This is a genomic window from Verrucosispora sp. CNZ293 (assembly GCF_002754655.1).
The window spans coordinates 1,375,100-1,431,525 of record NZ_PEFR01000001.1 but is presented as its reverse complement, the minus strand read 5'-3'; the positions used below and the strand labels follow the sequence as shown (position 1 = coordinate 1,431,525).

At 71.0% G+C, this 56,426-nt stretch carries 53 protein-coding genes and 1 pseudogene (2 of these 54 running past the window's edge); 22 read left to right on the top strand and 32 right to left on the bottom strand.

Annotation, left to right across the window (positions count from 1 at the left end; all coding sequences use genetic code 11):
- On the bottom strand, positions 1–103 hold the beginning of the coding sequence (locus CLT74_RS06525; protein WP_099845741.1) for a lycopene cyclase family protein. It extends 1,163 nt beyond the left edge of the window; only the first 103 of its 1,266 coding nucleotides appear in the window; it begins with the start codon at positions 101–103; its stop codon lies off the left edge, out of view.
- A 155-nt stretch (positions 104–258) separates the two neighbouring features.
- Entirely contained in the window at positions 259–849 is a 591-nt protein-coding gene (locus CLT74_RS06520) for a hypothetical protein (protein ID WP_099845740.1), read from the bottom strand.
- Between the two features lie 981 nt (positions 850–1,830).
- Here CLT74_RS06520 and CLT74_RS06515 point away from each other — a divergent pair.
- From CLT74_RS06515 to CLT74_RS31165, 4 genes are all read left to right on the top strand, one after another.
- On the top strand, positions 1,831–2,322 hold the full coding sequence (locus CLT74_RS06515) for a hypothetical protein (protein ID WP_099845739.1): 492 nt from the start codon (positions 1,831–1,833) through the stop codon (positions 2,320–2,322).
- A 141-nt stretch (positions 2,323–2,463) separates the two neighbouring features.
- Positions 2,464–3,078 (top strand): class F sortase, encoded by a 615-nt coding sequence (locus CLT74_RS06510; RefSeq protein ID WP_099845738.1) that lies wholly within the window; start codon positions 2,464–2,466, stop codon positions 3,076–3,078.
- A 66-nt stretch (positions 3,079–3,144) separates the two neighbouring features.
- The gene (locus tag CLT74_RS31170; protein WP_099845737.1) at positions 3,145–3,624 is read left to right on the top strand and encodes a histone; all 480 of its coding nucleotides are present in this window, start codon (positions 3,145–3,147) and stop codon (positions 3,622–3,624) included.
- An 85-nt stretch (positions 3,625–3,709) separates the two neighbouring features.
- Positions 3,710–4,129, top strand: a complete 420-nt coding sequence (locus tag CLT74_RS31165; protein ID WP_486582056.1) for a YchJ family protein — start codon at positions 3,710–3,712, stop codon at positions 4,127–4,129.
- 4 nt (positions 4,130–4,133) lie between these two features.
- Here the strand turns inward: CLT74_RS31165 and CLT74_RS06495 are convergent, their stop codons facing one another.
- The 3 genes and pseudogenes from CLT74_RS06495 to CLT74_RS06485 all read right to left on the bottom strand — a co-directional run bounded on the left by CLT74_RS06495 (position 4,134) and on the right by CLT74_RS06485 (position 7,276).
- Positions 4,134–5,447 carry an MFS transporter gene (locus CLT74_RS06495; protein ID WP_099851428.1) on the bottom strand — a complete coding sequence of 438 codons (1,314 nt, stop codon included), beginning with the start codon at positions 5,445–5,447 and terminating at the stop codon, positions 4,134–4,136.
- Positions 5,448–6,004: 557 nt separating this feature from the next.
- A pseudogene (locus tag CLT74_RS06490) lies at positions 6,005–6,730 on the bottom strand (membrane protein); the annotation flags it as partial.
- Between the two features lie 117 nt (positions 6,731–6,847).
- Positions 6,848–7,276 (bottom strand): YciI family protein, encoded by a 429-nt coding sequence (locus CLT74_RS06485; protein WP_486582055.1) that lies wholly within the window; start codon positions 7,274–7,276, stop codon positions 6,848–6,850.
- Between the two features lie 52 nt (positions 7,277–7,328).
- Here CLT74_RS06485 and CLT74_RS06480 point away from each other — a divergent pair, with 52 nt between their 5' ends.
- Positions 7,329–8,315, top strand: coding sequence for a winged helix-turn-helix domain-containing protein (locus CLT74_RS06480; RefSeq protein ID WP_099845735.1), 987 nt, complete (start codon positions 7,329–7,331; stop codon positions 8,313–8,315).
- 98 nt (positions 8,316–8,413) lie between these two features.
- On the opposite strand, the gene CLT74_RS06475 is transcribed toward CLT74_RS06480, so the two are convergent.
- Positions 8,414–9,019, bottom strand: coding sequence for a lytic polysaccharide monooxygenase auxiliary activity family 9 protein (locus CLT74_RS06475; protein WP_239099322.1), 606 nt, complete (start codon positions 9,017–9,019; stop codon positions 8,414–8,416).
- 437 nt (positions 9,020–9,456) lie between these two features.
- On the opposite strand from CLT74_RS06475, the gene CLT74_RS06470 reads away from it, so the two are divergent.
- The gene (locus tag CLT74_RS06470) at positions 9,457–10,656 is read left to right on the top strand and encodes a DUF6596 domain-containing protein (protein ID WP_099851423.1); all 1,200 of its coding nucleotides are present in this window, start codon (positions 9,457–9,459) and stop codon (positions 10,654–10,656) included.
- Between the two features lie 21 nt (positions 10,657–10,677).
- Here the strand turns inward: CLT74_RS06470 and CLT74_RS06465 are convergent, their stop codons facing one another.
- Positions 10,678–11,037, bottom strand: coding sequence for a YciI family protein (locus CLT74_RS06465; protein ID WP_099845733.1), 360 nt, complete (start codon positions 11,035–11,037; stop codon positions 10,678–10,680).
- Between the two features lie 160 nt (positions 11,038–11,197).
- Between CLT74_RS06465 and CLT74_RS06460 the strand changes: the two genes are divergently transcribed.
- Positions 11,198–12,772: an FMN-binding glutamate synthase family protein gene (locus tag CLT74_RS06460; protein WP_099845732.1), complete on the top strand. Its 1,575-nt coding sequence runs from the start codon at positions 11,198–11,200 to the stop codon at positions 12,770–12,772.
- A gap of 91 nt (positions 12,773–12,863) precedes the next feature.
- On the opposite strand, the gene CLT74_RS06455 is transcribed toward CLT74_RS06460, so the two are convergent.
- The gene (locus CLT74_RS06455) at positions 12,864–13,565 is read right to left on the bottom strand and encodes a hypothetical protein (RefSeq protein WP_099845731.1); all 702 of its coding nucleotides are present in this window, start codon (positions 13,563–13,565) and stop codon (positions 12,864–12,866) included.
- Positions 13,566–13,728: 163 nt separating this feature from the next.
- Positions 13,729–15,057, bottom strand: a complete 1,329-nt coding sequence (locus tag CLT74_RS06450; protein ID WP_099845730.1) for a hypothetical protein — start codon at positions 15,055–15,057, stop codon at positions 13,729–13,731.
- Positions 15,058–15,210: 153 nt separating this feature from the next.
- Here CLT74_RS06450 and CLT74_RS06445 point away from each other — a divergent pair, with 153 nt between their 5' ends.
- The 3 genes from CLT74_RS06445 to CLT74_RS06435 are packed head-to-tail and all read left to right on the top strand — an operon-like array spanning position 15,211 to position 17,422.
- On the top strand, positions 15,211–15,927 hold the full coding sequence (locus tag CLT74_RS06445) for a GntR family transcriptional regulator (RefSeq protein WP_099851420.1): 717 nt from the start codon (positions 15,211–15,213) through the stop codon (positions 15,925–15,927).
- On the top strand, positions 15,924–16,751 hold the full coding sequence (locus CLT74_RS06440; RefSeq protein WP_099845729.1) for a sterol desaturase family protein: 828 nt from the start codon (positions 15,924–15,926) through the stop codon (positions 16,749–16,751). Before CLT74_RS06445 ends, CLT74_RS06440 begins: the two co-directional genes overlap by 4 nt.
- Positions 16,748–17,422 carry a lysoplasmalogenase gene (locus tag CLT74_RS06435; protein WP_486582051.1) on the top strand — a complete coding sequence of 225 codons (675 nt, stop codon included), beginning with the start codon at positions 16,748–16,750 and terminating at the stop codon, positions 17,420–17,422. Before CLT74_RS06440 ends, CLT74_RS06435 begins: the two co-directional genes overlap by 4 nt.
- On the opposite strand, the gene CLT74_RS06430 is transcribed toward CLT74_RS06435, so the two are convergent.
- The 9 genes from CLT74_RS06430 to CLT74_RS06390 form a co-directional block, all read right to left on the bottom strand.
- The gene (locus CLT74_RS06430) at positions 17,416–19,245 is read right to left on the bottom strand and encodes an AMP-dependent synthetase/ligase (protein WP_099845728.1); all 1,830 of its coding nucleotides are present in this window, start codon (positions 19,243–19,245) and stop codon (positions 17,416–17,418) included. The two genes, CLT74_RS06435 and CLT74_RS06430, sit on opposite strands and share 7 nt — an antisense overlap.
- Positions 19,246–19,510: 265 nt before the next feature.
- Positions 19,511–20,038, bottom strand: coding sequence for a gluconokinase (locus tag CLT74_RS06425; RefSeq protein ID WP_099845727.1), 528 nt, complete (start codon positions 20,036–20,038; stop codon positions 19,511–19,513).
- Positions 20,028–21,257 carry a D-mannonate dehydratase ManD gene (manD, locus tag CLT74_RS06420; RefSeq protein WP_099845726.1) on the bottom strand — a complete coding sequence of 410 codons (1,230 nt, stop codon included), beginning with the start codon at positions 21,255–21,257 and terminating at the stop codon, positions 20,028–20,030. Before manD ends, CLT74_RS06425 begins: the two co-directional genes overlap by 11 nt.
- A 28-nt stretch (positions 21,258–21,285) precedes the next feature.
- Positions 21,286–22,245: a sugar kinase gene (locus tag CLT74_RS06415; RefSeq protein WP_099845725.1), complete on the bottom strand. Its 960-nt coding sequence runs from the start codon at positions 22,243–22,245 to the stop codon at positions 21,286–21,288.
- Complete coding sequence (locus CLT74_RS06410; RefSeq protein ID WP_099845724.1) at positions 22,242–22,877, bottom strand: bifunctional 4-hydroxy-2-oxoglutarate aldolase/2-dehydro-3-deoxy-phosphogluconate aldolase; 636 nt, start codon at positions 22,875–22,877, stop codon at positions 22,242–22,244. Before CLT74_RS06410 ends, CLT74_RS06415 begins: the two co-directional genes overlap by 4 nt.
- 2 nt (positions 22,878–22,879) lie before the next feature.
- Entirely contained in the window at positions 22,880–24,028 is a 1,149-nt protein-coding gene (gene dgoD / locus CLT74_RS06405; protein ID WP_099845723.1) for a galactonate dehydratase, read from the bottom strand.
- A gap of 7 nt (positions 24,029–24,035) precedes the next feature.
- Positions 24,036–24,851, bottom strand: coding sequence for a carbohydrate ABC transporter permease (locus CLT74_RS06400; RefSeq protein WP_099851415.1), 816 nt, complete (start codon positions 24,849–24,851; stop codon positions 24,036–24,038).
- Positions 24,848–25,795, bottom strand: a complete 948-nt coding sequence (locus tag CLT74_RS06395; RefSeq protein ID WP_199172128.1) for a carbohydrate ABC transporter permease — start codon at positions 25,793–25,795, stop codon at positions 24,848–24,850. Before CLT74_RS06395 ends, CLT74_RS06400 begins: the two co-directional genes overlap by 4 nt.
- 71 nt (positions 25,796–25,866) lie before the next feature.
- On the bottom strand, positions 25,867–27,105 hold the full coding sequence (locus tag CLT74_RS06390) for an ABC transporter substrate-binding protein (protein WP_486582046.1): 1,239 nt from the start codon (positions 27,103–27,105) through the stop codon (positions 25,867–25,869).
- A 188-nt stretch (positions 27,106–27,293) separates the two neighbouring features.
- Here CLT74_RS06390 and CLT74_RS06385 point away from each other — a divergent pair, with 188 nt between their 5' ends.
- On the top strand, positions 27,294–28,064 hold the full coding sequence (locus CLT74_RS06385; protein ID WP_486582044.1) for a FadR/GntR family transcriptional regulator: 771 nt from the start codon (positions 27,294–27,296) through the stop codon (positions 28,062–28,064).
- 159 nt (positions 28,065–28,223) lie between these two features.
- On the opposite strand, the gene CLT74_RS06380 is transcribed toward CLT74_RS06385, so the two are convergent.
- Positions 28,224–28,994: an aminoglycoside adenylyltransferase family protein gene (locus tag CLT74_RS06380; RefSeq protein ID WP_099845719.1), complete on the bottom strand. Its 771-nt coding sequence runs from the start codon at positions 28,992–28,994 to the stop codon at positions 28,224–28,226.
- Between the two features lie 95 nt (positions 28,995–29,089).
- Here CLT74_RS06380 and CLT74_RS06375 point away from each other — a divergent pair, with 95 nt between their 5' ends.
- Positions 29,090–29,707 carry a CG0192-related protein gene (locus tag CLT74_RS06375; RefSeq protein WP_099851412.1) on the top strand — a complete coding sequence of 206 codons (618 nt, stop codon included), beginning with the start codon at positions 29,090–29,092 and terminating at the stop codon, positions 29,705–29,707.
- A 134-nt stretch (positions 29,708–29,841) separates the two neighbouring features.
- Here CLT74_RS06375 and sigJ read toward each other — a convergent pair whose 3' ends face one another.
- The 3 genes from sigJ to CLT74_RS06360 all read right to left on the bottom strand — a co-directional run bounded on the left by sigJ (position 29,842) and on the right by CLT74_RS06360 (position 32,569).
- A complete protein-coding gene (gene sigJ / locus CLT74_RS06370) occupies positions 29,842–30,723 on the bottom strand; it encodes an RNA polymerase sigma factor SigJ (protein ID WP_099845718.1) in 882 nt (293 codons plus the stop codon).
- Between the two features lie 108 nt (positions 30,724–30,831).
- On the bottom strand, positions 30,832–31,848 hold the full coding sequence (locus tag CLT74_RS06365; RefSeq protein ID WP_199172127.1) for a CehA/McbA family metallohydrolase: 1,017 nt from the start codon (positions 31,846–31,848) through the stop codon (positions 30,832–30,834).
- A complete protein-coding gene (locus CLT74_RS06360; protein ID WP_099851406.1) occupies positions 31,841–32,569 on the bottom strand; it encodes a CBS domain-containing protein in 729 nt (242 codons plus the stop codon). Before CLT74_RS06360 ends, CLT74_RS06365 begins: the two co-directional genes overlap by 8 nt.
- A 182-nt stretch (positions 32,570–32,751) precedes the next feature.
- On the opposite strand from CLT74_RS06360, the gene CLT74_RS06355 reads away from it, so the two are divergent.
- Genes CLT74_RS06355 through CLT74_RS06340 form a run of 4 tightly spaced genes read left to right on the top strand, consistent with a single transcriptional unit; the run spans position 32,752 to position 36,203 of the window.
- Entirely contained in the window at positions 32,752–33,810 is a 1,059-nt protein-coding gene (locus CLT74_RS06355; RefSeq protein WP_486582041.1) for a hypothetical protein, read from the top strand.
- Complete coding sequence (locus tag CLT74_RS06350) at positions 33,807–34,262, top strand: ABA4-like family protein (RefSeq protein WP_099845717.1); 456 nt, start codon at positions 33,807–33,809, stop codon at positions 34,260–34,262. The genes CLT74_RS06355 and CLT74_RS06350 overlap by 4 nt, the downstream gene beginning before the upstream one ends.
- 4 nt (positions 34,263–34,266) lie before the next feature.
- Positions 34,267–35,580, top strand: a complete 1,314-nt coding sequence (locus CLT74_RS06345; protein ID WP_099845716.1) for a histidine kinase — start codon at positions 34,267–34,269, stop codon at positions 35,578–35,580.
- Positions 35,577–36,203, top strand: coding sequence for a response regulator transcription factor (locus CLT74_RS06340; protein ID WP_099845715.1), 627 nt, complete (start codon positions 35,577–35,579; stop codon positions 36,201–36,203). The genes CLT74_RS06345 and CLT74_RS06340 overlap by 4 nt, the downstream gene beginning before the upstream one ends.
- A 24-nt stretch (positions 36,204–36,227) precedes the next feature.
- Here the strand turns inward: CLT74_RS06340 and CLT74_RS06335 are convergent, their stop codons facing one another.
- Together CLT74_RS06335 and CLT74_RS06330 are read right to left on the bottom strand one after the other, a co-directional pair.
- On the bottom strand, positions 36,228–36,530 hold the full coding sequence (locus CLT74_RS06335) for a MoaD/ThiS family protein (RefSeq protein WP_099845714.1): 303 nt from the start codon (positions 36,528–36,530) through the stop codon (positions 36,228–36,230).
- The gene (locus tag CLT74_RS06330) at positions 36,527–37,642 is read right to left on the bottom strand and encodes a sialidase family protein (protein WP_099845713.1); all 1,116 of its coding nucleotides are present in this window, start codon (positions 37,640–37,642) and stop codon (positions 36,527–36,529) included. The genes CLT74_RS06335 and CLT74_RS06330 overlap by 4 nt, the downstream gene beginning before the upstream one ends.
- Before the next feature lie 222 nt (positions 37,643–37,864).
- Between CLT74_RS06330 and CLT74_RS06325 the strand changes: the two genes are divergently transcribed.
- Together CLT74_RS06325 and CLT74_RS06320 are read left to right on the top strand one after the other, a co-directional pair.
- Complete coding sequence (locus tag CLT74_RS06325) at positions 37,865–38,290, top strand: hypothetical protein (RefSeq protein ID WP_099845712.1); 426 nt, start codon at positions 37,865–37,867, stop codon at positions 38,288–38,290.
- Positions 38,291–38,305: 15 nt separating this feature from the next.
- The gene (locus tag CLT74_RS06320) at positions 38,306–40,966 is read left to right on the top strand and encodes a caspase, EACC1-associated type (RefSeq protein WP_099845711.1); all 2,661 of its coding nucleotides are present in this window, start codon (positions 38,306–38,308) and stop codon (positions 40,964–40,966) included.
- Positions 40,967–41,017: 51 nt separating this feature from the next.
- On the opposite strand, the gene CLT74_RS06315 is transcribed toward CLT74_RS06320, so the two are convergent.
- From CLT74_RS06315 to CLT74_RS06290, 6 genes are all read right to left on the bottom strand, one after another.
- Positions 41,018–41,524 (bottom strand): hypothetical protein, encoded by a 507-nt coding sequence (locus CLT74_RS06315; protein WP_099845710.1) that lies wholly within the window; start codon positions 41,522–41,524, stop codon positions 41,018–41,020.
- Positions 41,514–43,316: a RyR domain-containing protein gene (locus CLT74_RS06310; protein WP_099845709.1), complete on the bottom strand. Its 1,803-nt coding sequence runs from the start codon at positions 43,314–43,316 to the stop codon at positions 41,514–41,516. Before CLT74_RS06310 ends, CLT74_RS06315 begins: the two co-directional genes overlap by 11 nt.
- Positions 43,317–43,449: 133 nt before the next feature.
- Positions 43,450–45,063, bottom strand: a complete 1,614-nt coding sequence (locus CLT74_RS06305) for a flavin monoamine oxidase family protein (RefSeq protein ID WP_099851404.1) — start codon at positions 45,061–45,063, stop codon at positions 43,450–43,452.
- Positions 45,064–45,189: 126 nt separating this feature from the next.
- Positions 45,190–46,734, bottom strand: coding sequence for an arabinofuranosidase catalytic domain-containing protein (locus CLT74_RS06300; protein WP_099845708.1), 1,545 nt, complete (start codon positions 46,732–46,734; stop codon positions 45,190–45,192).
- Between the two features lie 106 nt (positions 46,735–46,840).
- Positions 46,841–47,980: an erythromycin esterase family protein gene (locus CLT74_RS06295; RefSeq protein WP_099845707.1), complete on the bottom strand. Its 1,140-nt coding sequence runs from the start codon at positions 47,978–47,980 to the stop codon at positions 46,841–46,843.
- Between the two features lie 69 nt (positions 47,981–48,049).
- Positions 48,050–48,439 carry a MerR family transcriptional regulator gene (locus CLT74_RS06290; protein ID WP_099845706.1) on the bottom strand — a complete coding sequence of 130 codons (390 nt, stop codon included), beginning with the start codon at positions 48,437–48,439 and terminating at the stop codon, positions 48,050–48,052.
- A gap of 64 nt (positions 48,440–48,503) precedes the next feature.
- Between CLT74_RS06290 and CLT74_RS06285 the strand changes: the two genes are divergently transcribed.
- Positions 48,504–49,163, top strand: a complete 660-nt coding sequence (locus CLT74_RS06285) for an NAD(P)H-dependent oxidoreductase (RefSeq protein ID WP_099845705.1) — start codon at positions 48,504–48,506, stop codon at positions 49,161–49,163.
- 27 nt (positions 49,164–49,190) lie between these two features.
- Here CLT74_RS06285 and CLT74_RS06280 read toward each other — a convergent pair whose 3' ends face one another.
- The gene (locus tag CLT74_RS06280; RefSeq protein WP_099845704.1) at positions 49,191–50,087 is read right to left on the bottom strand and encodes a LysR family transcriptional regulator; all 897 of its coding nucleotides are present in this window, start codon (positions 50,085–50,087) and stop codon (positions 49,191–49,193) included.
- A gap of 79 nt (positions 50,088–50,166) precedes the next feature.
- Between CLT74_RS06280 and CLT74_RS06275 the strand changes: the two genes are divergently transcribed.
- Entirely contained in the window at positions 50,167–51,090 is a 924-nt protein-coding gene (locus CLT74_RS06275; RefSeq protein WP_486582038.1) for an EamA family transporter, read from the top strand.
- The gene (locus CLT74_RS06270) at positions 51,087–51,713 is read left to right on the top strand and encodes an NAD(P)H-binding protein (protein WP_099845703.1); all 627 of its coding nucleotides are present in this window, start codon (positions 51,087–51,089) and stop codon (positions 51,711–51,713) included. Before CLT74_RS06275 ends, CLT74_RS06270 begins: the two co-directional genes overlap by 4 nt.
- A 2-nt stretch (positions 51,714–51,715) precedes the next feature.
- On the opposite strand, the gene CLT74_RS06265 is transcribed toward CLT74_RS06270, so the two are convergent.
- On the bottom strand, positions 51,716–53,002 hold the full coding sequence (locus CLT74_RS06265; protein WP_099845702.1) for a serpin family protein: 1,287 nt from the start codon (positions 53,000–53,002) through the stop codon (positions 51,716–51,718).
- Positions 53,003–53,249: 247 nt separating this feature from the next.
- Here CLT74_RS06265 and CLT74_RS06260 point away from each other — a divergent pair, with 247 nt between their 5' ends.
- A protein-coding gene (locus CLT74_RS06260; protein ID WP_158240220.1) for a helicase-related protein crosses the window boundary here: on the top strand, positions 53,250–56,426 show its 5' portion. It continues 207 nt past the right edge of the window; the window shows 3,177 of its 3,384 coding nt (coding positions 1–3,177); its start codon is at positions 53,250–53,252; its stop codon lies off the right edge, out of view.

Here is a 56,426-nt window from a genome sequence, read left to right as displayed (position 1 = left end):
CGTCGCGAACCCGGTGCCGATCCAACGCGGCAAGCACCAGCGACGCCGCACCGCCCCCACCGACCAGGGCGAGATCGACGTCGACGGGCGCGGAGTCCATCAGATCACGCTGTCACACCGTCAGCCCTGCCGAATGATCAGGGGCCGTTCCCGACCCTCCGGACGCCGAAAGGCCGCTGGCCGGCACCCTGGTTCGGGTGCCGGCCAGCGGCTTGTTCCCCCTGTGGAGGAATGTCTTCGGTTGTCAGCTGGTGTGGGTCAGCTGGTCCAGTGCTGGGCGACGAGGTCGGCGGCCTGCTGTTCCCACTGGGCGTAGTGGTCGGGGTAGGCCGACACCTGCACCGTCTGCGCGGCCTGGGTCAGGGGCATGTCCTGCCACCCGTCGACCTGCTTGAGGCCCTTGAGGAAGGCCAGGGTGGAGTACTCGGGGTCGGTGATCTGCTCCACCGTGCCCCAGCCGGAGGAGGGGCGCTGCTGGAACAGGCCCTGCGAGTCGTGGTCGTTGCGGTCACCCAGATGACCCAGGTTCTCCAACTTCGACTCCTGCAACGCCGTCGCGATCGACACCACCGCGGCCCGCTCGTCCATACCGGCCTTCTTCGTCGCCGCGATGATCGCCTTCACATTCGCGACCTGCTCATCGTTCAGCTCGATCGTCGACTGGTTCCTGGGGGTGCCATGCGGCAGCAACTTGCCCATGTCCGGCTTGTCCGCCTGCACCGCCACCGCGACCGGGGTCGTCTGGACCGGGGTGACATCGGCGTGCGCGGCCACCGGACCAGCGAACATGCCACCGGTGAAAGCCAGACCCGCAACACCCAGCACACTCTTCCGCAGCATCGAGTTCATCACAAGGCTCCAATTCGGGGGTCGACGCACACCCACACCGAGGGGGATCGGTCAGGCGCACGCAAGCACCGACAGGCACTCAAACAAGGGGGAAAAGAGAAGTCCTCCAGCACGCGGGGCCGTATCGCCACTTCACGCCACCGGGACCATGCACAACGACCGACCGGCCCGGATCATTCCCGGGGCCATGCACCCACCGCGACAGGCGGTCTACCTCGGTCGTTCAGGGATGTCCAACGACCACCGGCCCGCCATCATTCCCGGGGGCCATGCACCCACCACAGCGAGCGGTCCTCGTCGGCCGTTCAGAGATGTCCAACGACCACCGGCCCACCACCATTCCGGCCCGAGCCGCTCACCACAGCGCGGCGGACAGGTCTTCCTCAGCCGTCCGGGACTATCCAACGCCCCCGACCCGCCACCCATCCCACCCCAAGCCCCCGACCACCCAGGCAATCTTGGTCCGAAACCGCCCACCCAAGGGCACAACCGCACCAAGATCCCGCACCCCACCGACCACAGACCCAGCACACCGGGTGCGGGGCATGCCCACCACGGGGGTGTGACCCGCCGTGCCCGGCGCAGGGATCAAGCCTGACCGCCCGGAGCCGGGCACGGCGGGCCACACCCCCCACCGCACCCACCGCACAGCCCAACAGACCACACCCCAACCGCACCCACCGCACAGCGCAACAGACCACACCCCCAACAGCGCAGCGCGACCGGCCACACCCCCAACACGAAGGGCACGGCAGGCCACACCCATCGAGTGGGCAGCAGCCGGACACGGCAGACCCGGACCACCCCTTCGGCGACGCCTGCGGCGTCCGGGGTGACACGGGATGGCAACGAGGATTTCTCATTTTCACCGGATCGGGTCCCAAGCCCACCTAGTGTTGGGCACACCGGTGCTAGTCACGGAGTTGGCCACCCGAACGACGTCCCACGCAGTCAGCGGACGAAAAGTGAGGGAAGACGCGTATGAAGGCAACAAGAGTTCTCATACCGGCGGCAGGCGGCATCGCTCTCGGCGCGCTGTTGCTGCCCGGCACCGCGCTGGCCGACACGACCGTGTCGCCGTCGACCACACCTGTCGGCGGGACCGTCGTACTGACCGCGACGACCTGCAACCCGAAATCAGGTGATGCGATCTTCCGCGTCACCGGGCCTGACCGCGACCAGAACGTCCGGTCCACCACCGCTGCGGCCGGTGGCGGGCTGAGCGCGGAACTGTTCACCGCCGGGTTCACCCTCGGCACGTACACGGTGGCCGCCACCTGCGGTGACGGCACACCCGACGGCAGTGCGACCTTCACCGTCACCCCGATCGGCGGTGCCGAGGCCGGGGGCCGCGACGGCGACGACGGCGCCGGAACCCTGGCCACCGGCGCGACTCTGCTGGCCACCGCGCTCGGCGGTGCCGTCATTCTGGCCCGGCGGCGTCGCCACGCCGTCATCGCCGCGACGCACTGATCGCGCGGCTCACCCCATCCATCCTGCGGCGGGTGCCCGTACCGTGCTCCACGGTGCGGGCACCCGAGGTGGCGCCGGCGGGCGGAGTCCGACGCCGCATCCTCGCCCCGCCACCGCGGGTACCGGCGAACGGAGGCTCCCGTGCGGGCGTACCACCTGGGCAGAGTCCTGGTCGCGGTGCTCGCGGTGGCCGGTCTCACGCTTGTCGGCACGGGTGTGACGCGGCTGCCGGCACGACCACCGCAACCGGACGGGGTGGCGGTTCCGCTCCGGACGGTGCCCGCGCCGACCCTGCCGCCGCTGCCCCGGGCCACCCCCGTCGAGGTACGGATCCCCGCAATCGACGTACGCGCGCCGCTGGTTGCGGTGGCCGCCGACGACGCCGGGGCGCTGGAGGTGCCGCCGCTGGACCGCCCGGCTGTGGCGGGCTGGTACCGACCCGGGGTCAGCCCGGGCGAGACCGGCAACGCGGTGCTCGTGGGTCACGTGGACTCCCCCGACGGGCCGGCCGTCTTCTTCCATCTGGGACAGCTACGTCCCGGCGACACCATCGAGGTCGTCCGGAGCGACACCCGGGTGGTCCGCTTCGCCGTGGACGGCGTCGAGGCGTACCCGAAGGACCGTTTCCCCACCGACCTGGTCTACGGCCTGGGAGAGGTGGCCGGACTCCGCCTGATCACCTGCGGCGGCCGGTTCGACCAGGACGACGGCGGATATGTCGACAACGTCGTCGTGTTCGCCACCCGGGCAGCGTGACCGGGCGTTTGACCGTCGGGGCGTCGGGAAGACCCGTCGCCCACGGCCGATTCGCAAGGAGCGACGATGGCGCAGGCAGGACGGGCCAGCAGGCGGACCAGCGCGGACAAGGGTGGCCCGCCGCCACGGAAGGTGGCGGCGAAGAAGGCCGCCACGACGGCGAAGCGGGCCAGCGGGGCCACCGCCGCGAAGACGCCCGACACGAAGCCCATTCCGACGACGTCCCGGGTGGCCCGCAAGAAGGCTGTCTCCGCCACCGCGACCCCGGCTCGCCGGCCCACCGCCAAGGCCACGGCGGCGAAGAAGGCCGCCCCGGTCAAGAAGGCAGCCGTCAAGAAGGCACCGGCGAAGAAGGCGGCGAAGGTCGCCGGCACGAGCGGACCGGCCGGCAAGGCCACCAGTACGAAACGGGCACCGACGAGGAAGACCTCAGCCACCCAGGCCGCTGCCTCCCGGTCCCGCTCCGCCAGCCCGGCAGCGGCGAAGCGGGCCACCACGATGGAGTCGTTCGGCAACCGTCGGGGGGCCCGCGGCGCAGCCCGCTGATCGGCACCTCGGCGGTCGCGCCGGCAGGAGACAGCGAGGCCGCCCCGGTGGCCGTGGCCGACGCCGCGACCGGAAGGATGGCGAGGTGGCCAAGCGAGACAGACGGACAGCCGGCGGGGCCGAGGTGACCGGGACGTGCCCGTGCGGGCAGGGCCTGCCGTACGCGGACTGCTGCGGGCGGCTGCATCGGGGCGAGGCTGACGCGCCGACAGCCGAGGCGCTGATGCGGTCCCGGTACGCGGCCTTCGCCGTGGGCGACCCGGACTACCTGCTGCGCAGCTGGCACTCCGATACCCGGCCACCACGGCTGCACCTCGATCCCGCCCAGCGTTGGACCCGGCTGGAGGTGCTCGACACCGACGGCGGTGGTCTCTTCGACAGCACCGGCAGCGTGCGGTTCCGCGCCCACTACCGGGAGGGACGCGAGCCGGGCACGGTGTCCGAACGCAGCCGCTTCGTCCGCGAGGACGGCCGATGGGTCTACCTGGACGACGATCCCGGCTGACCCTTCATCCCACCGGCGCCGCCCGCGTCGGTGTGCGCGGTCTCCGCGCGCCCGTCGGCCGGATGGCCAGCACCGCCGCGATCAGCAGGTACGGCACGGCAGCTACCGCAAACGCCACCGGGTTACCCGCCACGGTGGCGACCAGACCGTACCCGGCGTACACGACGATGATCGTCAGGTCGGTGCCCATGCCGGCGAGCGAGGTGACGGTGGCCCGGGCGGGTCCGGCGATCCGGGTCTGGAGCCGGGCGTCGGCCAGCACCGTGGCCAGTTGCAGGCCACAGAAGGCCACCGCCACCAGGGCGAAGGCGGCCGGGTGTCCCGACAGCGCGCCCCCGGCCAGCGCCAGCGCCGAGCCGGTCAGCAGGAGCGCGTAGCCACGGGTGCCGAACCGCTGCCCGACCGGGGCGAGCAGGCCGCCGACGATCTGCCCGACCGTGACGATCAGGAGCAGCAGCGGCACGCTTGTCAGCGCGACTCCGGTGTCGCGGGCCAGCAGCGGCGTGTACTCGTCGAGTGCGCCCCAGACGGCACTGACTCCCGCGACGAGCAGCACCGCCCGACGCACCGGCCGGTCACCGCGAGCCTCGGCGACTCCCGCCCGAAGCCCCTGCCACCAGCCGAGTTCGTTCCCGTCCGGATCGGCGGGCGCGCCGGTGTCCGCCGATCCGCTCCCCACCGTTGGTGCCGCCCTACCCGTCACGGGCAGATCGAGGTCGGGGCGCCGCTCCGCCGAGGGGGCGGGCCGGCGGTGTTCGGGGAAGCGGACAGCGACCGCTGCGGCGAGCAGGCAGGCTGCCACGCTTGCCGCGCCGACCGCCGGGTAGCCGCCGAACCCGAGCACCGGAGCGGCGAGCACTATCGACCCGAGCACCGCCACGGTGCCGGCCGTGCGCGCTCGGCCGATGACGCGGGCGTACCGGTCGGCGGCACCGAGCCTGTCGAGTTCGTCGAAGACCAGGGCCTCCGTCGCGCCGGAGGCGAGTGCGCCGCCGGCGCCCCAGAGGACGAAACCGGCCGCGAACGCGGGATAGGACGGTGCGAGGGTCCACAGAGCGAAGCCGGTAGCGGTGCACAGGGGTGCGAGGCAGAGCAGCCGTCGTCGGGAGGTCGCGTCGGCCCAGGCGCCGGAGGGCACCTCCAGCACGATGCTGGCCAGCGACCAGATGACGAACAACGAGGAGATCTGCCCGACCGACAGGCCGGTGTCGGCGAAGAGCAGCGCGTACACCGGGTAGAGCAGCACCAGGTCGGTGAGGAACGCGTACGCGTAGAGCGTGCCGGCCAGGCGGCGGGCACGCGGCGAGGTCGGGGTCATCGGGGCCTTTCCGGTGGGACGGGTCACGGACGCCTGTGTCACGGCGTCCGTGGCGGCCCACGGCCTCGGATGACGGATCAATGTCGCCAGGTCATGCCGTGATGCTAACGCCTCACTCGGCGATCTCGGTGACCTGGGACCGGCCGGGGCGGAACGGGACCGCCGTTGGTCCCGTTCCGCCCCGGTGCTCAGCGCTGCTCGTCGGTCTTCGGCAGCACCATCGTCGAGTCGCTGTCGGCGGCGTCGCGCTGCGCCGGCACCTGCGGCGAGTTCGGCACCACCTGGGTGGCGTCCGGGTCGCTCGCCGGCGACGCCGAGGACTCCGGCCCGGTCTGCGGGGTGGCCGGGTCGTGGCGCGGCAGCGGGGTGGTCGCGTCGGGGTCGATGGGAGGTGCGGTGACGACCTGCGTCGCCTCCGGGTCGTCCCCGGTGGCCGGCGAGCCGGCGGCGGTCGGCGCGGTGAGGTCAGCGGGCTCGCCGGCCAGCGGCTGGCTGGTGCTGGACTCGGTGGTGGCCGGCGGGTACGTGGACGCGCCGGCAGCCGACGCGGGGTACGGGTCGACGGGCGGCTCGGCGGTGTCGCGGCGGCCGGCGGAGTAGGCCCGGGCGTGCTCGGCGATGGTCCGCGACTCCTGCTCGGCCCGGGCGAGCCAGGACTCCCACCGGCTCTGCATCGGACGCACGAGTCCTCCGCCGACGCCGACCACGAGGATGCCGCCGATGGTGGCGAGCACCGCGATCAGCACCGGCGTGGTCACCGCGGTGGCGACGCCGATCTGGTTGAGCGCGGCGATGATGCCGAGACCGAGAATGAACGCCGAGGCGACGGTGGCCAGCAGCCGCCCGTAGGACAGCCCGCCGAGAGCGCCGGAGATGATGTCCTTCACCGCGCTCGCGATGGCCGCGGCGACCACCACGATGACGATCGCCACGAAGGCGCGCGGCAACCAGGCGATGACCCCGCCGATCAGGTCGGAGATCGGGTTCGGCCCCCAGACCCCGAAGGCCAGGTAGAGGGTGAGCAGCAGAATCCCGTAGTAGGCGAGCCGGGCGACGATGTCGCTGGCGTCGTAGCGGGATCGGGCCAGGGCTCGACGGATGCCGCCGCGCTCCACCACACGGTCGAAGCCGACCCGTTCGAGCAGCCGGTTCACCAGCTTCAGCGCGGCCTTGGCGATCAGCCAGCCGACCACCAGGATCGCCACGAAGGCGAGCGCCTTGGGCAGGAAGAGAAGTATCGAGCGGAGGGTGTCCCCCACCGCGTCACCGAAGTTGTCTCGCATCGGATGGTCCTTCACAGAGGGGGCGAGTGGTTCGTCCGGCCCGACCTACCCGGACACACCGGAACAGAAACACCGCCCCCTCGGATGAGCCCGCCGTGGCTGCGCCGACCAGGCTCGCTACTCAGGCGCATCCTGCAGCGCGCGGACCTCGATACGTGACTGGAGGGCGGCGGAGGCCTGTTCGGCCCAGGTCACGGCCGCTTCTTCGTCAGCAGCGTTGATGATCCAGAATCCGCCGACGTACTCGGTCGCCGCCACGAAGGGGCCGGGAAGGCGTTTCGTCTCGGCACCGGTGGCGTCGACGGTGATCGCGGTCGACGGGGGGTGCAGCCCACCGGCGTGAACGAAGGCGCCGGAGTCCTGTAGCGCCGAGTTGAAGCGGTCGACGGCGGCCATCATCGCCTCCAACTCGGCCGGGTTCATCTCCTGCATCGACTCCATCGTCGGTTCCTCGGCCGTGTCGTGCGGGATGGAGAGGAAATACTGCGGCATCAGAGTGTCCCTGTTCTGGTCTGATCGAATAGGCCGGCCGACAAGCACCGGCACCTTGCGACTCCCACCCAACAGGGAGCATTGCCGTGCCCTCTACGCTTTCGATGTGGTTCGAAAGGTGGTGGAGTTCCGGCTGGGCTCGTCCGACATCTCGGCGGTACGGTTCGGGATCTCGCCCGGGCACGAGCTGGTCCATGCAGTACGGGTCATGTTGCGTCCCCAGGTCGCTCCGCTGCACTGGGGCTGGTTCCGCAGCCAGCGAGGCCTGCCTGCGGGTGAGGCGTTCCGCCTGATGGCGGTGATAAGCGGCGTCGACGGGTACATGCCCGACTTCCTCACCAGCACCCCGACCGGGGACATGACTCCCGAGGAGGAGTTGGATCGCCTGCGCGAGGTGCCGGACGAGCGGCTGCGCTTCGATCTGCGGAAGATGGAGATCCGATCGTCCGGCGAGCGGCAACAGGAGATCCGGGAGCTGATCGCGGACCCCGCCCGTGCCCGTACGGCGATCGTGGTGGCCTGGCAGCAGGTGTGGGAGACGCTGATGGCGCCCGTGTGGCCGCAGGTGCTGCGCCTGTTGCGCGCCGACATCGCGGTGCGTGCACGGCGCAGCAGCGACGCGGGGCTCGCCGCGATGGCCGCCACCCTGCACTCGACGGTCTCGTGGCGCGACGAGGTGGTTCAGGTCCAACTGCGGCATCACGAGGAGGCGATCGACTGCGGCGGCACAGGGCTGGTTCTCGTCCCCTCCGTCATGGCCACCCGCGGCTGCGCCGTGCTGACCGAGCCCCCCGCCCAGCCGACGATCTTCTACCCCGCGCACGGGATCTCCGAGACCTGGTACCGGCCCGCATCCGAGGTGCTCGACGCGCTCACCGCGCTACTGGGCTCCGCCCGTGCCCGCCTCATCCTCGAGCTCCAGCAGCCACTCTCGACGTCCGAATGCGCCCGGCTGACCGGGCTTGCAGCGTCGACCGCGTCACACCACCTCACTGTGCTACGTACGGCCGGACTGGTAGACAGCCAACGTGCTGGTCCACGGGTCCTGCACACTCGTACCCCCCTGGGTGAGGCCCTGGCCGGTCGGCACTGACACCAGGTCGATGAGCGCCCGTCCGCCACCGACAGCACTCCGACCCAGGAAGACAGGCCCTGGGTCGGAGTGCTGGGACGGGTTGTCGAGCTGCTCGATCAGACGAAGTTCACGTCACTGCACCACATGTACGCCTGGTCGAGGTGCGAAGCCTGCCAGATGACGAAGACGATGTGGCGTCCGGTGTAGCCGGAGGTGGAGACGTTGAACGAGATGTTCTGCGCGGGCGCGTACCTGCCGGTCTGCGTGATGAAGTCGAGGTTGCCCCAGCCGAGCTGCTGGGTGGTGGGGTCGAACCCCTGCTTGCTGACGTAGACGCGGAAGTAGTCGGCGCCGTGGCTGGCCTGGTCGTACAGCTGGACGGTGAAGTTGCGACTCACGTTCGTCGCCCGCCACGCGCCAGGCTGGTTCAGGCTGTTGTTCCGGGACAGGCCGTTGCTGCACAGTTGCCCGTCCGGGGTGCGGCCCTGGAAGTTCCCGCCCAGCCCGTCGCGCAGCGCGCTCATCCAGTTCCACATGGTGTCGGGGTTCGCCTGGAACGCCTGCCAACACATGGGGTCCTGCTGCTGCATGGCCGGGTTCGTGTGCTGGCTGCCCCAGCTCTGCCAGCACTGGTAGGCGCGGGAGGCCGGGTTGATGATGGTGCCGTGGGCCTGGACCGGGCTGCTCCAGGGCAGCACGCCGACCATCATGGCGAGCAGCACGGCAAGCACCCGAAGGGGCTGGCGAACGGCCGACCGGGATCGCCTGCCGGTCTGATCGGGCCTGCTTGAAGGCATGGTGCCTCCTCCGTTTCTTCGGCGGTGTCGGTGTGGGAGCGCTTCCAACGACAGACAAGCATCGGTCCGGATGAATGTCAACAATGATCTAGTTTGGTATTGGTGTGTGGTGAGTTGGCCGGAGTCGGGGCTAAGGCCGACAATGCGGCATCTACCTGGGACGACGGGGCCTCCGACGACCTGAACACTCGGCCGATCGACGCGCGGGATCGAAACTTTCGGTGGTTGACACCGGGCGGTCCTGGGTGCGGCGGCAGCTTGGTCACCGAGCTACCCGCGTCGCGCACCACCCAACCGCCCGCGACCGGGGCGGCCGGACGCAGCTGCGTCCGGCGGTGTTGCAGGCTGGGGCGGTGGACGACATGGCGGAACTGCTCGACCGGCTCTGGCGGACGGACGCGGCCGGCATGCTCGGTGCGCTCAGCCGACGGCTCGGTGACTTCGACCGGGCCGAGGAGGCGCTGTCCGACGCGCTGACCGAGGCCCTCAAGCGCTGGCCCGAGGAGGGTGTGCCGGGCAGCCCCACCGGTTGGCTGGTCACCACGGGTTGGCGTAAGGCGCTGGACCGGCTGCGTCGCGAGAGCGTCGGACGCGACAAGGCCACGCTTGTGGCGACGGAGCCACCACGGGAGCCGGGCGTGGACGATCGACTGGCCACGATCTTCGCCTGCTGCCACCCGGCTCTGGCCGAACCGTCCCGGGTCGCGCTCACCCTGTACGCCGCCAGCGGCCTCAGCGCAGCCGAGATCGCCGCCGCCTTCCTCGTGCCCCAGCCGACGATGGCGCAGCGGCTGCCCCGGGCGAAGCGGCAGCTACGCGAGCTCGGCATCCGGTTCGAGGTGCCGACGCCGGACGAGTACGCCGACCGGCTGCCGGCCGTACTCGCGGTGATCTATCTGGTGTTCAACGAGGGCTACCTGTCCAGCGGCCGGTCCGCCCAGCGGCGCGAGCTGGCCCGGGAGGGAGTCGAGCTGGCCGGTCAGCTCGCCGGGTTGCTGCCCGCCGAACCGGAGGCCGCCGGGCTCGCTGCGCTGCTGGAGCTGCACCAGGCCCGGGCTGCGGCACGGTTCGACTCCTGGGGCCGAATCGTGCTGCTCGACCAGCAGGATCGACGGCTGTGGGACCGGGCGGCGATCGCGCGGGCGGCGCTGCGGTTACGGGCGGCGGTACGTCAGGGCCGGCCCGGGCCGTACCAGTTGCAGGCCGGCATCGCCGCGCTGCACGCCCTGGCCGTCTCGTACGAGGCCACCAACTGGGCCGAGGTACGGGCGCTGTACGACCGCCTGTACGCGGTGAACCCGTCGCCCGTGGTGCTGCTGAACCGCGCGGTGGCCACCCGGTTCACGCTCGGCGCGTCCACCGCGCTGGACGAGGTGGACGCGCTGACGGACCGGCTCGCCGGTTACCACCTGTGGCACGCCACCCGGGCCGACCTGCTTGTCACTCTCGACCGGCCGGCCGAGGCACTGTTGGCGGCGGAGCGGGCGCTGGAGCTGGCGACGAACCCGGCCGAACGGGAGCTGATGTCCCGCCGGGTGGGTGAGCTGAGGCACCGGCCGTGAGACCGGTGCCCCGCCGCACCGCTATTCGCGGCTCATCACCGGACGGATCTCCACGGCGCTCATCCCCGCGCCGAGCGGCCAGGTGGCCGCGACCCTGGTGGCCTCGTCGAGGTCGTCGCACTCCAGGATGACGATCCCGCCGATGATCTCCTTGAGTTCCAGGTACGGCCCGTCGGTGATGACCGGCTGACCGTTCCCGCCGGCGCGTACCGTCTTCGCGGTGGTCCGGGGCTCCAACTCGGCACCACCATCGGCGATCTTGCCGGCCGGCTGCCACCGCTCGTACCACGCGTAGACCTGCTTCATCAGGTCCTCCTCGTCGGCCGGGGACAGGGCGGTCCACTCCCGGTCATCGCCGAAGATCAGCATCGCGTACCTCATCGTCGCTCCTCATCGTGGGAAGGGTCATCGTCCAGGTGACGAACGGCGGGCACCCGTCCTCGACACGGTCCCCCGAGATTTTCGCGCGCCTCGGGGAACCGGCCCCTGAGCTGGGCGGTCAGCACGTTTGACCGGCGCCGGCGGCGGAAAGTGTGGCGGGATGAGATGGGCCCGTCACGCCGTACCCGCCGCCGTCACCGCCCTCGCCGCACTCGCGGCCCGTGACCTGCTGCAACGCGAGCACGCGTTGCGACGCAACTTCCCGCTGCTGGGTCGGGCCCGCTACCTGCTCGAATCACTCGGGCCGGAACTGCGGCAGTACATCGTGGCCGGCAACAACGAGGAGCGGCCGTTCACCCGGGACCAACGCCGCTGGGTGTACGCCTCGGCGAAGCGGCAGAACAACTACTTCGGGTTCGGCACCGACAACGACATCGAGTACACCCCCGGGTATCCGATCATCAAGCACCGCACCTTCGGCCGGGCGGTACCTGCGTCGGCGCCGACGATCGGGCACGAGGTGCGGCTGCCGTCGGCGAAGGTGCTCGGGGCGGCCCGGCGTCGCGCCCACGCGTTCCGCCCCGAATCCGTGGTAACCATCTCGGGGATGAGCTTCGGCTCCCTGTCCGGTCCCGCCGTGGAGGCGTTGAACCGTGGCGCGGCGATCGCCGGCTGCCTGCACAACACCGGCGAGGGCGGGCTGTCGCCGTACCACCGCCACGGCGGCGAGCTGATCCTGCAACTCGGCACCGCCTACTTCGGCTGCCGCGACGAACGGGGCCGGTTCGACCTCGCCCGGCTCAAGGACGTGGTCGCCGGCGCACCGGTACGCGCACTGGAGATCAAGCTGAGTCAGGGTGCCAAGCCCAGCCTGGGCGGCCTGCTGCCGGCGGCGAAGGTGTCGGCGGAGATCGCCGCGACCCGGGGCATCCCGATCGGCCGGGACTGCGTCAGCCCCTCACGGCACGCGGAGTTCTCCGACTGCGACAGCCTGCTCGACTGGGTGGAACTCCTGGCCGCCGAGACCGGCCTGCCGGTCGGCATCAAGTCCGCAGTGGGCGACCTCGACTTCTGGACCGAGCTGGCCGACCTGATGCGCGACACCGGCCGGGGCGTCGACTTCGTCACCGTCGACGGCGGCGAGGGCGGCACCGGCGCCGCCCCGCTGATCTTCACCGACTCCGTGTCCCTGCCGTTCCAGCAGGGCTTCGCCCGGATCTACCCCATCTTCGCCGAACGTGACCTGCACGAGCAGGTCGTCTTCATCGGCTCCGGCAAGCTCGGTCTGCCCGACAACGCGGTGGTCGCGTTCGCGCTCGGCTGCGACATGGTGGCCGTCGGCCGGGAGGCGATGCTGGCGATCGGCTGCATCCAGGCGCAGAAATGCCACACCGACACCTGCCCCACCGGAGTGGCCACCCAGAACGCCTGGCTGGCCCGGGGGCTGGACCCGGCATCGAAGGCGGTCCGAGCGGCGCACTACATCAAGACGCTGCGGCGGGACCTGACGAAGGTGGCCGAGGCGTGCGGGGTGGAGCATCCGGGGCTTATCGACACCGACGCCGTGGAGATTCTCGGCGGACGGACCAGCGCCACCCCGCTGCGCGAGGTGTACGGGTACCGCCCGGGCTGGGGTCTCCCGTCGGCGGCCGACCGCCAAGCGGTAGTGGAGCTGATGTCCACCGAGGCACCCCAGGGCGGCAGTGCTCCCCCCTCGCCAACCGCCCAACGCTGACCCCGGCTGGTCAGCTCGGCGGCCGCGCCGTGAACCGCAGCGCGCGGGCCGGCCGAGGCCGACCCGCGCGCATCCGTGCCGTCCGGACGGATCACCCGCAGGCGACGCCCCCACCGGCAGCGGCTACCACCACCGGCCCGGTCAGAGCCGGCGGCCCAGCGGGTCGCATCGGCCGCGCCGGAGCTGTGGACGGGCTGATCCGGACCGACGGTACCGGCCGCCAGAGCAGGTTGATCGTGACTCCGTCAGGACGCGACAGACGGTGCCGGACCCGGTAGCCGAGTCGCCGGTAGAGGCGGATGTCGTCGGCGCCGTGCACCTCCGCGTAGCTGGGCAGGCCGAGATTGTCCATGTACCGGTGACTGCCGGCGAGGACGGCGGCGGCCTGACCGGCCCGGTCGGCATCCGGGGGTGCGGCGAGGAACGCCAGGTGGTTGTGCGCCTCGACGGGACGCCGCGCGGCGAGGATGTGATCGACCCGGCGGAAGCGCACGGCGAATTCGCCGCTGGCGTCGTCGAGCCGCTCGTCGTAGCGAGGTGGCGGCGGGATCGGACGATAGCGGTGGAACCAGACGGTGGCGGCGGTCCCGTCCTTGAGCAGGAACGCGTCGCCGAACAGCAGGGCGTGCTCGGTCCAGATGCGGGCCACGGCGGCGATCACGGCCGGGCGTCGGCGCTTGTCGGGTACGAGCCACGCGCCGAGGGCGGTCGGGACGATCGTGGCGGTGAGCAGGTCGACGATCCAGTCGAGGTCGCACCATCGGGCACGGTTGACCGGCAGGGTGACGTGCATGGGTACTCCTGGTTGGGCGTGAGGTCGCGAGGATGGTGGTCGAGGTCGGCACCGCGAGGCTGTGCGGGCGGGCCGGGACGGTCAGCGGGGTACGGCCGACGTCAGGTGTCGCGCCACGAGACCACGGCCGCCGTGGCGGCGCGGGCAGTGGCTGGCGCTGCGGTCAAGCCGGTCGGCTGCGTGGGCGCGGCGAGCGGGAGGGCCGGTGCCGGGTAGGCGGCAGCCGGGTCAACCGACTGCTGACCGCAGGCGGCGACCAACCGGCCGTCGCCGTGTCGGCCGAACCGCTGTGCGCGGTCGGGGTCTGCTCGGCGCCGCTTGTCCCCGGTGCCGGCGACAGGGGTGGCTGCCCCGGCGGACGTTCGGCCTGCCGGTCCGGGTCGTGCTGTCCCCCTGCCTCGGTGGCTCGTGACAACGATGCCGACGAGCCGCCGTACCCGTGCCGGGTGATCTGGTCGGCGGATTGGACCAACCACGCGGTGTCCGGGCCGGGGAGGGCCCGGACCGGTGCGCCCGGCGGCACCGGGTCGACTCCCGCTCCCGGCGGCGCGGCCGGTTCCGGCTCGGGTTGGGGGCTCGGATCGGTAGGCGTCGGCACCGGGGCGGGCTGGGGTGGGCCGTCGACTGGTGGCAGCACGTCGAGCACCGGTTCCAGCAGGTCGAGGATCGGTGCCAGGACAGGATCCAGGCCCCCCACGACGGAGTCGAGCGGCGGCGACCCGGAACCCAGGAGTTCCTCGAGGACGGCGAGCAGCGGGTCGGTGAGGGGCCCCGCGGCAGCGACCACGGCGGCCACCTCGTCGCGTACCGCCTCGGGTAGTGACCCGAGCAGTCCTGCCACCGTCTCCGCGGACCGGTCGTGCGGGCTCGGGGCCGGGGGCCCGGCCACCCGGTCGGCCGGCGGCGCCTGATCCGCCCGGCCGGGAGCCGCCCGAGGTGACGCCGGGTGCGAGGGCGCCGGGTCCGACGTGGTCGGATCGCTCGACAGTGGAGCCCGCCCGGCCGGGGGTGTCGCGCCAGGTGGTGGCGCGGTGTCCTGCGGCGGCTGCCCACCGGCAGGCGGCGTCGGCCGTGCGGCCGGGCCGGCGGCGGGAGGTCCGGACCGGTCCCCCGGCGGCACCTGGTCGGCAGGCCCCGCCGGCACCTGTCGCCTGGGCAGCTCCGGCGGCGCGTCATCCGTCGGTGGTGGCGCGGGCCGCCCCGGGTGCTCGTCGGAGGAGGGCGGTCGGGGCGGATCGGCCACCTGCGGAGGGGGCGGTGCGACGGGTTCCGGGGCGGGCCGATCCGCGGCGAGCACCGGCGTGAGCAGGTCCCGGACGAGCTCGGCGGCACGGATGACAGGGCCGTCCTGGGTGGCGGCCGGCGGCTCCTCGGCGGCCCGGGCCGGAGCGGCCGACGCGGCGTCGTAGGCGCACCAGGCGGCCCCGGCGAGCACGGTCAGGAAGCCGAGGCGCAGGACCGCGCGGACGAGGCCATGCGGTCGTCTCGTCACCGACGCCTCCCGTACCCGTCCGCCACCCGCTGCGAACGCACCCTAACTCACCGCGACGGCCTGGTCACCAGCCACCGGGCGTGTCGATATCGAGCGTCAGCTACTGGTCCAACCAGTTGACGGGTTGATATGTCCTGGGCCACACTGCCCGGCATGGCATTCGTCCCCGTCACCCGGGCCTCCGTCGCCGACCTGGTCTTCGGGCAGCTGCGCGACGCCATCGTCAGCGGCACCTACCGCACCGACGACACCCTGCCCGGTGAGCGTGAGCTGGCCGCGACCTTCCAGGTGAACCGGCACGCGGTACGGGAGGCGCTGGGTCGGTTGCAGCAACTCGGCCTGGTCCGGGTCAGCCAGGGCGGGGCCACCCGGGTGTTGGACTGGCGGGTGCACGCCGGCCTGGACCTGGCGCTGTCACTTGTCCGCTCCGGCGACGTCCTGCCGGTCACCACCCTGGTGCGCGACATGATGGACATGCGGGCCTGCATCGGCGTGGACGCGGCCCGCCTCTGCGCCCGCCGGGCCGATGACGCGACGCGCCGGCGGATCGCCCGGGCGGTCGAGGAGTTCGCCGACCTCGCCCCCGACCTGACCGCGATGGGTGAGGCCAACATCGCCGTGTGGCGGCTCATCCTGGACGGCTGTGGCAACACCGCGTATTTGCTGGCCTTCAACAGCCTGGTGGCCGGCGCGCTGGCGGTGGCCGAGGTGCCGCCGCAGCGGCGCGCCACCGAGCTGCTCGACGTCGCCGGGCACCGCCGGCTGGCCTCGGCCATCGCCGACGGCCGGGACGTCGAGGCCGCCGAACAGGCCCGCTCGCTGCTCACCGCCGCGCTCGCCGCCCCGACCAGAAAGGACAGCCGGGCATGATCCCCGCCGTGCTCTACGCCATCCCCGCGTTCCTCCTGCTCATCACCGTCGAGGCGCTGTCGTACCGGTTCGCGCCGGACGACGCCGAGCGGGGCTACGAGGCCCGGGACACCGCCACCAGCCTGACCATGGGCGCCGGTAGCCAGGTCATCGGTGTTCCCTGGAAGCTGCTCACGATCGGTCTGTACGCCGCCGCGTACACCATCTCGCCGTGGCAGCTCTCCCCCGGCGACTGGTGGGTCTGGGTGCTGCTGTTCTTCGCCGACGACTTCGCCTACTACTGGTTCCACCGGGCGCACCACGAGGTCCGGCTCCTGTGGGCGGGGCACGTGGTGCACCACTCCAGCGTGTTCTTCAACTTCTCCACGGCGCTGCGGCAGAGCTGGACACCCATGACGTCCCTGCCCTTCTGGCTGGGCCTGGCCCTGCTCGGCATTCCACCGTGGATGATCTTCCTTCAGCAGTCGATAAGCCTGCTCTACCAGTTCTTCCTGCACACCGAGCGGATCAATCTGCTGCCCCGGCCGATCGAGTTGCTGTTCAACACCCCCTCGCACCACCGGGTGCACCACGGCTCGAACGCCGAGTACCTGGACCGCAACTACGGCGGCATCCTGATCATCTGGGATCGGCTCTTCGGGACCTTCCAGGCCGAGGGAGACACGGTCCGGTACGGCCTGACCAGGAACATCGGTACCTACAACCCGCTGCGGGTGGCGACCCACGAGTACGCGGCGATCTGGCGGGACCTGCGTACCGCCAGGTCCTGGCGGGAGCGGCTCGGGTACCTGCTGGGCCGCCCGGGCTGGCAGCCGGCCCGGTGAACACCGCGACCGGCGCCGGCCCGAGGCGACGACCGGCTGTCGTACGGTGGCCGGGCCGGGACGCGGCGCTGCTCTGGGCGTTCGCCGTCATGGTGGCCGTCGAACTGGTAGCCGTCGCCTCCGACGTGAGCGCGGCGCAGTGGTTGGCCAAGCCGCTGCTGGCGCCACTGTTGCTGGCCTGGCTCTGGCGGGTCCACGCGGCCGACCGGCCGATCGCCGTGGGTCTGGTCCTCGCCACCGCCGGGGACGTCGCGTTGCTGGTCCCGTCGGACACCGCGTTCCTGGTCGGGATGGGCTGCTTCCTCGGCACCCAGCTCGCGTTCATCGCCGCCTTCGTCGGTCACCGCCGGCCCCGACCGGCGGCGGTGGCCGGGTACCTGACGCTGTGGGCGGTGGCGAACGCGCTGCTCTGGCCGCGACTGGGCGACCTACGGCTACCGGTGCTCGGGTACAGCCTGGCGCTGAGCCTGATGGCGGCGGCCGCCACCGCTGTCGGCCGGCGGGTCACGGCCGGTGGTGCGCTGTCCCTCTTTTCGGACCTGCTGATCGGGCTCGGCGCGGGCGGTACCCGGCTGCCCGGGCACGACGTGCTGGTGATGGCGACCTACAGCGCCGCGCTGTTCATGATCAGCACCGGCTGGGCGGCGGCGGTGCGGCACCGGCCTCAGTGACCGTGGTAGAGGGCGGCGACCTCGTCGGTGAAGTGGTCCAGCACGGCCTCCCGCTTGATCTTGAGAGTGGGGGTGAGTTCCCCGTCGGCCTCGGTGAGATCCCGGTGCAGGATCCGAAAGGTCTTGACCTGCTCGGCCCGGGAGACGCTCCGGTTGGCCCGGTCGATCGCGACCTGGATCTCCCCCCGCAGCCTCGGGTCGTCCCGCGACGCCGACACCGACGCCCCGGAGAGCCCGTGCTGCTCCCGCCAGCGCGTCCACGCCTGCGGGTCCACTGTGACAAGTGCGGCGACGTACGGACGAGTGTCGCCGACCAGCATCACCTGGCTGACCAGCGGATGCGTGCGGATGCGCTCCTCGATGGGTGCGGGCGCGACATTCTTGCCGGCGGCGGTGACCATGATCTCCTTGGTCCGGCCGGTGATCCGCAGAAAACCGTGATCGTCGATCATGCCGAGATCGCCGGTACGCAGCCACCCGTCCTCGGTCAACGCCGCCCGGGTGGCCTCCGGGTTGTGCCAGTAGCCGCCGAAGACCACCTCGCCCCGGGCGTGGACCTCGCCGTCCTCGGCGATCCGGATCCGGACCCCCGGCAGTGGTCGCCCGACAGTCCCGATCCGCATAGCCGTCGGCAGGTTCGCGGTCAGCGCCGGCGACGTCTCGGTCAACCCGTACCCCTCCAGGACCGTGATGCCCGCGCCCCGGAAGAAGTGCCCCAGCCGCTCCCCCAGCGGCGCGCCACCCACGATGGCCATCCGGCACCGCCCGCCGAGCGCGGCGCGCAACCGGCGGTACGCGGCGAGTTCGCACACCAGGTGCGCCAGGCGGAGCAGCTTTCCGGGCCCATGCGGAGTGTCCAGTGCGCGGCTGTACCGCACGGCAACCCACTCGGCGAGACCGAACAGCCATCCCCGGTGCGCGTCCTCGGCGGTCTGGCGGGCCTGGTCGTGCATCTTCTCGAACATCCGGGGCACGGCGAGGATGAAGGTGGGCCGGAACCGGCGCAACTGGTCGAGCACCCCGGAGAGGTCGGCGCTGTGCACCATCGTCGCCCGGGTGTGCACCATGCCGATCTGGATCAGCCGGGCGAAGGCATGCGCCAGCGGCAGGAACAGCACAGTCATCGCACCCGGATGCAGTAGCTGGGGCAGCACCGCCGTGGCGTTGCCGATGTCCGCGGAGAGGTTTCGGTGGGCCAGGACGCAGCCCTTCGGTGGCCCGGTGGTGCCGCTGGTGTAGACGATCGTGGCGATGTCGTCGCCGGTCACCGCGGCCCGGCGGGCGTCCACCTCGGCCACGTCGACGGCACGGCCCTGCGCCACCAGCTCGATAAGTTCGCCGGCATCGATACGCCAGGTCTGCCGCAACTCGGGCAGCTCCGACCGCAGCGCGGCCACGCTGACGGCGTGGTCGGCGGTCTCCAGTACGCAGCCGACCGCACCGGAGTCGCCGAGCATCCAGCGGATCTGTTCGGTGCTGGAGGTGTCGTAGATCGGCACGGTCACCGCACCTATCGACCAGAGGGCGTAGTCGACGAGCGTCCACTCGTACCGGGTGCGGCTGAGCAGGCCGACCCGGTCGCCGTGCGCGACACCGGCGGCGACGAGACCACGGGCCACCGCCAGCACGTCGTCGCGGAACTGCCGGCAGGTCACCGGCAGGGCGCCGCCCCGCCCGGAGCGTCGAACCGGCCACGACCGGGGGTCCGGGTCGGGCCGGACGAACTGCACCGCGTCCGGATCCTCATCCGCGTTGCGCCACACCCGCTCCGCCAGGCTGCCGTCGTCACCACTGACGATCGGCTCGACCGCTGTCTCCCGCACGCCCGCCCACCCGTCGCGTCACCGCCAACCGTTCCCGGCCAACGCCCAGATGGTCACCCGCCACCCCACCCCGCACCCCGAAAACCCCCAAACCCACCACGCCACCCCACCCCCGTGCTACCCACCCCACCAGCCCCCGCGCAGCCCAGCCCAGCCCCGTCGATCTTGCACTTTTGGTCGGCGAATCACCCCGTTTCGCGGCCCTCGCCGGGACGAAAAGTGCAAGATCGACGCGGGCGGAGGGCGGAGGGCGGGGGGCTAGGGGTTAGGGGTGGGGTGGGAGGTTGAGGTGGTTGAGGGTTGTCGTGATCAGGTCTTGGGTGGGGAGTCGCAGGTCCAGGACGAGGGCCTGCTCGTCGGGGGCGAGCGGTTCCAGGGTGGCGGTCTGGGAATCGAGCAGGCTGGCCGGCATGTAGTGGCCCGAGCGCAGCGCCAGCCGCTCCCGGATGACCTCGGTCGGCCCGGCCAGGTGCACGAAGTCGACAGCCGGCGGCCCCTGCCGCAGCACGTCCCGGTAGGAGCGCCGTAGTGCCGAGCAGGCCAGCACCGTCGACACGCCCTCCCGGTGACGGGCGGTCATCCAGTCGGCCAGGGCACGCAGCCACGGCCAGCGGGCCGCGTCGTCCAGGGGTACGCCGGCCCGCATCCGGGCCACGTTGGCCGCCGAGTGGAACTCGTCGGCCTCGGCGAAGGTCAGTCCGGTGACGGCGGCGACTCCCCGGGCCACAGTCGTCTTCCCGGCACCTGACACACCCATCACCACCACGTGCCGGGTCGCCGGTTCACCAGTCATGGACGGTGCCGTCCTGCAGCCGGTTGAACGGCAGGTACGCCGGCTGGTACGGGAACCGGGCGGCCGCCTCCTCGTCCAGCTCGACGCCGATACCCGGCTGCTCCCCCGGGTGCAGGTAGCCGTCGGTGAAGCTGAACGACTGGCGGAACACCTCGTTGGTGAGCGGCCCGTGCCGCATGTACTCCTGGATGCCGAAGTTGTGGATGGCCAGGTCCAGGTGCAGGGCGGCGGCCATGCCGACGGGCGAGATGTCGGTCGGCCCGTGGATACCGGACTTGATCTGATACTGCGCGGCGAAGTCGAGCAGCTTGCGCATCGCGGTGATGCCACCGGTGTGGGTGACCGCCGAGCGCACGTAGTCGATCAACTGTTCCCGGATCAGGGTCTGGTAGTCCCAGACGGTGTTGAAGACCTCCCCGATGGCCAGCGGCGTGGTGGTGTGCTGGCGGACCAGCCGCAGCGCCTCCTGGTTCTCCGCCGGGGTGCAGTCCTCCAGCCAGAACAGGTCGTACGGTTCGAGGGCCTTGCCCAGCTTGGCCGCCTGGATCGGGGTCATCCGATGGTGGCCGTCGTGCAGCAGCGGCAGCTCCGGCCCGAACTCGTTGCGGACCGCCTCGAAGACGCCGGGCAGGTGACGCAGGTACGACCGGGTGTCCCAGTCCTCCTCGGCCGGCAGCGGGGTGCGCTGCGCCGGCTCGTAGTCGTACCGCTTGCCGTCGGTGCTGGGCTGCGCGGCGACCCCGTACACGGCGTTGATGCCGGGCACCGACGTCTGCACCCGGATCGACCGGTAGCCCTGGTCCAGGTGCGCCCGGATGGAGTCGAACAGCTCCGGCAGGTCCCGCCCGGAGGCGTGCCCGTACGCCATGATGCCGGTTCGGGACGCGCCGCCGAGCAGCTGGTAGAGCGGCATGCCGGCGGCCTTGGCCTTGATGTCCCAGAGCGCCACGTCGACCGCGGCGATGGCGGCCATGGTGACCGGCCCGCGCCGCCAGTACGCCGAGCGGTACAGGAACTGCCAGGCGTCCTCGATGCGGTGCGCGTCCCGCCCGATCAGCAGCGGCACGACGTGGTCACGCAGGTACGAGGCGACCGAGAGTTCCCGCCCGTTGAGGGTGCCGTCGCCCAGGCCGGTGATGCCATCCTCGGTTGTGATCTTCAAGGTGACGAAGTTGCGGTCCGGACTGGAGACGATGACGTCCGCAGCGACGATCTTCACGAGGGGTGCCTTTCTCGCAGGGTGTTGCTCAGCGAAGGGTGGTGCCGGCGGCGCTGCCGGTGATCAGGGACAACTCGTCGCGGCGGGGTAGGCCCTCCCAGTCGCCGTGGCCGGCGACCGCGAACGCCCCGAGCGCCACCGCACGCCGGAGCCGGTCGGTCAGGTCCAGCCCGTCGAGGTGCCCGGAAAGGTAGCCGGCGGTGAACGCGTCGCCCGCACCGACGGTGTCCACGGCGGTGACCGGCACCGCCGGGACCTGCTCCACCCCGTCGGTGGTCCAGGCGCGGGCGCCGTCGGCGCCGAGCTTGACCAGCACCGTCGACACGCCCCGCCGGAGCAGGTCGGTGGCGACGGCACGCTCGTCGGCCCCGGCCCCGGCGACCAGGTCCAGCTCGTCGGTGGAGGCGACGACGACCGAGGCGTACCCGGCCAGCGGGGTCAGCGTCGCCCGGGCGTCCGCCCGGGACCACAGGCCGGCCCGGTAGTTGACGTCCAGGCTGACCGGGATGCCGGACTCGACCGCCGCGCGTACCGCCCAGGTCACCGCGTCCCGCGCGCTGTCGGACAGGGCCGGGGTGATGCCGCTCAGGTGCAGCAGGCGGGCACCCGCGGCGAGCGGTGCGCGCAGGTCGTCGACGTCGAGCGCCGCCCCCGCCGATCCGGCCCGGTGGTAGCGCACCCGGGACACGTCGGCGGTCCGTCGCTCCAGGAACATCAGCCCGGCCGGGCGCTGCGGGTCCCGCCGCACGTCGGTGGTGTCGACGCCCTCGGCGCGCAGCTGCCGCAGCACGAACTCGCCAAGCTCGTCGTCGCTGACCCGGCCCGCCCAGGCCGCCCGGTGACCGAGCCGGGCCAGGCCGATCGCCACGTTGGACTCGGCGCCGGCCAGGTGCATGCTCAACGGCCCGCCGGCCGCCAGGGGACCGGAGGACCGCAGCGACACGAGCGCCTCGCCGACGGTGAGCAGATCCCGCTGCCGCTCGGTCATGGCAGTGCTCCCCGCACCGCGTCACGGTAGCGGCGGGCGCGGTCGCGCAACGCGTCGAGGTCGCCACCCGAGGCGGCGTCGCCCACCAGCGGGCCGCCGACGCCCACCGCGATCGCCCCCGCCGCCAGGTAGCCGGGCAGCTCGGCCAGACCCACCCCGCCGACCGCGACGAACGGGATGTCCGGGAACGGGTCACGGACCGCCCTGAGGTAGCCGGGGCCACCGACCGAGGCCGGGAAGAGCTTGACCACGCTCGCCCCGGACCGCACCGCCGCGTACGCCTCGGTGGGGGTGAGCGCGCCGGCCGCGACCGGCAGGTCCCGCCGGGCCGCCTCGGCTATCGACTCGACCACGGCGGGCGTCACCACGAACTGCGCGCCGGCCGCCGCCACGTCGGCCACGTCGGACCCGGTGAGCACCGTGCCGGCGCCGACGAGCGTGTCCGCCGGGGCGTCGGCCCGGATGGCCGCGATGGCGTCGAGCGCGCCCGGGGTGGTCAGCGCCACCTCCACCACGCGTACGCCCTCGGCCAGCAGGGCGGTGCCGGCGGCGATGGCGGCGGCGGTGTCGGTGCCCCGGATGATGGCCAACAGCCGGGTCTCGGCGAGTTCGGCGGCGAGATCCAGGTTCATGGTCACCACTCCGCGTACGAGCCGTCGGGATGCCGGAAGGTGGGGCTACGCCACGCGTGGCCGCGTTTGTCGGCCGCGCGTACCGCCTGCTCGTCGATCTCGATGCCCAGTCCCGGCGCGGTCAGGCGCTGCACATACCCGTCGACGAAGGCCAGCGGCTGCTGGTCGACGCAGTAGTCGAGCACCTCGGCGCCGAGGTTGTAGTGGATGCCGATGCTCTGTTCCTGGATCAGGTAGTTCGGGGTGGCGAAGCCGACCTGGAGGCAGGCGGCCAGCGCGATCGGTCCGAGCGGGCAGTGCGGGGCGAGCTGCACGTCGTACACCTCGGCCAGCGCGGCGATCTTGCGTACCTCGGTGATGCCGCCGGCGTGCGCGAGGTCCGGCTGGGCCACCGCGATGCCGGCCTGGAGCACCGGCAGGAACTCCTGCCGGCTGTAGAGCCGCTCCCCGGTCGAGACCGGAGTGGTGGTGGCCCGGACGAACTCGCCGATCAGGTGGGAGTTCTCCGGCACCACCGGCTCCTCCAGGAACAGCGGCCGGTACGGCTCCAGCAGCGGCGCGACCCGGCGGGCGTTGGCCAGGGTGAAGCGGCCGTGGAAGTCGACTGCCACGTCCCGGTGCTCACCGAGCACCTCCCGGGCGGCGGCGACCCGCCGTACCACCGCGTCGAGTTCGGCGACGGAGGCGAGCGGGCTCATCCGACCGGAGGCGTTCATCTTCACCGCGGTGAGACCGGCCTCCACCCGGGCCGCGATCTGGTCGCGGACCTCGTCGGGTTCGTCGCCGCCGACCCAGCCGTAGACCCGGATGCGGTCCCGCACCGGCCCGCCGAGCAGTTGGTGCACGGGTGCGCCGAACCGCTTGCCGGCGATGTCCCACAGCGCCTGGTCCAGGCCGGAGACGGCGCTGGCCAGGATCGGGCCGCCCCGGTAGAAGGACGCCTTGGTCAGCACCTGCCAGTGGTCCTCGATACGCAGCGCGTCCCGGCCGATCAGCAGCTCGCTGAGCTGCTCGACGGCGGTGCGTACGGTCTCGGAGCGGCCCTCGCAGGTCGCCTCGCCCCAACCGACGATGCCGTCGTCGGTCTCCACCCGGACGAAGAGCCAGCGGGGTGCCACGAGGAAGGTCTCGACGCGGGCAATGGTCGTCATGATCGCCTCAGCCCTTCGTCGCACCGGCGGTGAGGCCGGAGACGATGTACTTCTGCACGAACAACGCGATGACCATGATCGGCAGGGTGACCACCGTGGTCGCCGCCATCAGGCCGCCCCAGTCGATGCTGGCGTAGCCGACGAAGTCGAAGATCGCCACGGGCAGGGTCTTGGTGTCCGCGCCGGAGAGGACCAGGGCGAACATGAAGTTGTTCCAGGAGAAGATGAAGGACAGGATGCCGGCGGTGGCGATGCCCGGTACGGACAGCGGCAGCGTGATCCGGCGGAAGGCGCCGATGTGGGTGAGGCCGTCGACGAGCGCCGCCTCCTCCAACTCCTCCGGCAGGCCGTCGAAGAAGCCCATCATGATGTAGACGATCAGCGGCAGCGAGACGAACATGTGGCTCAGGATCAGCACGCTGAAGCCGCCGACCATGCGCAGGTTCGAGAAGACGTAGTACCAGGGCACCAGCAGCGAGACGCCGGGGATGACCCGGGCCATGAGCACCACGAGCGCCGACTTGCGCATGTTGAACCGGCTCATCGAGTACGCCGCCGGCACGCCCAGCAGCAACGACAGGGCCGTCGCCGCGAAGGCCACCCAGAGGCTGTTCACGATGAACTGCACGTAGTTGGCCTGTTGCAGCACCGTGCCGTAGTTGTCCAGGGTCGGCGTGAAGACCAGTGCCTTGGCGGAGTCGTAGATGTCGACGTTCGTCTTGAACGAGGCGGCGACCATCCAGATCAGCGGTGCCACCAGGGAGAGCACCACGACGACGAGCGCGATGGTGCGGAACACCTTGAACCCGGTGCGTGGCTTCATCGTCCGGCCCCCTTCCGGCGTGCGGTGAGCGCCCACATCGACGCGATGATGATCAGGAAGAACAGGATCAGCACCGTCGAGGAGAGGCCGTACTCGTTGTAGTCGAAGCTCAGTCCGTAGGCGTACACGTTCAGCGTCTCCACCTCGTGGAACGACCCACCGCCGCGGCCCTTCGTCGCGTAGAGGATGTCGAAGGTCTTCAGCGCGTCGATGCCGCGCAGCAGGATCGCCACGATCACGGTGGGCATCAGCAGCGGCAGGGTGACGTGCCGGAAGCGCTGCCAGGCGCTGGCGCCGTCGATCATCGCGGCCTCCTGCGGCTCGTCGGAGAGCGAGGTCAGTCCGGCGAGCAGGATCAGCACGACCATCGGCGTCCACTGCCAGATGTCGATGAAGATGGTGGTGGGCAGCGCGCTGTGCTGCCCGGCGAGCCACGGCTGCGGGCCGATGCCGACCCAGCCCAGCGCCTGGTTGGCCAGGCCGATGTTGGGGTCGAAGATGAGCCGCCACATCATGCCGACCGCGACCGGGGTGGCGACAAGCGGCAACAGGATGGCGACCCGGACCCACTTCTCGCCCCGGAACGGCCGCCACAGCAGCAGCGCGACAGCCATGCCCAGGACCACTTCGAAGAACAACGCGACCCCGGTGAACGCCCCGGTGCGCGCCACCGCGGGCCAGAACCGGTCGGTGTCGGTGAGCACCTCGACGTAGTTGCCGAAGCCGATGAACTCCGACTCGGCGCGGACGGAGCCCGCCGAGTCGGTGAGGCTGAGATAGACCGTCCAGGCGAGCGGAAAAATGATCAGCGCGGCGACGAAGGCCATGGCCGGGGCCGCGAAGAGCCACTTGCGATGGTCGTTGGCCCAACGCGCCCAGCCGGGCGTGTCGGGCGTGACGGAGGCGCCGCGGGGCGCCCTCTCGGGGGCGGTGACTGCTGGCATCGGATCTCCGTGGTGGACAGAGCCGGGCGGGGGTGGCGGGGTGGTCGACCCCGTCACCCCCGCGCTCGGGCTCAGCGGGCCTCGTCGTCCAGGAACTTCTGGAATCCCTCGTTCGCGGCGTCTGCCGAGGCAGCCGCGTCCTGGCCGGTGATGGCGTCGACGATCGGCTGCCCGACGATCTCCCGGGCCTGCGCCACCCGCTCGACCACCGGCCGGTCGTGGCCCACGCCGTTGGCCAGGCTCACGGTGATCGCGTCAGCCATGTCCTTCGGGTAGGTCGCGATGCCCTCCGGGTTCTCCCAGACGGAGGTACGGGCACCGGGCACGCCGGCCTTCTGCTGCGCCAGCGTCTGCTCCTTGCCGGCGGCCCACTCGATGAACTTCCAGGCGTTGCTCTGGTTCTCCGAGGCCTCGTTGACGGCCAGACCCCAGGAGGGGATGTTGTACGGCTTCGAACCGGCCGGCCCGGCGGGGAACGGCGCGAATCCGACGGTCTCGGAGACCTTCGACTTGGCCGGGTCGGTGGCGTTCTTGTAGAGCGAGTTCGCCTCGGTGTAGAAGGCGGCCTGCCCCTGCGTGAAGATCGCCATCGCCTCCGACCAGCTCATGTCGGTGCTGATGTTGGCCGGGCCGTGCTCGCGCAGCAGCCCGCCGTAGTAGGCGTACGCCTGCTTGGCGGCGTCGCTGTTGACGGCGGCCTTGCCGGACGCGTCGACGAAGTCGCCACCGAAGCTGTAGAGGAAGCTGGAGAACTGGGTGACCGCTGCCGCCTTGCCGGTCCGCGACACGAAGCCGGCGACGCCCGGGTTGTCCGCCTCGATCTTGGCCGCCTGGGCCTTCAGCTCGTCGAGGGTCTGCGGCGGCGCGGCGAAGCCGGACTTCTCCAGCAGGTCCTTGCGGTAGTAGAGCACCTGCTGCTCGGTGATGATCGGAATGCCGACCACCTTGTCCTCGTAGGTGGTCGCGCCCAGCGGCGTCTCCTGGAAGTCGTCCAGCCCGAAGTCGGCGCTCTCCTTGGCCTTGTCCGTCAGATCGGCCAGGTACTTGTTCTTGGCGAACAGCTGGCCCTCCTGCAACGGCCGGTACATCATCACGTCGATGTCGCGGGAGCCCGCGTTGAGCTTGACGTTGTACTGGTCCGAAAGCTGGTCCTCGCCGAGCTGGGTGACCTCGACCTTGAGCCCGGTCGCCTGCTCGAACTCCGGCAGCGCCTTCCGGATGTTCTCGGTCCAGACGTGGTTGACGAGCGTCACCCGCACCGTGTCCGAGGCTCCGCTGTCCTCACCGCCGCCGCAGGCGGACAGGGTCATTGCGGCCACCACCGCCAGAGATGTCCCAATCATTGATCGACGTCCCACGTCCGTCTCTCCTTCTGTCCTGGTCGGCGCATCGGGGGGACGAGCGCGACCTCGGCCGTTTACATCCGCTTAACGTCCGGATGCTAGGCCGAAAAAGCAGACTTAAACAAGTGGTAGACCTAACTGATATGATCCGAACCGTGGATCTGACCTCCTCCTCGGGGGCCGCGCCCGCCCAGACCGCCCCTGTCGAGGCCGGGCTGCACGGACGCGTCCTCGACCACCTCGGCACCGCCATCTGCGGCGGGGAAATCCCGCCCGGGGCGGTGCTCAACATCGACGAGCTGGTCGAGCGCTACGCGGTGTCCCGTTCGGTGATCCGCGAGGTGCTCCGGGTGCTCGCGTCGATGGGGTTCATCGAGACCCGACGGCGGGTCGGCGTCATGATCCGCCCGGCCGGCGCCTGGAACGTCTTCGACCCGCAGGTGATCCGCTGGCGGCTCGCCTCAGCCGGGCGCATCGCCCAGCTCCGCTCGATCACCGAGCTGCGTACCGCAGTCGAACCACACGCCGCCTGGCTCGCCGCGCACCGGGTCGACCACGACGAGGCGAGCGAACTGGTCGGCCTGGCCGCCAAGATGTGGGCCGCCGGCAAGGCCGGCGACGAGGAGCGCTTCCTCAGCCTGGACATCGAGTTCCACCGCCGGGTGCTCCGCGCCTCGGGCAACGAGATGTTCGTCAAGCTCCAGGACCTGGTGGCGGAGGTGCTCACCGGCCGCCACCACTACCACCTCATGCCCCACCACCCACACGAGCAGGCGTTGCAACTGCACGCCGACGTCGCCCAGTCGATCCAGCGCCGCGACGGCGACGGCGCCCGCCAGGCCATGAAGCAGATCATGGAGCACGCGTTCGACGAGATGGCCTCGATGTGGGAACAGGAGCGCACCCCCGAGCCACACCCCGCCTGACGCCGACCACCACCCCTGCACCGTCGTGTCCGATCCGGCCCCGCACGCCCCGCACCCCGGCATCGCACCCCGGCATCGCACCCCGGCGTCGTCGATCATGCAGGTGTGGCACCTGACAATCTGTGCATTCTTCCGATTACTCGTGCCACAACTGCATGATCAGCGAAGAGCCGGCGGTGCGGCCTGTTCGAGGTGGCGCAGCACCTCGTCGACGTGTGGGCGGACCTGGGCGCGCAGGGTCTCGCTCCAGCGTTCCTGCTCGTAACGGCAGTCCAGGTACAGCTGGCGGGCGTGGGCCAGGACCGGCCGGTGTTCCGGAGGCAGCCGGGCCAGGGCCCAGTCGGCTGCGGCGTCCTTGGCACGGATCCGCCCGGTGGCCACGGTGAACCAGACGCGGGCGAGGGTGAGCAGCACGTTGCGGGTGTCACCGTCGAGATCGGCGAGCAGGTCCGGTACGCCGGCCAGGCTCGCCCGCACCACATCGGCGCGGGGCACCGGCGCCAGCACCCGCGCCGGGGGTGGTCCGACGAGTGGATGGTCGCCGGTACGGGCCGCCGTGGCCAGCAACGCCAGGTCGGCCATGGTCTCCGGCTGCGGGACCGTGCCGGCCAGGTACGCCTCGCGCAACCACTCGCCGTACTGGAAGTCCACAGTCGGCGGGAAGCGCCACGGTCGTACCTCGGTGGCGACGACAACTGTCAGCTCGACCGGACGGGCCCGGTGCACCGCACCGGAGGTGGCCAGCAGCCCGTCGAGCAACAGCCGCCGCTCGCGGTCGGTCAGGCTCCGGGCGACGACGACGAGCGCGTCGATGTCGCTGGCGGGCCGCAGGCCGCCGAGCACGGCCGAGCCGTGCAGGTAGGCGCCGACGAGCCGGTCGCCGAGCACCGCCCCGACGAGTTCGGTGAGCTGCCGGATCTGGTCCGTCATCGGCCGAGTCTGCGCCCAGGCCGAGCGTCGACGCCACCGTTTTCCAGCCGGCCCGTGGGCGGCCGGCTGGTCCCGATGTGCGTACGATGCGGCACATGGCGTTGTTGCACCGAGCGGACATCCGTCCCACCAAACTGGAACTGTTGGCGACCTGGCTGCCGACCCGCGACTGGTACGAGGGCGGCGGCGACGTGACGCGCGTGGCCGCGTACCGGTTCGACGATCCGGCCGGGCAGGTGGGCATCGAGACGCTCCTGGTCCGGGGCGGTGACGGGCCGGTGCACCAGGTGCCGCTGACCTACCGTGGGGCGCCGTTGGACGGTGCCGACGACTGGCTGGTCGGCAGCACCGAGCACTCGGTGCTGGGCCGCCGCTGGGTCTACGACGCGGTGGGTGACCCGGTGTACGCGGCCGCCCTCGCCGCTGCCATCCTGGCCGGCACCGGGCAGGCCGAGGAGTACTTCGAGGTCGACGGCCGGCGGGAGGTGCGCGCGCCCAGCATGGACATCACAAGCGACGCCTCCGCCGCCGACGCACCCCAGGTCGGGGCGGTGCGTCAGGTGGTCGACGGCGACCCGACGCTCATCGTCACCGACGCCGTCGAGCTGGGGGTGATCCGCCGCCCCGGATCCACCGCCGCCCCGGCCGGCGCCACGCTCACCGGCACCTGGGACGACGTCCGCGCGCCACTGGCGTACGCCGCGCCGCGCTGATCCGCCGCCGGCGCAGCGACGGCTGCGCGCCCCACCCGGCCGTTCCTCCCCTTCCGGCCCGGCCGGTCGAGGTGCCGGGCCGTCGGAGCGCGGTGCCGGACGGACACCTCAGCCTGCCGGGTGCCGGGCAGCGATCACGTGAAGGCGGAGAGGTCGAACGTGGCCAGCCGATCTGGGTCGGCGATCACATCGATCTCGGCGATGCGCCCGTCACGGACACTGAACGCCATCACCGACAACGGGCGACCCGACGCCACGACGACCACCCCGGCAGCACCGTTGATCACCGCGTGGCGGGCGAACGGCGAGAACCGGCCGAACGTCGGGGCCTGGGCGGCCACCGCCCGCGCGCTGGTGATCACGGTGGTGTGGCGGGCACGGGTGGCGCCGCCGTCGGACCGCAGCACCACGTCCGGATGCAGCACGGCGACGAGCCCTTCGATGTCACCGTCGCGGGCGGCGGCGAGGAACGCGGTGACGACCACGCGCTGACGGGCCAGGTCGGTGTCGGCCGGCGGCGCCTGGCCGCGTACCCGACGGCGGGCCCGGCTGGCCAACTGTCGGGTGGTGGCCGGCGTCCTGTCGATCATCGAGGCGATCTCGTCGAAGGGCACCCCGAACATGTCGTGCAGGACGAACGCGAGGCGTTCGGCGGGGCCCAGCGTGTCGAGCACCACCAGCAGCGCCAGTCCCACCGAGTCGGCGAGCACGGCGGCGTGCTCGGGATCGTCGGGTCCGGCGGGCGTGATCATCGGGTCGGGTACCCGGATGTCCAACGGCTCCTCGCGCCGCCGCTGCCGGGTACGCAGGATGTTCAGGCACACCCGAGCGACGACAGTGGTCAGCCAGGCGGCGAGATTGTCCACCTCATCGGAGTCGGTACGGGACAGCCGAAGCCACGTCTCCTGCACCGCGTCCTCCGCCTCGCCGAGCGACCCGAGCATCCGGTAGGCCACCGCATGCAGGTACGGCCGCTGCTGCTCGAACCGCTCGGCCAACCAGGCGGACTCCCCCATTGCCACTCCCCTTCCCCTGAACCCCTCACCCCCTCGACCCCGGGCGGCCCCTGGATGTGACCGGGCCGCGCTGCCCGGCGTCGGCGACGCCGCGCCACCTGACACCGGTCAGGCCAGGATCACGGGGTTGGTCAGGGCCGCCATCTGCCGGTCCGGATGGCGCACCTCGGCCCGGACGTAGCCGCCGTCCCGCGCTGTGGTGCGCCAACGGATCGTGCCCGCGCCGTCCTCGGGCAGTCGCTCGCGGAGCACGGTGCCGCGTTCGGTGTGCAGGCTGACGGTGCCGGACGGCACCCCGGCCACCCGCACCCGTACCTCGATCGGTTCGCCGCCGGAGTCCAGGCGCTCACCGACACCGACAGCACGGTCACCTGTCGCGGCGGTGAGTTCCAGGTCGACGGCGGTGGAGCCGGCGATCCAGCTCCGGCCGGCCCGCAGGCCGGCGAGGACCGCGTCGACGCTCAGCTCCTCGGCGTGGACCACTGTGTGCGGCGTGCCGAGCTGACCGGCGAGGTGGGCGTCGCTGTTGCCGACCGCCGGCCACCACCGTCCCTGATGGATGTCGTGGCCGAGGTTGCGCCCCCACTCGGCCAGCGCCGCCTCGTTGTCGGCGTTCCACGGCAGGTTCGAGCGCCACTGTCCGTTCCACACCTCCACCGCGTCGAAGCACCGGTACGGGTAGGCCAGGGTCCCGGACTCGTACGGCGCGTACGGGTGCGCGGCCACGCAGAGCCCGCCTGATGCGCGTACCCGGGCCAGCTGCCGGTCGATGGCGTCGTCGCGCACGCCGTACCGCCACTCGACCTGGTGTCCCGGTGCCAGGCCGAGGGCGAGCCAGTGCCCGGTGTGGGTGGTGACCTCCTGGCCGAGGATCACCAGCAGGTCGTCGCCCGCATACCGGCTCCAGTCACCGTGCCCGGCCGAGGTGTTGTGCTCGGTGGTGGCGACGAAGTGCAGCCCTACCTGGCGGGCGGCGGCGGCGAGCTGCGCCGGGGTGAGTTCACCACCTGCGGAGAGCACCGTGTGCAGGTGGACGTCACCCCGGTACCAGCCGGGTCCCCGGCCCGCCACCTGCCGGGCCGGGTACTCCGGCGGCTCGGAATGCCGGAGTCGGTCGTCAGTCACGCGAGGGTCGCATGAGGCGTTCGGCGGTGCCGAAAGCGTAGCCCCGCGAGTCGATCAGCTCGGCGTCGTCGCGCTCCCAGGCCAACCTGTCGATCACCTCGACAACGCCGGCGCGCCGGGCCGTGTGATCGGCCACGATGCCGGCGAGGCTGCGACTCTCGACGGTGCCCGACACCGTCACCACGCCGTCCACCACGTCGACGGTCACGGTGTTCGGGTCGATCCACAGGCTGCGGAGGACGTTGTCGACGACGTCGGCGCTGATCTCCGCGTCCGGCCGGGTGTGGATGCGCAACAGGTCCCGCCGTGACACGATTCCAACGAGTCGCCGGTCGGTGTCCACGACCGGCATCCGCTTGACCTGTTCGGCCTCCAGGCGCCGAGCCGCCGCCGCCACCGACGCCGTCGGCTCGACCACGACCGCCGGCGCGGTCATCAGGTCGGCGGCGACAGTTGCCTGCGCCTTGGCCGCCACTCGGCGGACGCCGATGATCCGGCGGTGCCGCTCCTCCCCCGCGGCCTCGATCTTGTGCAACAGGTCGGCCTCGGACACCACGCCGAGGACGTGGCCCGCCGCGTCCACCACGGGTGCCGCGCTCACGCCGCTGCCCACCAGCGCGTCGACCACCTCGCGGTACGAGGTGTCGGGCCGCACCGACAGGACGTCGCGGGTCATCACGTCGCCGACCGTCCAGTGCGTCTTCTTCTTCAGGGTGGTCATGATCGCCTCCTTACCCCGCCAGGCTGCCACCGCGCCTGCGCCACCGACAGAGGCGTAGGGCCCTGCTCGCAGGGGCGGTTACCGGTCTCCTACCCAGGGAGGAGACGGCCACCCACCACCGGCCGTGATCGGGGCCTGAGGTCGGGCGACGGCCGGCCGTACGCCGACAAGCATCTACAGGCATGACTGACAACCTGTCGCGGCGGGCGTACCGGCACCGCCCCCTGATGGTCTTCGTGGCGGCGATGGCGGTGCTCGCCGTCGTCTGCGCGGTCGGCATCGTCGCCGACCAGCGGGTCCTGACCGGCGCGCCGATCTGGCTCAAGCCGTTCAAGTTCTCGGTGTCCTTCGTGCTGTACGGCGGCACCCTGGTCTGGCTGCTCTCCCTGCTGCGTCGTCGCAGCCGGATCGCGGAGTGGGCGGTCACCGTGGTGGTCGCCATGGGTGTGGTGGAGATGAGCATCATCGTCGGGCAGGTGGTACGCGGCACCACCAGCCACTACAACGAGACCACCCCGTTCAACGCCGTACTGTGGCAGCTGATGGGTGCGGCGATCATGGTGTTGTTCGTCGCGCACGTCGCCATCGGCGTCGCGGTGCTGCGGCAGCCGATCGCCGACCGGGCCGGCCGGTACGCGATAGGTCTGGGGCTCGCGTTGGCCGCGCTCGGCATGCTGGTGGCGGTACCGATGACGATGCCGGATCAGGCTCCCGTCATGGAGGGCATCGCCGGGGCGCACAGTGTCGGCGTGGCCGACGGTGGGCCTGGGCTGCCGCTTGTCGGCTGGAGCACGACAGGTGGAGACCTGCGGATCGGGCACTTCGTCGGGCTGCACGGGATGCAGGTGCTGCCGATCCTGGCGTTGCTGCTGAGCCGGTTCGCCGGTGGCTGGCTGGACGGGCGTACGCGGGCGCGGCTGCTGCTCGTTGTCGGTGTCGGCTACGGCGCTTCGACAGTTCTGCTGACCTGGCAGGCGCTGCGCGGGCAGCCGCTGCTGCGCCCGGACACGCTCACCCTGGCCGCCGTCGCGGGGCTGGCGGTCGTGACGGTCGCGGCTGCCGGCGGTGTGCTGGCAGGACGTCGGGTGCCGACGACCGGAGCCGAACACCCGGCGGCGCCGGACGGCCAGCACCAGTCGGGCACGGGTGAGCAGCGATCGGCGGGTCCGGCGGTGGCGCGGTCAGCGGGACCACACGGCGACGGGGTCGAGGGTGACGCGCGGGCGGAGGTGACCGCGTGAGCGCCACGTTGTTCACGCTTACCTTCGCGGTCGCGGCACCCTTCTGGGCGCTGATGATCCTGCTGCCGAACTGGACGGTCACCCAGCGGATCATCCGGTCGCCGCTGATCGTGATGCCGGTCGTGGTGATCTACGCGATCCTGGTGGTTTCGGCGTTCGGTGAGGTCCTGCCGGCAGTGGTAAACCCCACCCTGGACGGCGTACGGGAGTTGCTCAGCGGTGCCGACGGCGCGGCGGCGGCCTGGGCGCACATGATCGCCTTCGACCTGTTCGTCGGTCGTTGGGCCTGGCTCGACAGTCGGGAACGGGCGGTCCCGTCGCTGGTGATGGCGCCGGTGCTGCTCCTGACGATCCTGCTGGGTCCGCTCGGCCTGGCGGCCTATCTGGTCGTTCGCACCAGATGGGCCGGCCCGTCGGCCACTTCTGGCCTCGACGAGCAGCGCCTAGGCTGAGGCCGTGGGCTGGTTGGGGCGGCTGTTCGACGCGCGCGACAGCCTCGCGCGGATGGTGCTGCTCATCCTGTCGGGCCTGGGCTATCTGCTCGTCGGCGCCCCGGTCGCGCCGACGAACACCCAGTTGATCCTCGCGGTGCTCGCCTTCGCGGCCGGGTTGTCGCTGCACCACCGGCCACATGTCAACCTGCCGGTACAGGCCGTGCTGCTGGCGGTGGCGATCTGGCTGGTCGACGACTTCATGATCAACCAGGTGGGTGCCAGCTGGGCGCTGCTCGAACTGACGATGGCCGCCCGCCGGGGCCGGACCATCTGGCTGGCGGCGGGGCTGCTGGCCATTGTCGACCTGACCGACTCGATAGGTGATCCGCTGCCGCGTCTGCTCTCCGGTGTGTTCGGGCTGCTCCCGGAGGTCGGCGTACCGCTGCTGCTCGGGCTGGTCATCCGGACCACCCGGGAACTCGGGCAGCAGTCGCGGCGGCGGGCCGAGGAGGAGCAGCGGCGACGCGAGTCGGAGAGTCGGGCCGCGCGGGCCGACGAGCGCAGCGCCATCGCCCGGGAACTGCACGACGTGGTCGCACACCACGTGGCGTCGATGGTGCTGCGCGTCGGGGTGGCCCGGCACGTACTGACCGACCTGGACCCCCGGGTGAGCGCGGTCTTCGACGACGTGCACGGCACCGGCGCCGCCGCCCTCGCCGACCTGCGCCGGCTGGTCGCGGTGCTGCGCGACCCCGACGGCGTACGCGGGGACGCCGCGCTCACCGCCATCGAACCGTCCGCGCTGCCGGCCGCGCTCGGCGGCGCGGTGGACCGGGCCCGCCAGGCGGGTGTCACGGTGGTCGCCGACATCGACCCGACGGTCGGCACCCTCGACGCGGTACGCGGCCTCGCGGTGCTGCGGCTCAGCCAGGAGGCGTTGACGAACGTGGCGAAGCACGCCGGTGCGGACGCGGTGGCGCACCTGTCGGTGAGCGTGGTCGACGGGGCGGTCCACTGGGAGGTGACCGACGACGGGCGTGGCTGGCTGCCGGTCACCGTGCCGGCCGGTGGTGGTCACGGCATCACCGGCATGCGGGAACGGGTGGAGGTGCTCGGCGGCCGGTTGACCGCCGGCCCGACCGGCACGGGGTGGCGGGTCGCCACCGTGCTGCCCGCCGGCCACCGGGTGGCCCGGACGCCTCCCTCGGCACCGACGATCGGCGGCAGTCCGGTCCCGCCGTCGGGGTCGGACGCCCCGGCCGGCCTGCCGGAGACGGCACCGGCGGCCGTGCCGGATCAGACCCGTGCCGGCCGCCGTACGACGGAGCGCGCGTGATCCGGGTGCTGCTGGTCGACGACCAGCACCTCATCCGGGCCGGTCTGCGCATGCTCTGCGAGGCCCAGCCCGACATCGAGGTCGTCGGCGAGGCCGACAACGGCCGCGACGCCATCGCCCTGGCCGCCCGGCTGGTACCCGACGTCGTGGTGATGGACCTGCGCATGCCGGGCGTCGACGGAATCTCCGCGACCACCCGGATCCTCGCCGACCGGCCCGGTGCCCGCGTCCTGGTGCTCACCACGTTCGGCGACGACGACCACCTCTACCCGGCGTTGACGGCCGGTGCCTGCGGGTTCCTGCTCAAGGACGCACCGCCGACCGATCTGCTGGACGGGGTGCGCCGCGCCGCAGCCGGCGACAGCCCGTTCAGCCAGGAGGTGCTGCGGCGGCTGGTGGACCGCGCAGTGCACGCCCGGACCGGGACGCCGTCGCCGGTCGCCGGGCTGACCGCCCGGGAGCAGCAGGTGCTGGACCTGGTCGCCGACGGCCTGTCCAACGGTGAGATCGCCGAACGGCTCCACATCGGCGTCACCACCGTCAAGTCCCACATCACCAGCCTGATGACCAAGACGGACAGCCCCAACCGGGTGCGTCTGGCGCTGTTCGCCCGGGGCGTCTGACCGCGCCCACCGCCCCGCGGCGCGCTATCCGCCGGCCATCGCGCCGAGGACGATGAACGGCTCCTCACCGGCGGCGACCCGGTCGGGCAGGGGCGTGTCGGGTGAGTTGTTGGACAGGTCCTCCTCGCAGGCGTAGAAGCGGACGAAGGCGCGGCGCGTGCCGCTGTGCCGGTCCCGGATGGTGCCGAGAAGCATCGGGTAGCGGGCCTCGATGGCGTCGAGCACCAGGCGCTGGGTGGCCGGCCCGGGGCCGGCCACCTCGACACGCACCTCACCGGTCACCCCGGCGAGGGTCTTCAGGTGGGCCGGGAGGACGACCCGGATCACGGCAGCACCTGGACTTCCACCGAGAGCACTGGCGGCAGGTCCCGGACGATCGGCGCCCAGCTGTCGCCGCCGTCGGCGGAGCGGTAGACCTGGCCACCGGAGGTGCCGAAGTAGATGCCGCAGGGGTCGAGCGTGTCGACGGCCATCGCGTCGCGCAGGACGTTGACGTAGCAGTCCGCCTGCGGCAGCCCGTCGGTCAGCGGCTCCCACTCGTCGCCGCCGGTCCGGCTGCGGTAGACGCGCAACCGGCCCTCCGGCGGGTAGTGCTCGGAGTCGCTCTTGATCGGCACCACGTAGATGGTTTCCGGCTCGTGGGCGTGCACCGCGATCGGGAAGCCGAAGTCGGACGGCAGGTTGCCGCTGACCTCGCGCCAGTTCGCCCCGGCGTCGTCGCTTCGCATGACGTCCCAGTGCTTCTGCATGAACAGGGTGTCGGGGCGCGACGGGTGCTGGGTGATGTGGTGCACGCAGTGGCCGACCTCGGAGTCCTGGTCGGGAATCTCCCCCGAGCGCAGCCCCTTGTTGATCGGCAGCCAGCTGGTGCCGCCGTCGTCGCTGCGGAACGCGCCGGCCGCCGAGATGGCGGTGTAGATCCGGCCCTGGTGGACCGGGTCCAGGATGATCGTGTGCAGGCAGAGGCCGCCCGCGCCGGGTTGCCAGGACGGCCCGCTCGGGTGGGTGCGCAGCGCGGTCAGCTCGGTCCACTTGCCGCCGCCGTCGTTTGACACGTAGAGCGCCGCGTCCTCAGCGCCCGCGTAGACGGTGTCCGGGTCGTCGCGGGACGGTTCGAGGTGCCAGATGCGCTTGAACTCCCACGGCCGCGGGGTTCCGTCGTACCAGAGGTGGTCGCCGACGTCGCCGGCGTAGGCGAAGTCGTTGTCGACTGTGCTCCAGGTCCGCCCGCCGTCGTCGGAGCGCTGGATCAGCTGCCCGAACCAGCCGCCGGACTGGGAGGCGTAGAGCCGGTCCGGGGCGGCCGGCGACCCGGTGAGGTGGTAGATCTCCCAGCCGCCGAAGTGCGGCCCGTCGACAGTCCAGCTGTCGCGTCTGCCGTCGGCGGTCAGGATGAACGCGCCCTTGCGCGTCCCCACCAGCACGCGTACACCACTCATATTGGTTCCTCTCGCTTTCGTCGGGGCTCCGCGGCCCCGACATGGATCGGTCCTGGTCGGTCTACTCCCCAGGTACGACGAATTGGCATCAGCGAAACGGACAGCAACCGGCACCTGTCAGAATCACACGGCTTCTGTCGGATGCCCGTCACATCCGGCCCTGACCCGTATCCCGCCGTGGCGGCCCTTGCACCGCGTAGTGCCACCGACCACGATGGGATCATGATCGATGGATTGATCTTGCAGGTCGCGTCGGACGGGCCGGTCAGCGACGAGGAACTGGCCGAGCAGGCACGCCACCTCAAGGACCACCTGAACCAGCTTCCGGGTGTCGAGGCCAACGAGTTGACAGCTGAGGCCGCGCCGGGCACCCGGGACACCGCGAGCTACATCTTCGGGATGATCGCCCTCGCCGTGTTCACCGTGCCGACGGTCAAGCGGGCGGCGGCGGACATCCGGCACCTGGCCGAGGTCATCAAGCGCTTTCAGGAACGTAACAAGGGCAAGCGGCTACGCATGACCCTCCCCGACGGCACCGAGATCGACGTCCGGGACGTGTCGGAGAAGACCCTGGCCGAGCTGATCAAGTCGGTGTCGGTGCCCCGGCAGGGTACGGCGGCCGTACCCGAGAAGGTCGACGGTGACTGACCGGGCGGGGTCACCGTGAAGCGGGCGCTGCTGGTCGGGGTGGGCAGCTACGCCAACGAGGCGCTGCCCGCCCTCGACTCCCCCGCCAGCGACCTGAAGGACTGGGCCCGGCTGCTGCGGGATCCGACGCTCGGCGCCTTCGACGACGTACGCGATCTCCTGGACGCCGACTCGCACCGCCTCCAGCTCACCCTCTACGACTTTCTGACCAGCGCCGATCCGCACGACTTCCTGCTCGTCTACTACTCCGGCCACGGGCGGCTGCACCACGATCACCGGCTCTACCTCACCGCCACCGACACCGACCCGGACCGGCTCCCACCCACCTCGGTGCCCACCGACGAGTTCCGCCACTGGGTCGACGAGTGCCGTGCCAGCGAACTGGTGCTGATCCTCGACTGCTGCCACGCGGGCGCCTTCGGCGACCTCAAACAGCGCGGCGACCGCAGTCGGATCGTCGTGGTCTCCGCCGGGGCGACCGAGCTGGCCCACGAGGGTGACGGCCACAAGCAGCACGCGCTGCCGTCGGCGTTCTCCGGTCCGTTCCTGGAAGGTCTGCGCACCGGCGGCGCCGACCGGGACGGCAACGGGATCATCAGCGTGCGGGAGGCCTTCGAGTACGCGGCCGTGCGCATGGTCGACCGGGAACGCCGGCAGACCCCCCAGATGCGCGCCGCCGGCGTCGGGGACCTCATCCTCAGCAACGCGCCGCGCCGGCCCGAGTTGATCCCGGAGGAGCTGCTGGCGCTCACCCGCAGCCGGCTGGCGGCAGCGCGGGTGCTGGCCGTGGACGAGCTGAGCAACTGGGCGTACGGCCACCAGCGCAGCCGGGAACAGCTGGTTGCCGCCTTCGAGACGCTGGAGAGCCTGGAACGGGATCCGGCGGAGCGGGTGGCCGAGCGCGCCCGGCAGGCCCTCTCGGGCCGACTGCGGGTGACCCGGGCCGAGGTGACGGAGGATCCCGGGCCACCGGAACCGCTGGGCGAGCCGGGCTGGGCGGCCGGCAGCACCTTCTACGAGGTGAACGTCCGGTTCTTCTACGACTCCGACGGCGACGGCCACGGTGACCTGCGGGGTGTCACCGAGAAGCTGGACTACCTGCGCCGCCTCGGGGTCGACTGCCTGCTGCTCAACCCGATCATGGCGGCCCCGTCGCCCGTGGACGGTCGGGCGGCCGCCGACTTCGAGGCGATCGACGAGGGCCTCGGCGCGCCGTCGCACCTGCTGGAGTTGCTCAGCCTGGCCCACCGGCAGGGGTTGCGGGTGGTGCTGGACCTGGTCCTCAACCACACGAGCGACAAGCATCAGTGGTTTCAGGCCTCCCGCAGCGACCCGACCGGACCGTACGGCGACTTCTACGTCTGGAGCGACAGCGGCGAGGGCTACGCCGAGGCCGACGACCCACTCGGCAGCCACGGCGCGGGATGGACCTACGACACCCGCCGCCGCCAGTACTACTGGCACCGCTACAGCCGGTCCGAGCCGGACCTGAACTACGACGCGCCCGAGGTACGCACGGCGATGCGCGACGTGATGGCCTTCTGGCTCCGCCAGGGCGTCGACGGGCTACGCCTGCTCACCGTCCCGTACCTGTTCGAGCGCAGCGGCACCTCCAGCAAAGGGCTCGACGAGACCCACGGCTACCTACGCGAGCTGCGATCCTGGTTGGACGCGACGTACCCGGGCCGGATCCTGATCGCCTGGAGCGAGGACTGGCCGGAGGGGGCCGGCGCCTACTTCGGCACCGCCGAGCACCCCGAGTGCCACCTGGTGATGTACGCCTCGCTGATGCCGAGCCTGCTGCTGGCGATGCGGCGGGAGGCGCACCGGCCGGTGTCCCGGGTGCTGGCGCAGATGGACGACCAGCCGGCCGACCGGCACTGGGCGGTGTTCCTGCGCAACGGCGACGAGATGTCACTGGGTCTGCTGCACGAACGGGAACGCGACGACCTGCTGCACGCGTACGCGCCGCTGGCCCGGATGCGGGGCGCGACGGGCATCCGGCGACGCACGGCGACCCTGCTCAACGACGACCGGGGGCAGCTGGAGCTCGCCTTCGCCCTGCTGCTGTCAATGCCCGGCGTGCCGGTGCTGTACTACGGCGACGAGATCGGCATGGGCGAGAACCTGGCGTTACCGGGCCACCTGGCGTTCAACACGCCCATGCAGTGGGCTCCGGACCGCAACGGCGGCTTCTCGGTGGCGCAGCCGGAGAACCTGCCGGCTCCCCCGATCCACGAGTCGATCTACGGCTACATGGCGGTCAACGTGGAGAACCAGCTCCGTTCGCGGTCGTCGCTGCTGCATGTGGTCGAGAAGCTGATCGAGACCCGGCACGCCTGGCCGGCGTTCTCCCGACCCGGCTGCCGGATCGTCCGTTCCACGAACCCAGCCGTGCTGGCGTTCCTGCGCGGTGAATCCGGCGACGAGGTGCTGTGCCTGTTCAACTTCTCCCGCTACCCGCAGACCACGACACTGGCCCTGACCTCGCACGTCGGTCGCCGGCCCCGGGAACTGATGGGCGGGGCCGAGTTCCCGCGGGTGCCGGACTCGGGCGAGTACGACCTCGGCGTCGCCGGTCACGGCGTCTTCTGGCTCTCGGTGGCCGCAGGCCGAGAAACGGACACCACGGCGGCGGGAGACAGCTCGTCCGAGCGTCATGTCACCGCGACATGATTATCCGTCCGAGGACGCCATTGCCTCTCACCGTGGGCGGCGGCTGCGGGCTCATCCGGTGCTGGACCGCCGCGCGTCGGCGGGCCAGATGACCGTGGTGGGGATGCCCCGCTCGCGGGCCCAGCCGACGGTCCGGTCGGTCGACGCGTCGTGGCAGCCCGGCTTGCCGTCCCAGACCGCCAGCAGCTGCTGCACCCGCAGCAGCAGTTCCCGGTTGGCGGCCACGTAGGCGGCGGTGCCGGCGGTGCGGTGGCCGGTGTGCAGGACCCGGGTGGCGCTGGCCAGTAGCTCGTCGAAGGTGCCCCGAGCAGCCGGGGCGATGGTGTCCCGGTAGTCGGGGGCCGGCAGGATCACCTCGTACGTGCCACCGCCGTCCAGGACCGCACGGGCGAAGATCTGGTCGGTACCCGCCGCCAGGCAGGTGACCCCGTGCACCGGCCGGTCGCTGATCCGGCCCAGCTCGATCCGGATCGCCTCGGCGACCAGCCGTTCGGTGGCCGGGGTCAGGTTGATGTGCCCGGTGACCCCGACCCGGACCGGTTCCCGTTCAGGCGGCATCGGCCGCTCCCTCCCGCTGGACGGGTACCGCCGGACTCAGCCGGATCAACTCGAATCCACTGTCGGACAGCACATCGGGCAAGGCCCGGATCTCCTCCCGGTTCTGTTCCTTTGCTGCCGGTGGCAGCTCGTCCCACGGTCGCAGCAGATGATGCCGGCGCCGGACGTCGTCGCGCGGCTCACCGTACGTCCACCCCTCGGAGCGCCGCTCCCGGCACCACCGTTCGTGTTCCAGCCGGGCCAGTTGCTCGATCCGGTCGTCGATGGCCCGGCCGGCGGCCGAGGCGTCACCGGCACCGCCCTGCCGGGGGGCCACCACGCAACCCAGGTTCAGCAGTTTGGCGGCGATGTCCTGGACGTGGCTGCGGTTGGCGCGGCGCAGCGACTCCGGCAGCCGGGACCAGGGCACCATGGCTGGCGCGGCGCCGAGGCGTACCCCGGCCCGCTGCTGGGCGTGCAGGTACCGCCTGTGGATCTGCTGGGCGAGTCGTTCGGTGAGGTCCTCGGCGATCAGCCGGGCGTCGCAGGCCTGCGTCAGCACCGGGTACAGCCGCAGCTTGCCGTGCACCTCGTCGAGCAGGTCGTGGCGGGCGTCGCCGTGGAACGCGGCGGCGAGCGCCGCCTGCCGGTAGACCGGCACGAAGACGATGCTGCGCGCCCCGCGCCAGAGCGCCGGGGTGTCCAGCGCGAAGCGCAGGCCGCTGATCTCGTCGGTGGCGCAGATGTAGATGCGGTCGTAGCTGCCGGGGGCGAACTGGTCCAACCCGATCAGCCCGTCGATGTCGCGGTCGTACCCGGCGAGCCGGCAGACGTCGTTCAGGAACGGATAGCGGGAGGTGGCGAGGGCGAGTTCGGCGCGGGCGTCCGGTGCCACCAGGTCCACCCGCAGCCGGCGGTCGGGCCCACCCTGGTCGGCCTGGTACGCCCGCCAGTGCCGGGCGGTCTCCACCAGCAGGGCCCGGCGGAAGCTGCCGTCACCGGCGATGAGCACTGTCGTCGGCCGGTCCGGCGCCGACGGCAGCGGGTGGTGCCGGTGCAGCGCCCGGGCGGCGATGTCGTCGACGTGGAAGTAGTCCAACCGCAGCCGGCTGGACCCGGCGGCACCGAGCCGCCGGGCCTGCAACGACAGGCACATCTCCGGGTCGTGGACCTGCACGTACACCCGGGGTGGGTGCCGCCGGTCCTGGATCAACCGGTTGGCGGTGTTCGCGATGGCGTGGTTGCGGTCGTCGTCGTCGGTGCAGGCGTAGACGGTGTGTGCCCGGGGCAGGCCGGCGCCCCGCAGCACCTCGTCGTTCGTCGGATCGCCGACCACGCCGAGGTAGCGGCGTCGCCGGTACTCCAGGGGCCCGAACGGTTCGGAGCGGACGACGACCACCCGGCCGCCGTCGGCGTACAGCCGGTCGGCCAGCATGTGCGCGAACTGCGAGTCGCCGCAGACGACGGCGTGGCCACTGGCCCGGCGGGCCCGCCGCCGCCGGATCTCCGCGGCCAGCAGCAACCGACCGGCCTCGGCGACCGCCAGCAGGGTGAACAGTGGAGCCATGAACCGGGCCACCTGCAACTGCCACGGATAGGGGCCGGGCTCCTCGAAGAGTTCGGCGCTGAGGAAGAACAGTTGCAGGTCGTAGTAGAGGATGTCGTACCGGTCCGCGATGGCGTCGGGCCGTACCTGCGACAGGCGTTCCAGACCGACGTAGCCGAGCACCGAGGCGACCAGGCCGATCACCCCGAAGACGACCCGCAACCACCACGCGGCGGGCCGGGCCGCACCGGGGGCCGGCTGGGTCATCGCACCAGCCACCGGACTACGACCATGCGCGCCATGCTATTGGACAAAATCGATCACCAGGGCCTGCGACGTGCCCGGCGGCCAGGCGCTTTTCGCAGGTGACGCCGTTTCACCGAGGTCGAGCTGTCGGAGTTCAGCTCGACATGACCCGGGCGTGCAGATCGGTGACGACCTTGCGGGCGGACTCGAACGCCCCGGCCTGCCAGGCGATGTAGTGACTGAGGTGGTCACCGGCGAAGTAGACCCGGCCGTCCGGCTCCAGCAGCCGGCCGTACTGACCGCTGCTCCGCGAGGGCCACGACACCCAGCCGCCCTCGGAGTAGCGGGTGCGTTCCCAGGCCACCGAGAACGACGTCTCCAGTTCCGTCCGGTACGCCTCGCCGTGGATCTTCACGCCCTGGGCGACGGCGCGGGCCTCCCGCTCGGCGGGCGTCAGCGCCGCGTACGCCTGGGCGTTGGCGCCGAAGTTGTAGTAGCCGACCACCACGCCCTTCGCGCCGTGGTAGCCGTAGGAGGGGTACCAGACGGTGGCGAGGTCCAGGTTGGTGTTGGTGATGCCGGAGTAGATGTTCTCGTCCTGCTCCCACCACCGCCGCCGGTACTGCAATCCGATCTTGCCGGTGGCGTTCGGGACCGCGTAGGCCAACGCGTCCCGGACCGGTTGGGTGAGATTGGACGGGATCTTCGCCAGCACGTGCGGTGGGATGGTGCACACGCAGAAGTCGGCAGTGGCGGTACGCGTCCGGCCGCCCGGCCCGTCGTAGACCACCGTGACGCCGGAGCCGGTGTTGGAGATCGACCGCACCGCGGCACCGTAGGTGACGAGGCGGCGACCCACCGCCGCTTCGAGGGCGTACGCGATGCGGTCCATCCCGCCGACCGGCTGGAACATCAGCATCGCCTGGTCGTAGCCGAACTCGAAGGAGATGTAACGGCCGATGCCGCTGGCCAGTACGTCAGGCAGTGGGTACGGGGTGAGTTTCGGGGTGCCCGCCTCGAAGCCGGCGCCCGGCTCCACCAGGTAGCCGCGTCGGTTGGTGCCCGCGTACCGCCAGCTGGCCGCCGGGTCGTCGGCGACCCGGCCGCCGATCGCGCCGAAGCCGCGCAGGAACTCGAGCAGCCGTTCCTTGTCCTCACCCGTCAGGTAGGTGTCGAGCGCGCCCTGGTCGGTGGCCTTGGCGAGCAGTTCGGAGACGTACCCGTAGACGTCCGCCTTGGCCTCGCGGTGCCGGACCGGCCGGCCGGACAGCGCTCCGGCGTTCTCGTTGACGTAGTAGGCGTCGGCGTTCTGGTTGCCGAAGATCTCGATCGGCACGCCGAGTTCCCGGCAGTAGTCGAGGGTCACCATGTGCTGGGCGATGCGGGCCGGTCCGGCGTTGAGGTACTGGCCGTCGGCGAAGCGGGCCCGCTGGGTGCGCCCGTCGAGGTCGGTCTCGGTGGTGCCGCCCCGCACCGTCCAGTTGCGTCCGCCGGGCCGGTCACGCGCCTCCAGCAGCCGCACCCGGTAGCCCGCCTTGCCCAGCTCGTACGCGGTGGCCAGGCCGGCGATGCCGGCCCCGAGCACCAGCACGGACTTCGCCGACCGGCCGGTCAGGGTGAAGTCGGACCGGTTCGGCGCCCGGAACGGTGGGGCCGCCTGCGCGGCGGGCGCCAGGCCGAGGGCGCCCATCGTCCCGTAGAGCACACCCGCCCCGCCGGACACCCCGACGGCCTGGAGGAACTGTCGCCGTGTCGTCGGTATCGTCACCGCCACCTCCCACTCAAGATCGATGCTCGACGATCTCAGCGGTGGGTTTCATCGACGGATCTCTGTTGTTACGCGTGGATCACCGGCCCGGTTCGACAGGTGATCCACGCGAGCGGCGGGAGACCGTCAGCGGTAGCCGGCGGCGATGATGTTGGCGTGCACGGCGTTCTCGGTGGCATCGGAGGGATAGCCGGCGACCATCGCTCCCTCGTAGAAGGTGCCGGCGCTGAGGTTGGCCCCGCCGTCGGGCTTGCAGCAGTCCCCACCGCTGCCCAGGACGATCGCGCCCTGCTTCTTCATCGGGCTGTAGCCGGGCGGCAGGGGTCCTTCGTAGAGCGTGTAGAGGCTGCCGGACTGGGCGTTGCTGCCCTTGATGGCGAAGCGGGTGGTGCCGTTGTTCTTCAGGGTGGCGGTGACGAACTTGTGCGGGAAGGAGCGCTGGTTCGGGTTCCACGACTGGCTGCCGCCGGGGAACAGGCCCCACTCCAGGTCCGCCTGCACCCACGGGCCCGTGCCGGAGCAACCGCCGAACCAGCACTGGGTACTGAAGTTGATCGCGTCCATCGCGCCGGCCGCGTCGGCCTTGCGGGTGGTCTCGCTGTTGCCGTAGTCGAAGCAGCAGCCGTTGTTGACGTGGGTACCGCTCGTCACCATGTACATGCCCTCGGGCGCGCTGCCGGTCGGCACGCCGGTCAGGTGACCGTCGCGCCAGTAGCTGTTGCCCGGGTTGATGTACAGCGAGTACGCCTTGCTGCCCCCGACGGTCAGCGACTCGGTGGTGGCGATCGCGGGCCGGCTCTGCGGCGAGCCGGGGACGACTGTGGAGCCCTGGTACCACAGGTCGTTGCCCCGGCCGGACTGGTCGTAGATCACCGTGATCACGCACTGCGTACCGGCGCAGAACGAGTCCTGCGTGGCCGCGTTGGCGGTGCCGCCGGTGGTCAACAGGCCGATGTCGCGGGTCGTGTTGTCCGACGAGCGCCGCACCTGGTAGAGGTTGCCGCGGTAGGCGGCGTACAGCGCCCGGGTCGTGCTGTGCGCCGCCACGCACGCCGTACCGCCGGCCGCGTAGATGTCGCAGGGCAGCGAGCCCGCCGGCGGGGTGGGCGGTGGACTCGTCGGCGGGGGCGCCGGCGAGGTCCACTGCTGGTTGGTGCCGCCGTGGCAGGACCAGAGGATCATCTTCGTGCCGTTGCCGGTGCCGGCGTTGTTGGCATCCAGGCAGAGCCCGGACTGCACGCCGGTGATGGTGCCGTTGGCGTTGACGTTCCACTGCTGGTTGGTGCCACCGTGGCAGTCCCAGATGATGACCTGGGTGCCGTTGCTGGTGCCGGCGCCGTTGGCGTCCAGGCACTTGGTGCCGTACACCTGGAGTTGCCGTCCGGAGGTGTAGGTCCAGGTCTGGTGGGCTGCGCCGGAGCAGTCCCACAGCTGGGTCTGGATGCCGTTCGTGGTGCTCGCGTTCGGCACCTCGAGACACCGTCCGGAGGCCACGCCGGTGATCACGGTGCGCTGGCCCGGGACGATGGCCTCGGCGATCACCGCGCCCGGTGCGGCGACCGCGACCTGGACCTGCGGGGCCAGGATGGCCCCGCCCACCAGGATGAGAGCTGACGCGCCGATGGCCGCCAGCCGTCGGGGACGATGACGGCGACGTCTCGCAACGATCATGATGGATTCCTCCGGGGTGGTGGTGGAGGTCTGGTGCGACTCCCGGAAGCATAGAGGAACTTAAACATAATTTGTATGACGTCCGACGATCCTCGTGCGACTGACGTCATCCAGCTACCGGCGCGTCCTCCTGCGGCAACGGATGGATCGGCGTGACGGTGGGGACGAAGGCGACCACGTCGAAGCTGTCGACGAGTGAGGGCAGTTCGTAGTAGTGGTCCTCGTCGTGGTCGGCCTGGTAGAGACCCGAGATCAGTCGGGTCCGGCACGGCCGTTCGAGCCGGTCCGCGAGGTTTCCGAGGGCGGCCGAGCGCAGATCGATGACCCGTTCACCGGGTTCCTGGAGCAGCAACGCCTCAAGTGACGACGGGACGGGGCGCGGGATGTCCGTCGCGGGGATCCGGCCGTGGCCGAAGGTGAGGTGGACGGCCGCGTAGCCCTCCCCCAGGGTCGCCCTGAGGTGTGCGCCCATCATCGTGTCGCCGTGCGCCGCGACGTGGGCGCTGCCCTCCCAGAACACGATCCGGTCGCCGGTACCCCGCTGATGATCGAGGATCCGCTCGGCCGCCGCATGCTCCTCCGCTGCCGCGTCGTACCCGGCGCCGAGGGCGTGGGCGTGGAAGTCGACGATCCCCTCGATCAGCCGTAACGCCTCGTCGCGCCCCGGGCTGCCGTCCACCTGGGCGGCCAGGTCGCGGGCGGTGCGGGCGAGTTCGACGAAGGGCACGCCCGGGTGGGTGCCGCGCAGGCGTTGAACGTGCTCACCGTTGTCGTGGGCGGTACGGATGACGTCGAAGATCTCGCCGATCCGCGCCACGGTCGCCGGGTCCGAGGGAGCGAGCAGCGCCACGACCCGGTCGTAGTCGGCCGGCAGCGTGCGGCGCCCGTTGACGGCGATCACGCTTACCCGATCGTCGGGGTGACGCTCGTTGTGCCGGCGCAACCGGACCAGCGCGTCGCGCATCTCGATGGTCCGCCACGGACCCCACGCCTGGCTGAGCGCCGCGTCCAGGTCGACGTCCTCGCCCCGGACGTACCTGTCGTAGAGGTCGCCGACCCGCTGGTTGTCCAGTAGCGCGACGACCCGGAAGCCGCGCCGGATCAGCGCGTGCGTGGTCTCCTCGACCAGGCGGAAGGTCTCGGTGGCCTCCCGGGTGCTGGTGCCGAGGCCGACGATGGTGGCCGTCTCGACGAGGGCGGCAAGCCGCTGGGCGGACGACGGGACCGGAGTTTGGAGATCACTCATGCACCCGACGATCGGGGTTCAACATATGGTGAAGTCAAGCCCGCGGAGACAGTCACGTTCGCGGAGGAGTCACCGTGCCGGATCGTCCCGCCCGATTTCGCACAATCGACCGCCCGACTCCATCGCCGCGAGCTGCGCCTTGAGGTCGCGTACCCGCTCCTCGACCTCGGTCACCAGCCGACGGGCGACCTCCGCCCACTCGTCGGGCGTCGGATCGGCCGACAGGTCGGCGAAGAGGGCGGCGATCTCGCGGACGCTCAGCCCGGCTCGCTGGGCGAGTTTGGCCACCTGGATCCGGCACGCGGCGGAACCGTCGAAGCGACGCTGGTTGCCGGCGGTGCGTACCGCGTTGATGACCCCGTGGGTGTCGTAGAACCGGACGGCGGACGGCGCGACGCCGCTGTCGACTGCGACCTCACCGACGCTGAACGTACGAGGGGAACCCGTGAGCACTGTCATGACCGCAGGATAGGCACGCGGGCGACTTGACTTCAACATATGTTGAACCTGCACCGTCTGGGACATGACCACTTCGACCGACCACCACAGCAGCCTGTCCCCCGCCGCCGGCCGACGCCTGGCCGTGATCTCGGGCAGCGTCCGCAAGGACCGGATGGGGCCGACGATCGCCCACTGGGTGGCCGCCGCCCTGAACCCTGCCGCCGCACCGGAGCCCGCTGCCGCCCTGGCGCCTGCTGCTGCCCTGGCCCCCGCTGCCGCCCTGGCCCCTGCTCAGGTCGACCTGATCGACGTGGCCCAGGTCGAGCTGCCCGACGACAGCCTGCTCTATCCCGGCGGCGGGCCGAAGAGCGAGGTCGCCGACCGGATAGCCGCAGCCGACGCGTTCGTGTTCGTCACGCCGGAGTACAACCACAGCTACCCCGCCTCGCTGAAACGACTGATCGACTGGCACTACGGCGAGTGGCGGGTCAAGCCCGCGACCATCGTGGCCTACGGCGTGCACGGCGGGTACGCGGCGATCGAACACCTGCGCGGGGTGCTTGCCGAACTCAGCGTGGTGACCACCCGGCGGGCCCTGGGTCTGCGGGCACCCTGGACGTCCCTGGACGACCAGGGCCGCTACACACCGGACGCGGAGGCCGCCCGTGGCCTGACCGCGAGCCTGGCCGAACTGCGCTGGTGGGCGGAGGTGCTGGCCGACGCGCGCCGGGACCGCCCCTGATGGCCTGAACGCCGAGCCGGCACCCGGTCACCCATCGCTTCCATCGTCGGAGACTGAGATGCCCAGCTCGGTGAGGAACGCTGTCGCCGCGGGGGTCAGCGTGGTCCGGTTCCAGATGAGGTGCTCGATCCGGGCCGGAGCGTCCCGCACCGGGATGGTGACCACACCCGGCAGTTGGGGCGCGTAGTTCGACGGAAGCAGGGCGATGCCGAGCTGCCGCCGGACGAGCCGGGTCATCATCGAGTCGACGGTGCTCACCTCGAAGGCGACCTCGCGGTGCACTCCGGCGGCGGCGAACGCCTGGTCGGACTGGGCCCGCCCCGCCGTGCCCGCCGGCAGGTCCACGAACGCCTCGGTGGACAGCCGGGCGAGGTCGACCTCGGCCTGACCGGCAAGTGGATGTTCGGGGGCGACCACGGCCACCAGCCGGTCGTACGCCAACCGCCTGGCGACCACCCCTTCGGGCCGGGCGGTCACCGGAAGTCCGAGAAATCCGATGTCGACGGCGCCCTCCTTGACCTGGTCGATGAGGTGTTCGCTGCCACCGACGCGCAGCCGGATGCGGACGTGCGGATACCGCTGGTGAAAGGCGTCGAGCGCGGCCGGGATGTCGACCGCCGCGACGGTCGGGATCATGCCGACGGTGAGTCGACCCCGGACCTCCCCGACCGCCGAGGCGACCTCGGCGGCGGCCCGCTCGGCCGCGTCCAGGCACTGACGGGCCGCCGGGAGGAACGCCTCACCGGCCGGGGTCATCCGCACCCGGCGGCTCGTCCGGTCGAAGAGGCGGGCGCCGAGTTCCCGTTCCAGGCGGGCGATCTGATGGCTGAGCGCGGACTGGACGACCAGACAGCGTTCGGCGGCACGGGTGAAGTTCCGCGTCTCGGCGACCGCCACGACGTACCGCAGCTGCTGAAGCTCCATCCATCAATCGTGGATCACGATGGATGAGCTGACAAGGATGTGTTGGACTCATAAATGCGGAGCGTCGATCCTGATTCGCGTGACGAACCTGGTGCCACCTCCGACCGCCGGTCGCCTCGCCGCCACCGCCACGACCGCCTTCGCGCCCGCGGTGTGGGGCACGACGTACGTGGTCACCACCGAACTGCTGCCGGCCGGCCATCCACTCTTCGCCGGGCTGATCCGGGCGCTGCCGGCGGGCCTGGCCGCACTGGCGATCGGCCGGGCACTGCCGCGCGGCACGTGGTGGCTCAAGGCGGCGGTGCTTGGCGTACTCAACATCGGTGTGTTCCTGCCGCTGCTGTTCGTCGCCGCCGAGCGGCTACCCGGAGGAGTGGCCGCCACGCTGGGCGCGGTGCAGCCACTGGCCGTGGCGATCCTGGCCGTCACCCTGCTGCGCCAGCGCCCGTCAGCCTGGAGCTTCGCCTGGGGAATCGTCGGCGTCGCCGGGGTCGGGCTGCTGGTCATCGGCCCCGACGCGGATTTCGACATGATCGGACTACTGGCCGGTCTCGGCGGCGCCGGGGCGATGGCGGTCGGGGTGACACTCACCAAGCGATGGGGACGACCCGAGGGGGTGGGCCCCACGGCGTTCGCCGGCTGGCAACTCGCGGCCGGCGGTCTGTTCCTGCTTCCGGTGACGTTGCTCTTCGAGGGGGCGCCGCCCACCGTCGACGCCAGCGCCGCGCTCGGCTACCTCTGGCTCGGCCTGCCCGGCGGCCTGCTCGCCTACATCCTGTGGTTCCGCGGCATCGCCACGCTGCCGGTCACCTCCGTCGCGGTGCTCACCCTGCTGTCGCCGATGGTGGCGGCCCTGCTCGGCGCGCTGCTGCTCGACGAGTTGCTCACCCCGATCCAGGCGGCCGGCTTCGTCCTCTGCCTCGCCGCAATCGTCGCAGGCCAGGTCAGCCCGACGCGCGCCAAGGCCACCACCACACTCACCAAGGAAAGGATCAACAAATGAGGATCACTGTCGTCGGAGCCACCGGCATGGTCGGCTCGCGCGTCGTCCGCGAAGCCCTCGATCGAGGGCACGACGTGACAGCCGTCTTCCGAGGCCGACGACCGGCCACCCTGCCACCCGCGGTGATCGCCGCACGGGGCGACGCCATGGACGTCGACCAGATGAAGCGGCTGTTCACCGACGCCGACGTGATCGTGGGCGCCACCCGCCCCGCGCCAGGCGCGGAAAGCACCGTCACCGCGACCACCCACGCCCTGCTCGACGCCGCCGCCGCGACCGGAATCCGCATCCTGCTGGTCGGCGGTTCCGCACCGCTGCTCAGTCCGTCCGGCGGGTCGGTGCTCGACGACCCCCGGTACGTACCGCCGGCCGTACGCGACATCGCCGCCGCGAGCGCGGCCCAGCTGGACGTCTGCCGGACCCACGCCGCCGACTGGGTCTACCTGAGCCCACCCGCCCTCCTCGAACCCGGGGCACGTACCGGCCGATACCGACGCGGCGGCACCGCCCTCGTGGTGGCACCGGACGGCTCGTCCCGGATCTCGGCGGAAGACCTCGCCGTCGCCGTCGTCGACGAGGTGGAGCGGCCCGGCGGGGATCGCCACTTCACCGTCGGCTACTGAGTTCAGCCGGTGACCAGCGGGTCGTGTACCCGGCCGAGGAACAGCGGTACGCCGGTGACCCGGTCGTGGATGACGTACAGGAACGGCCGGTTCACGAAGAACTGCGGTCCCTGCGGGATCGACGGCGGCCGGATGATGACTGCCGACGCGGCGGCCGCCTCGACACCCTTCTCGTCCACCCCGATGAACGTCTCGTGCACCACGTCGTCGATGCACAGCGCCGGGTCGGTGGTGCTCATGCCGGTGAAGTCGGCGTACGGCGTGAACGCCGTGGGCATGCCGAGCCCGCTCAGCGCGGCGCCCAACTGGGCCGGCAGGCGGAACGTCCACCGGGGCATCCGCAGTTGAATGTCGGTGAACTGGAAGCCTGCGAACAATGCGCCCAGCCACGCCGCGTCGAGGTTCGCCTCGACCGCGGCGAGGTTGTCGCGGGTCGGCATGACAATTGCCATGGCCAGCCCGTCACCCGCGAGCGGCACGTCGACCGCCCGCCAACCGTCACCCAGGACGTGCCCCATCCGGTCGAACGGGCCGCGCATCATCGGCACCTGGACGACTGTGCCGTCGTCCCGGGTGAACGGTTCGTCCATGGTGGCCGACGCCCGGAAGGGGTAGTACCAGGCCGCCTTCAGGTAGGCCGTGTTGGTGAGCATCAGGCTGGTGTCGGAGCGCACCGAGTCCGGGGCCAACAGCTCCGGGATCTTCGCGTTGGTCCGATCGGACACCCAGGTGTTGATCTCCTGGCGGGCCGCCTCCGGCGCGCCCCGGAAGTCGACCGGGTGCGGGACAGCACCGTAGTAGCCGGCCAGGGTGTCCTGGAACCCGGACCGCAGGCCCAGATCGAGCCGGGTCCACACGGCGTTGGCGGTGGTCACCCGGGGCTGCCGCACTCCGTCGCCATCCTGGAACCGTGCGGCGAGCGACTGGTCGACGGTGTTCAGCCCGCTGTCGAGCGCGCCGGGCCGTGGATGCGGCGCGTGCAGCACGGCATCCATCTCGTCCGCGGTGGTCGATCCGGCGCCCGCCCTGGCCATCGCGAGGGCCAGTTGGACCGAGTACGGCGCGCACACCACGTTGCCGCCCGCATGGCTCGACGCGATCGTGCGGTAGAGGTCGGCGGTGAAGCCGCGTACCGCTGACGCGGCAGCCTGCATCGTGGCCGGGTCGGGAGGTACGCGTACCGGGACGGTCGAGGCGGATGACCCGTTGAGCCGGGCGTGACCTGGGGTGGCGGTGAGGGCGACGGCGGCGAGTGGCACCGCCCCAAGAATCGATCGACGCGAGACCATGTCTGCGACGGTAGTGCAGTGTTACGGGGACGTGGCGAGAGAAGGTCCAGTATGCATCGAAGTTAACCAATGTTCGTTACTTGCGTACGGTGTCCGCCCATCAGGCAGCGGCAGAACACGCGATGCGAATGCGGGCGACGGCCGACACAAACGGCGGACTGGCTTTTGCACGACCGGCTCTGCAACAGCAACTCTCCCTCTACAAGGATCGAGGCTCAACGTACGCGGGCAGGACGGGAGCCAGGGCGTGGTCGAGGACGACCTTCGGTACGAGCCGCCACAGCACCGCTTCGACTGGTTAACGCAGCTCAACCCGGTCACATGCCTCGTTGTCGGTGAGGTACCCGAACGCGATCGGGATGTGGTGAGCACGCTCGCCAGCGAGGTGCGGCAGACGCCAGCGAACCCCTTGGTCCGACGGCTGCTCCGTCAGGGCGTATACGCCCTCAAGCGCGCCGACTCGTGGCATGCTGCCATCATCACATCTGGCGGCGAGCCAGCACGGCCAGAGAGCGCTCGGTCCCGGTACGCCGAAGACGGGCACCTGGTGAACGTCGGCATCGTGTACGAGACTCTGTGGCCGGAGGCCGAAGCGTTCGCTGGGCGAGCGAAGTTCCGACGTGGCGACATGGTCCGCACCAGGAGTGGCGCTGGCGGTATCGGCCGCGTCAAGGGGGCCTTGTCACTGGCCGGCACATACCAGTACCAGGTCGACCTGCACGGCGAAATCAAGCGCTACAACGAAGATGCTCTCGTACTTGTGGTCGGCGACCCGCGAGACCCCGCCTTCTGGCTGTCGCAACCGCCGGTCGGCGCCGAGGATCTGTCCCTCACTCTGACCTGGACGAAGCTACGCCACCCGCTGACGGACACGCTGTACTCGTTCGCCTCCAGCAAGACCCTGTTCCGGGCGTACCAGTTCAAGCCAGTATTGAAGGTGCTCAACGGATCATCGGGGCGGCTGCTAATCGCCGACGAGGTGGGTCTCGGCAAGACGATTGAGGCGGGCCTCATCTGGAGCGAGTTGGAGCAGCGATCGCGACTGGACCGGGTCCTTGTTGTCGCCCCAGCGGTGCTGACCCTCAAGTGGAAGGCGGAGATGGGTCGGCGCTTCGATCGCCAGCTCGAGATCCTCCGGCCACGCGACCTCGCTGCGTTTGCCGAACGACTGGGAGACGGAGACGAGCCCAGCCTGCACGGCGTCGTTTCGCTTGAGTCACTGCGCGGAGCCGACGGCGTCCTGGAGCAGCTCAACGAGCTTCAGCCACGGTTCGACCTCGTCATCGTCGACGAGGCCCATTACCTGCGGAACCGGGAGAGCAAGTCGCACGCTCTCGGACGACTTCTCGCCGACTGGTCCGATTACCTGATCTTCCTCTCCGCGACGCCGCTCAACCTCGGCAACAACGACCTGTTCAACCTGATGAGCCTGCTCGACGAAGGCCACTTCGGTGATCGCGCAGTCTTCGAGGCCCAACTGGAGCCGAACCAAATCTTGAACGACGTCGCCCGGTCACTACTCCGTGAGGGGCGCAAGACACCGCGCCAGCTACTACGCCGCCTGTCGGATCTGGATTCGCTCCAGTTCGGCTCGACCATCACCGATCGACCGGACTGTGACCTGCTCCGTTCGCTGTTCGATGTCGACCGACCACTTGACCACGACGAGGTGGCCCGGTCCCGGCGACTCCTCGCCGACCTGAACGTTCTCGGCAGCGTACTGACCCGCACCCGGAAGGCTGAGGTCCCCGACCAGAAGGCGGTACGGGAGGCTCGCAACATCAACGTGGTGTGGACCGAGCAGGAGCAGGCGTATTACTACGCGGTCTACGCCTGGTACATGAGCCGAGCACTGGAGATGAAAACTCCCCCAGGCTTTGCGATGCAGATGCCGCTGCGGCAGGCCGCAAGCTGCATCCCGGCCTCGCAGCAGTTGATCCGGGAGCGGAATCCAGAGCATTTCTGGCGGGAGGTCGACGACCCAGAAGAGGAGATCGCGGCCGACGTAGCAGGCCTGCTGGACGTCCCGACGCTCGCGGTACCGCTACGGGTCGATAGCAAGTACGACCAACTCCTCGCCGAGTTGCTCAAGGTCCGCGCCGCGGGCCTGTCGCAAGTGATGATCTTCTCGTTCTTCCGTCGAACGCTCGGTTACCTGGCGGGGCGCCTGCAGGAGCACTTCAAGGTTCGCGTGATGCACGGCGGCGTACCGATGCCGGAGCGAGAAACGATCATGCGACAGTTCCGAGACGGGCAGTTCGAAATCCTGCTGCTCAGCGAGGTCGGATCGGAGGGTCTGGACTTCGAGTTCTGCAACGTCCTGGTGAACTACGACCTGCCGTGGAACCCGATGCGGGTCGAGCAGCGCATTGGACGCCTGGACCGGTTCGGCCAGGAACACGAGAAGATCTTCATCTACAACATGCATGTGCCCGGGACGATCGAGACGGACATCTTCCAGCGGCTCTATCACCGGATCGGGGTATTCGAGAGCTCCATCGGCGAGTTGGAGCCAATCCTGCGGGAGCATCTCGGCGACATCACCAAACAGCTGCTCGACCCGAAACTCGACGCGGTCGGCCGGCGGCGGGAGGTAGACCGGATCGCAGTGGCGATGCAGCAACGGTCACACGAGATCGAGGAGCTGCGGGCATCGCAAGCTCAATTGTCCGGCCTCGACGGTCTACTGATCGAGGGATTCACGGAGTCCGGACCCGGCAACGGCCGCTTCATCGGTGCCGCCGAGATCCAGCGGCTGCTCGACAAGCTCTTTCAGCGGCTTGGCGGTAAGCGGCGCAAGCCCGACAAGAACGGCATCTTCCTTGTGATCGGTTCGAGAGACCTGGCAGAGCGGCTGCGGTCCAGCCGGGTGGGTGAGGGCGGCAGCCGACTCACCCGGTCGAAGCTCGCCGCCACACTGCAGAACGGGACGCCGCTGGAGTGCACGTTCCAGCCGGAGACGGCGAGCAAGTACGACGCCGAGCTGCTGTCGGGCCGGCATCCGCTGGTGAAACTCGCCCTGGAAGTACTCGACGACGAGACGTTGGAACTCCGCCGGTACGGCTCCGTGGCTGTGCCTGGGCTGTCCCCGGGGAAGCGGTACCTGGTGACAATCGATCTCGCGGAGACGACCGGTCTACGTAAACTTCTCGAACTCTGGGCGACAGCGATCGACCTCGACACGCACCAACCAGATCCTGACGTGGGCGATGCCATTCTCACCGCGCTGGCCGACGGGACGCTCACCGACGGCGGGTCAACCCCGCCTACCGACCTCGATGCCATGTGGCACCGAGCACAGCAGCACCTCGCGCTACGGCACCGGGCTACCGAGCGCCTCCGGCAGAAGGAGAACGCAGCCCTAGTGGAGGGACGGATCCGAGCGCGTGAAGGCTCCCTGGACCTTCAAATTCAGAAGACCCGG

What these genes read in the sequence shown, in the direction of transcription:
- CLT74_RS06270 (WP_099845703.1), top strand. Translation starts at nt 51,087, where the DNA reads ATGAGGATCACTGTCGTCGGAGCCACCGGCATGGTCGGCTCGCGCGTC.
- CLT74_RS06290 (WP_099845706.1), bottom strand. Translation starts at nt 48,439, where the DNA reads ATGACAGTGCTCACGGGTTCCCCTCGTACGTTCAGCGTCGGTGAGGTC.
- CLT74_RS06400 (WP_099851415.1), bottom strand. Translation starts at nt 24,851, where the DNA reads ATGAAGCCACGCACCGGGTTCAAGGTGTTCCGCACCATCGCGCTCGTC.
- CLT74_RS06285 (WP_099845705.1), top strand. Translation starts at nt 48,504, where the DNA reads ATGACCACTTCGACCGACCACCACAGCAGCCTGTCCCCCGCCGCCGGC.
- CLT74_RS06325 (WP_099845712.1), top strand. Translation starts at nt 37,865, where the DNA reads ATGATCGATGGATTGATCTTGCAGGTCGCGTCGGACGGGCCGGTCAGC.
- CLT74_RS06440 (WP_099845729.1), top strand. Translation starts at nt 15,924, where the DNA reads ATGATCCCCGCCGTGCTCTACGCCATCCCCGCGTTCCTCCTGCTCATC.
- CLT74_RS06280 (WP_099845704.1), bottom strand. Translation starts at nt 50,087, where the DNA reads ATGGAGCTTCAGCAGCTGCGGTACGTCGTGGCGGTCGCCGAGACGCGG.
- sigJ (WP_099845718.1), bottom strand. Translation starts at nt 30,723, where the DNA reads ATGGGGGAGTCCGCCTGGTTGGCCGAGCGGTTCGAGCAGCAGCGGCCG.
- CLT74_RS06425 (WP_099845727.1), bottom strand. Translation starts at nt 20,038, where the DNA reads ATGACTGGTGAACCGGCGACCCGGCACGTGGTGGTGATGGGTGTGTCA.
- CLT74_RS06515 (WP_099845739.1), top strand. Translation starts at nt 1,831, where the DNA reads ATGAAGGCAACAAGAGTTCTCATACCGGCGGCAGGCGGCATCGCTCTC.
- CLT74_RS06310 (WP_099845709.1), bottom strand. Translation starts at nt 43,316, where the DNA reads ATGACCCAGCCGGCCCCCGGTGCGGCCCGGCCCGCCGCGTGGTGGTTG.
- CLT74_RS06330 (WP_099845713.1), bottom strand. Translation starts at nt 37,642, where the DNA reads ATGAGTGGTGTACGCGTGCTGGTGGGGACGCGCAAGGGCGCGTTCATC.
- dgoD (WP_099845723.1), bottom strand. Translation starts at nt 24,028, where the DNA reads ATGACGACCATTGCCCGCGTCGAGACCTTCCTCGTGGCACCCCGCTGG.
- CLT74_RS06355 (WP_486582041.1), top strand. Translation starts at nt 32,752, where the DNA reads ATGACTGACAACCTGTCGCGGCGGGCGTACCGGCACCGCCCCCTGATG.
- CLT74_RS06315 (WP_099845710.1), bottom strand. Translation starts at nt 41,524, where the DNA reads ATGCCGCCTGAACGGGAACCGGTCCGGGTCGGGGTCACCGGGCACATC.
- CLT74_RS06410 (WP_099845724.1), bottom strand. Translation starts at nt 22,877, where the DNA reads ATGAACCTGGATCTCGCCGCCGAACTCGCCGAGACCCGGCTGTTGGCC.
- CLT74_RS06415 (WP_099845725.1), bottom strand. Translation starts at nt 22,245, where the DNA reads ATGACCGAGCGGCAGCGGGATCTGCTCACCGTCGGCGAGGCGCTCGTG.
- CLT74_RS31170 (WP_099845737.1), top strand. Translation starts at nt 3,145, where the DNA reads ATGGCGCAGGCAGGACGGGCCAGCAGGCGGACCAGCGCGGACAAGGGT.
- CLT74_RS06460 (WP_099845732.1), top strand. Translation starts at nt 11,198, where the DNA reads ATGAGATGGGCCCGTCACGCCGTACCCGCCGCCGTCACCGCCCTCGCC.
- CLT74_RS06445 (WP_099851420.1), top strand. Translation starts at nt 15,211, where the DNA reads ATGGCATTCGTCCCCGTCACCCGGGCCTCCGTCGCCGACCTGGTCTTC.
- CLT74_RS06375 (WP_099851412.1), top strand. Translation starts at nt 29,090, where the DNA reads ATGGCGTTGTTGCACCGAGCGGACATCCGTCCCACCAAACTGGAACTG.
- CLT74_RS06295 (WP_099845707.1), bottom strand. Translation starts at nt 47,980, where the DNA reads ATGAGTGATCTCCAAACTCCGGTCCCGTCGTCCGCCCAGCGGCTTGCC.
- CLT74_RS06465 (WP_099845733.1), bottom strand. Translation starts at nt 11,037, where the DNA reads ATGAGGTACGCGATGCTGATCTTCGGCGATGACCGGGAGTGGACCGCC.
- CLT74_RS06495 (WP_099851428.1), bottom strand. Translation starts at nt 5,447, where the DNA reads ATGACCCCGACCTCGCCGCGTGCCCGCCGCCTGGCCGGCACGCTCTAC.
- CLT74_RS06470 (WP_099851423.1), top strand. Translation starts at nt 9,457, where the DNA reads ATGGCGGAACTGCTCGACCGGCTCTGGCGGACGGACGCGGCCGGCATG.
- CLT74_RS06455 (WP_099845731.1), bottom strand. Translation starts at nt 13,565, where the DNA reads ATGCACGTCACCCTGCCGGTCAACCGTGCCCGATGGTGCGACCTCGAC.
- CLT74_RS06360 (WP_099851406.1), bottom strand. Translation starts at nt 32,569, where the DNA reads ATGACCACCCTGAAGAAGAAGACGCACTGGACGGTCGGCGACGTGATG.
- CLT74_RS06300 (WP_099845708.1), bottom strand. Translation starts at nt 46,734, where the DNA reads ATGATCGTTGCGAGACGTCGCCGTCATCGTCCCCGACGGCTGGCGGCC.
- CLT74_RS06395 (WP_199172128.1), bottom strand. Translation starts at nt 25,795, where the DNA reads ATGCCAGCAGTCACCGCCCCCGAGAGGGCGCCCCGCGGCGCCTCCGTC.
- CLT74_RS06380 (WP_099845719.1), bottom strand. Translation starts at nt 28,994, where the DNA reads ATGACGGACCAGATCCGGCAGCTCACCGAACTCGTCGGGGCGGTGCTC.
- CLT74_RS06520 (WP_099845740.1), bottom strand. Translation starts at nt 849, where the DNA reads ATGAACTCGATGCTGCGGAAGAGTGTGCTGGGTGTTGCGGGTCTGGCT.
- CLT74_RS06390 (WP_486582046.1), bottom strand. Translation starts at nt 27,105, where the DNA reads ATGACCCTGTCCGCCTGCGGCGGCGGTGAGGACAGCGGAGCCTCGGAC.
- CLT74_RS06265 (WP_099845702.1), bottom strand. Translation starts at nt 53,002, where the DNA reads ATGGTCTCGCGTCGATCGATTCTTGGGGCGGTGCCACTCGCCGCCGTC.